Here is a 57,413-nt window from a genome sequence, read left to right as displayed (position 1 = left end):
GCGACGGCTGGCGCAGGCGCAGGAGCGCCAAATCGCCAGCCTGACCCCGCAACCTGTCATGTGGCAACCTGCCGGTCTGGACTCACCGATTGTGCTGACGCAGGGGACTGACGATAAACGTCTGGTGGCGAGAGTGTCGGGTGATACCCATCTGCTGCTGGAGATTGGCGAGCCAGAGCTGGATCTGGTGCTGCGTTTTCGCGGCCACGCGCTGATGCAGGCGCTGGAGGACCGGGCGCTGAAAGGCGTTATCGATCTCACGCCGGGGATCCGCTCCCTGCAAATTCATTATCAGCCGGAAACGCTGCGCCTGGATAGCCTGCTGGAGGTGATCGCCGGGCTGTGGCAGGGCGTTTGTGACCAGGACTCGCTGGACGTGCCGTCGCGCATCGTCTGGCTGCCGCTCTCCTGGGACGATCCGGCGTGTCAGAAAGCCATCGACAAATACATGACCACCGTACGCCGCGATGCGCCGTGGTGCCCGAGCAACCTGGAGTTTATCCGTCGCATAAACGATCTGGCTAACATTGATGAAGTGTATAAAACGGTCTTTGACGCCCGGTATCTGGTGATGGGGCTGGGGGATGTCTACCTCGGCGCGCCGGTGGCCACGCCGCTCGACCCGCGACACCGTCTGGTGACCACCAAATACAACCCGGCGCGTACCTGGACGGCGGAGAACTCGGTGGGCATTGGCGGGGCATACCTCTGCATCTACGGTATGGAAGGGCCGGGCGGGTATCAGTTTGTGGGGCGAACCCTGCAGATGTGGAATCGCTATCGCACGGTAGAGGATTTCGGCGGCAAGCCCTGGCTGCTGCGTTTCTTCGATCAAATTCGCTTTTATCCGGTCTCAGCCGGGGAATTGCAAACCATCCGCCGGGATTTCCCGCTGGGGCGTTATCCGCTGCGTATTGAACACACCACGCTGAAACTGGCGGAGTACCAGCAGTTTCTTGCGGACGAAGCACCTGAGATTGAGGCATTCCGAGCGCATCAGCAGGCGGCGTTTAACGCCGAGCGTGAGCGCTGGATAGCGGGCGGACAGGCGCATTTTGACAGCAGCGACGAAACGACGGATGACGGTGACGACGTGCCGTTACGGTCGGGAGAATCCGGTGTTGAAAGCCCGGTTGCCGGCAACCTGTGGCAGGTGAACGTTGAGGTCGGCAACACCGTGCGCGAAGGTGATGTGCTGGTGGTGCTGGAGTCGATGAAAATGGAAATCCCGTTAGTTGCCACTCAGGACGGTGTGGTCAGTCAGGTCCGTGTCCAGCCGGGGTCGTCGGTGCGGGCGGGCCAGTGCGTGGTCGTTCTGGAGAAAACAGCATGAAGCCTCTTTATGATTTACGTCTCTCTGTGCTGGCAGAGGCCTACCGTGAAGGCCAGATCGCCCCGCGTGAGGTGATAACGGCATTACGCGAGCGCGCGCTGGCGCTGAACCCGTCATTTAACGCTTTTATTTATCTGCTCACCCCTGAAGAGCTGGAGCCGTACCTTGCCGCGCTGGAGGGCGTAGCGCCGGACGCGCTGCCGCTGTTCGGCGTGCCCTTTGCCATCAAAGACAATATCGATCTGGCGGGTATCGACACCACCGCCGCCTGTCCGGCATTTGCGTATCGGGCAGAACAGGATGCAACGATAGTTTCGCAGCTGATTGCGCTGGGGGCGATTCCTCTGGGGAAAACTAACCTCGATCAGTTCGCTACCGGCTTAAACGGTACGCGTTCGCCGTATGGCCCATGTCGTAACAGCGTTCATCCGGATTACCCGTCCGGTGGATCCAGCGCGGGGTCGTCGCTGGCGGTCGCCCTGGGGCTGGCGAGCTTCGCACTGGGAACGGACACGGCCGGTAGCGGGCGCGTACCGGCCTCGCTGAATAATCTGGTCGGCCTCAAGGCAACCAAAGGACTCATCTCCACGGCAGGGGTTGTGCCTGCCTGCCGCACGCTGGACTGCGTCACGTTTTTCACCGCGACGGCAGCAGAGGCCAGCCAGCTGCTGGCACTCACGGCGCGACAGGATCCGCGTGACGAATACAGCCGGTCCAACCCGGCGTGGAACGGCCCGCAGGCTTTTGGTGTCCCTGCTGCGGGCTTTCGCTTTGGCGTGCCGGAGACGCTGGAGTTTCTCGGCTGTGCAGAAAGCGAGGCGCTGTATCACCGCGCGAAGACGGGGCTTATCGCGCTGGGTGGCGTGCCCGTGACTCTCGACTTTGCACCGTTTCTGTCGGCCGCGAAACTGCTCTATGACGGCCCGTGGGTCGCCGAGCGTTATCACCTCGCGGGTGCGCTGATTGAACGCCAGCCGGACGCGGTGTTGCCGGTTATCCGTGATGTCCTGCAAAACGCGCCTGCAGCCACTGCGGTGGCGACGTTTGACGCGCAGTACAAACTCCAGCGGTATAAAGCCGAGTGCGATGCCATGATGGCCGACCTGGATTGCGTATTAATCCCGACGTATCCCCGCCCGGTGAGTCTGGCTGAGCTGGCCGATGAACCGGTTAAAAGCAACTCGGCGCTGGGCATCTATACCAACTTTATGAACCTGCTCGACTATGCCGCCGTAGCGGTTCCGGTCGGTGAAATGAACAATGGGCTGCCATCCGGCGTCACGCTGTTTGGCCGCGCGTTTACCGATCAGTATCTGCTCAGTCTGGCCGATGCGTTACAACGTCACACAAAATTAACATTACCGGGCAACCGCGCCATGATGGACGACGCGCCGACCTGCACCGCAACCCATGACCGCCTGCGGATAGTGGTCTGCGGTGCGCATATGGACGGTCTGGCGCTCAATGTTCAGTTACGAGAGCGCGGAGCACGTCTTGTCGACGCGACCACCAGCGCACCTTATTACCGTCTGTATGCGCTGGCGGACGGTAAACGTCCCGGAATGGTTCGGGTGGCAGACCAGGGGGCCGGGATTGCGGTTGAGGTCTGGGAGCTACCGCACAGCGAAGTGGGGTCGTTTCTCGCCGGGATCCCCGCACCTCTGGGGCTGGGAAAAATCGAGCTGCAGGACGGACGCTGGTTGACCGGGTTTATCTGCGAGGCGTATGGCCTGGAGGGGGCACGGGATATCACGGAATTTGGTGGCTGGAGAGCCTGGCTTGCCCGGAAACGGTGAGCAAGCCAGGTGCTGGCGTTAGCGGTAGAGCGTTTTTTCCGCGACCGGAATAATTAACGTGTCCTGCCAGTCCGCGAGCGTCAGCTGTGCGAGTTTGCCCAGTGCGGTGTAGAACGGGTGCCCGGCGTTTTCAACAAACACGGACAGGAAGCGGGTACTCCACGGCAGCAGGTGCCACGCCAGAAGCTGGTCGTGTTCAGCGTCGCGGCCATTTTCTGCCAGCCACGCGGCCAGTAACAGCAGGGTACCGATGTGATCTTCCGGTTCGTTCTGCTTCATCTCGAAGGCAATGTTGTTTTCACGCATCCACTGGCGCAGCGCGAGGGTGGAGTCGCCGAAGAGCACGGATTCCCGATCCAGCCAGACGGAACCCCACGGCGGTGACGGCAGGGCGTAAGGGCCAATAAACAGACGTTGCCAGGCATCTTTCAACGCTTCATCGGATGGCGTTTTGAACGCATCTGCAACAGGCTGCAGCGTTTCCGGCGCCAGCGGCCAGTCCTGAATCCAGTCGCCTTCGGTGAGCGCCTGCACCAGCGGCGCAGTCTGCTCACTATCCGGAGCAAAATAAAACAGCGCGCCCAGTACCCGGGCGCTGAACGCGAACGAATCACGCTGTGACACTTCTTTCATGACTACCTTCCTTGCTCGCGCGGAGTAGCCCGCGCGACTGTGTTAACCCGCAATCGCCATACCTGCGGTCATGTGCAGACCATAGAAAAGACCACGGCCAATCAGTTCACCCACGACGACCAGTATCACGCCTGCAAAAAGAGCGAGGGCTTTAGGCTCCTGCCGACGCATCAGCGGGCACAACCAGCAGCCGAGTCCGGCGGCAAGCAGTACGATACGCCAGATTTGCAGTGCGCCATAGTCAGGCAGCAGGGCACTCGCCTGTTGAACGGAACTGTGGATTGTCGCCAGGTCATTGCTCTGCAGCACGATGACCGCCACGCAGGCCAGGAGTGCCAGCACGCTGACAGAGGCCGCGAATGTGCTTTTATATGTCGTGTTTGCCACGCGCAGCAACAGGGCTGCAAACAGCGGCCCTCCCAATACCAGCGTCAGGAAAAAGGCCAGCGTGGTGTAACCCGTATACCAGGTCGGTACGGTATCAATTTGATAAACCCGGGTCATCGCCCAGACAAAGACAACGCCCAGGATCTGGCTAACGACCAGCCAGATTTTACCCAGTGCCGGGGGCATTTTACCGATAATGGATACCAGCCACCAGAAACCGCCAACGGCAAAGAAAACGGATCCCGCGGCAATTTCGTTACTGAGCGCCGAAGCACCCACGCGGTTGAGCGAGTTAAAGGCCCGGAGCGGGGAGCCAAGGTGCAGCACGGACGCCAAAAATCCGATGCCCATCACCAGCCACAGAAAGAACATACTGCGGACAAGGCGTGTTTTCACCGCGTCGTCTTTTTCAGTAAGCCAGACGAGCCCCATAACGATCAATGCCCCGGCGACGCACTGTCCGAAGACGGTGAAGATCACCAGCGGCCATTCATGCCATCCACTTCCCATCTCACACCTCTTTCGGGTTTGCCAGGTAGCCGGTGGTATCCCCTGTCGGGCGGCTGTTGGCGTTAGGTTTAATCACGATGCTCGGCTTCGTGAAGTGCGCGGACGGCAGCGGCGCGACGGCCGCCAGCTGACCATGTTTTTTACGCAGTTCGTCGATAGGACCGAAGTCCAGCGCACGCAGCGGGCAGGACTCCACGCAGATCGGCTTTTTGCCGTCTGCCACGCGGGTGTGGCAGCTGTCGCACTTGGTCATATGCCCTTTGGCGGCATTGTACTGCGGGGCACCGTACGGACAGGCCATGTGGCAGTAGCGACAGCCGATGCAGACATCTTCATCCACTGCCACGAACCCGTCGTCACGCTTGTGCATCGCCCCGCTCGGGCAGACCTTGGTGCAGGCCGGGTCTTCGCAGTGGTTGCAGGCAATCGACAGGTAGTAGGCAAACACGTTCTGGTGCCAGACACCGTTGTCTTCCTGCCAGTCACCGCCCGCGTATTCGTAAATACGGCGGAAGCTGACGTCCGGGGTTAAATCTTTGTAATCCTTGCAGGCGAGCTCGCAGGTTTTGCACCCGGTGCAGCGGCTGGAATCAATAAAAAATCCATACTGAGTGGTCATCACTTACTCCTTACGCCTTCTCGATCTGCACCAGATTGGTGTGCTGCGGGTTACCTTTGGCCAGCGGTGACGGGCGGTGCGTGGTCAGGGTGTTGATGCATGAACCGTGGTCGATACGATCGCCGTTCATATTGGCGTCATGCCAGGCTCCCTGGCCCATCGCGCTCACGCCGGGCATGATGCGTGGTGTGACTTTCGCTTCGATGCGTACCTCGCCGCGATCGTTAAACACGCGCACCGTATCGCCATTTTTGATGCCGCGTTGCGCCGCGTCCACGGGGTTAAGCCAGACCTCCTGACGGCAGGCGGCTTTCAGCACGTCGACATTGCCGTAGCTGGAGTGGGTGCGAGCTTTGAAGTGGAAGCCGAAGAGCTGCAGCGGGAATTTATGACGTTCCGGGGCGTCCCAGCCGTCGAAGGTCGAGGCGTAGACCGGCAGCGGGCTGATGGTTTCGTCGTCGGCGAGCTCCCAGGTAGCCGCAATCTCTGCCAGCTTGCTGGAGTAAATTTCAATCTTGCCCGAGGGGGTGTTGAGGGGATGAGCCTGCGGATCATCGCGGAATTTTTTATAGGCTACGAAGTGCCCGGCCGGATCTTTACGCTTATAAATACCCCTCTCTTTCAGTTCGTCATAGGACGGCAACTGCGGATCTTTTTCGAGCATTTTGGCATACAGATACTGCAGCCACTGCGCCTGGGTACGTCCTTCGGTAAATCGCTGATGAATATCCGGGCCGAGGCGTTTCGCCACTTCACTCATGATCCAGTAGATCGGTTTGCGCTCAAACTTCGGTGCGGTCACGGGCTGAAGGAAAATCAGATAGCCCATGTTGCCTGCATAATCGTTAGGAATAATGTCTTCCTGCTCAACGGTCATTAAATCGGGTAGCAGGATGTCAGCATATTTCGCCGACGAGGTCATAAAGTTGTCGATCACCACGATGGTTTCGCATTTACTCTCGTCCTGCAGAATATCGTGGGTTTTGTTGATGTCGGAATGCTGGTTGATGATGGTGTTGCCGGCGTAGTTCCAGATGAATTTGATCGGCACATCCAGCTTCTCTTTTCCCCGCACGCCGTCGCGCAGGGCGGTCATTTCGGGTCCGCGCGCGATGGCGTCGGTCCAGCTAAAGCATGAGATTTGCGTTTTCACCGGGTTATCCGGCAGTGGCATACGCTCAATGGTGATCGTGTAGGTCGATTCACGCGCGCCGCTGTTACCGCCGTTGATACCGACGTTTCCGGTCAAAATCGGCAACATGGCAATGGCGCGGGAAGTCAGCTCGCCGTTGGCCTGGCGTTGGGGGCCCCAGCCCTGACAGATGTAAGCCGGTTTGGTACTGCCAATTTCTCGTGCAAGCTTGATGATGCGATCGGCCGGTATGCCTGTGATGCGCGAGGCCCATTCCGGCGTTTTGGCGATGCCATCGTCACCCTGACCGAGAATATACGCTTTGTAATGTCCGTTAGCAGGCGCACCTTCCGGCAGCGTTTTTTCGTCATAGCCGACGCAGTACGTGTCGAGGAACGGCTGATCGACAAGGTTTTCGTCGATCAGTACCCAGGCGATACCCGCGACCAGCGCGGCGTCCGTCCCCGGGCGAATCGGGATCCACTCGTCTTCGCGCCCGGCGGCGGTGTCGGTATACCGCGGATCGATGACGATCATGCGCGCGTGAGAGCGCTCGCGGGCCTGCTCGAGATAATAGGTTATCCCGCCGCCGCTCATTCGCGTCTCTGCCGGGTTATTGCCGAACATCACCACCAGCTTCGTGTTTTCAATATCTGAGGTGCTGTTGCCATCGTTGCTGCCGTAGGTGTAGGGCATTGCACAGGCTATTTGCGCGGTGCTGTAGGTGCCATAGTGGCTTAAAAAGCCGCCGTAGCAGTTCATCAGACGCGCGACCAGCGAAGCATAAGGGGAGGAGCGGGTGATATTGCCGCCCACAATGCCGGAGGAGTAGTTAATGTAGACCGCTTCGTTGCCGTATTTTTCGACGACATCTTTCAGGCTGCGGGTAAGGGTGTCCAGGGCTTCATCCCATGAGATACGCTCAAATTTGCCTTCACCGCGTTTCCCTACGCGCTTCATGGGGTAGTTCAGACGATCGGGGTGATTGATCCGACGGCGAATAGAACGCCCGCGCAGGCAGGCACGAACCTGATGATTGCCATAAATATCCTCACCGGTGTTATCCGTTTCGACCCAGTAAACTTCTTCATCACGGACGTGAAGACGCAGCGCACAACGGCTCCCGCAGTTGACCGAGCAGGCACCCCAGACCACTTTGTCTTCAGCGGGCTTTACGGCGTTTTGTACCGCGGCAGCGGCACGTTTGAGGCCAAAAGGCAGTAAAATCCCCCCGGCGGCAAGTGCCAGAGAGCCTATTGCAGTGGATTTAACCAACGCTCGACGGCTGATCCCGCCGTGATTTTCGACATCGGACATAACTCACCCCATCATTTTAATTGCGTATTATTTTCGCCCGTGATTACAACCGGGCTAATGATGGGGTGAATGTTACTTATTTGGAGGTATTAAATATTAATCCTCATCAAGTCAAAGGGAATTGGCCGCGAGAAAGTGATTAAAATCACTGAGGTTCGCCCTGACCATTATCCTGCATCCCTGATGCGGCACCGCTACCGGTGCGGGTATAGAGAATTTTAAAGGTATCGTTCGCACAATGACCGACTACCTGTGCATCCGGCTGGTCAGCCTGATCGTTTGGCACAATGTTCAACGTAAAGCCGGACTCGGGCACGCCGTTATTGATGATTTTCTGCTGAATGTCGCTTTTTACGCGCTCGCAGGAATCCGGGGCAGCCAGAGCAGCTGTAGAAGCGCTCATTAACAGCAGGGCGGTAATCCAGGGTAACCGTTTCATCTGTAGCTCCTTTTCTCTGTGTGTCGGTTAAGCTTAGCAGGGTTCGTGTAAGCTTTTGTTATTGGGGATAACTTTCTGAACAATCTTATACAGGCTTCCTGCGCTCATTTTCCCCAATTTCAATTTCCATCAACACGTCCTGCGGGCGGTGATACCCGCCCGGCATCGCGACGCTAAGCGCGTTGCGTTTTGCTCTGCACCTGTCGTTCGCCGGAGTGATGCCGTAAGTCATCACACATCGCCTGTAACTCATTGAACAATCTTGCCACATGGAAACCATCGCACACGGAATGATGGACCTGCACGGCGAGGGGCAACAATACTTTTCCACCCTGGTTGACGTATTTCCCCATCGTGAACATGGGGGCAAAAAAGTTCTGCATATTGGCTACGTTGATATTAAAACTGGTAAAACTTGACCAGGGGATCGCCGACACGAAAAATACATTTTCCCGCGACTCTTCCTTCGGCCAATAAGAAAGGGTATTACCATAGCGAGCAACATCTTCCGAATAAACGTTCTGGAAATGATCAATATTGCCATCGAAGTGACTCCATAAAGAAGAAAAGGTCTCCGTTTCATTATGGAAAATGGTATAGCTTGGATGAATTTCATTCCATATGACAAGTTCATTGTTCTTCATGGCCATACGGAATTCCGAATGGTTGTTGACGATTTTAGAAAGGAGGGAAATCATCGTCGGATAAAATTTCCAGCCCAGTTCTTTTATATCCTTGAGCAATGCGGTGATGTCTATTTGAACAGTTTGATTAAATGTAGATTGAGCAAAGGACTGAAATACCTCGAAATGTTCTTTTCTGGCCCAACGTGATAAGTCAACAGGCGTATATTCAGGGATTGTTTTTTTCATTTTTTAACCTTTGATGAGCAATCAAAAATCAGCGTTTTGCCTACGTTTTTTCATGAATAAAGAAAGCATAGAGATTCCAGGCGGTTTTGGACGCGAACGCATTTGTGAGGGTAGCGCATCCTTATAGAGGAAGAAAGGGGATGGTAAACATTTAATATATCAAAGAAAAAAGTTAGATGGCGCAATCTGCCGGCGTTTTCATGTTGTTAATATGTCACAGAATATCCGTCATGTGCTCAAAGCAGGTGTGTTTCCTGTTCAACAGCGGGCACAGCGCCTTCTCGTTCTGGCGAGGTTTTGCAGAGGGTAAGAGAGATTAATGCATTGATTGTACGTCTCTTTTCGCCTGACATTTTGCTATCGTGTGAACAACGGTATTTGCTAATATGATCGGGAATACTCTCCCTGATTCGGTAAATGATGTGAAGAACTACGCAGCGATAACGCTACTGGCAGCAACACTGGTGGGGTGCGACAACCCTTCCGCGCCGCTGTCGTTTACGCCCGAGATGGCGAGCTTCTCCAATGAATTTGATTTTGACCCTCTGCGCGGCCCGGTAAAAGACTTTACCCAGACACTGTTCAACGACAAAGGTGAAGTCTCCAAACGGGTAACCGGTACGATGTCGACGGAAGGGTGTTTCGATACCCTCGAACTGCACGACCTCGAGGCCAATACCGGCGTGGCGCTGGTACTGGATGCTAATTACTACCTTGATGCGGAAACCCAGCAGCGAAAAGTGAAACTGCAGGGGAAATGCCAGCTGGCCGAATTGCCGTCGGCGGGCGTAACGTGGGATACCGACGATAACGGGTTTGTGGTGGCGGCGCACGGCAAAGAGATGGAAGTGAAGTACCGCTATGATGCGGATGGCTATCCGCTGGGGAAAACCACCGTCTCCGGGGACCAGCATTTATCCGTCCAGTCGACGCCGTCTAAAGATCTTCGCAAAAGAATGGATTACTCCGCCGTGAGCATGCTGAATGACAAGCCGCTGGGCAACGTCAATCAAAGCTGTGATTACGATCGACACAATAATCCGGTGAGTTGCGATCTGACGATCACCGACAACAGTGTGAAGCCCGCCGTTGAGCGCAAGTACACCATTAAGAACAGTATTGAATACTACTGAGAAAAAGCCGCGCAGGTTACTGCGCGGTGGGTTTCAGCAGGCTGGCGCCTGACGGTTTGTGTCCGGCCAGGTGCTGATGCTGGAAGATGCACATGCGAATGGTGTTGCGGTATTCACCGTTGATAAAGAACTCGTGAACCAGTTCGCCTTCCACCATAAAGCCCAGCTTGCGGTAGATATGGATCGCTTTCTCGTTCTCTTTATCCACGATGAGATAAAGCTTGTAGAGATTCAGGACGTTGAATCCGTAATCCATCGCCAGCTTCGCCGCCCGCGTGGCAAGACCTTTCCCCTGATGCTCAGGTGAAATGATAATCTGGAATTCTGCCCGACGATGAACGTGGTTGATCTCCACCAGTTCCACCAGACCGGCTTTTTCACCTTCACACTCCACGACAAAACGGCGTTCGCTCTGATCGTGAATGTGCTTATCGTAGAGATCCGACAGCTCAACAAACGCCTCGTAAGGCTCTTCGAACCAGTAGCGCATCACGCTGGCGTTATTGTCGAGCTGGTGGACGAAGCGCAGGTCTTCACGCTCCAGCGGGCGGAGCTTAACGTCACACTGCACTGACATTATGGCGCTACCGTGCGGCCAGTACGACGATCCAGGCAGCGCAGGGTATTTGGCTCCCAGTAGGCGTTAACGTTGGCACTTTGCTGACACTTATCGCGCGCGTCGAAAGCGACATCTTCTTTGTCCCACTCTTTTTCAACACGTTTGTTCACCTTCTGGCGAAGGCTACGGGTGTCATTCCATTGTTCTTTGTCCATCGCGGCGTTCTGACGGCTTTGCGCGCTGTCACCAGACTCAATAATGAGTTTGCTGGTTTCGGCGGTGGCAGAGGCGGCAAAGGCGAACGATGACAGCGCCAGCAGGGCTGTCAGACAAAGGCGTTTGCTTAATGTAGTCATAGCGTTTCCTTTTAAATGGGCGCAGATAATTAAGTTATCCCGTTCAGATTCTACACCAAAGAGAAATAACGGCATACCCGCGACACGGGTATGGAAAAGTAAACGATATCATCAGGTATGATGTCTAAATAAATCATCACATGACCGTAAATATGCTCAAAACCACTCTGCTTTTTTTTGCCACCGCGCTGTGTGAAATCATCGGCTGCTTCCTTCCGTGGCTCTGGCTAAAGAAGGGGGCAACCGTCTTCCTGCTGATCCCGGCGGGCATTGCGCTGGCCCTGTTTGTCTGGCTGTTGACGCTGCACCCGGCGGCCAGCGGGCGCGTCTACGCCGCTTATGGCGGGGTTTATGTCTGTACCGCGCTGCTGTGGTTACGCGTGGTGGATGGTGTGAAGCTCAGCGCCTATGACTGGGCCGGGGCGCTGGTTGCGCTGTGCGGCATGTTGATTATTGTTGCCGGATGGGGGCGCGCCTGAGCGCCCGATTTTTTTGTGACCGTTCGCTGATTTTATGATCATTATACTTGTATGGTAGTAGTGCAGAAGAGTAAGTTTCCAGCATCACAATGAGCGATGTAAGGAAATGGATTATGAAGATTGTCGGGGCTGAAGTCTTTGTTACCTGCCCGGGGCGTAACTTTGTCACCCTTAAGATTACCACCGACGAGGGCATCGTCGGCCTCGGTGATGCCACCCTTAACGGACGTGAACTTTCGGTGGCCTCTTATCTGAAAGATCACCTTTGCCCGCAGCTGATCGGCCGTGATGCGCACCGCATTGAGGATATCTGGCAGTTCTTCTATAAAGGCGCCTACTGGCGTCGTGGTCCGGTCACCATGTCGGCCATTTCCGCCGTGGATATGGCACTGTGGGATATCAAAGCCAAAGCGGCCAATATGCCGCTCTACCAGCTGCTGGGCGGCGCATCCCGGGAAGGGGTGATGGTCTATTGTCATACCACTGGACACTCCATTGATGACGTGCTGGAAGATTACGCCCGACATAAAGAGATGGGCTTTAAGGCGATCCGCGTCCAGTGCGGCGTGCCGGGTATGAAAACCACCTATGGCATGTCGAAAGGAAAAGGGCTGGCCTACGAGCCCGCCACTAAAGGTGACTGGCCGGAAGAGCAGCTCTGGTCCACTGAAAAATACCTCGATTTCACACCGAAGCTGTTCGATGCGGTGCGCAGTAAGTTTGGCTTTAATGAGCATCTTTTGCACGACATGCACCACCGTTTGACCCCGATTGAGGCGGCGCGATTCGGTAAGAGCATTGAAGCATTCCGTATGTTCTGGATGGAAGATCCTACGCCAGCGGAAAACCAGGCCTGCTTCCGTCTGATCCGTCAGCACACGGTCACGCCGATTGCGGTTGGAGAAGTGTTTAACAGCATCTGGGACTGCAAGCAGCTTATTGAAGAGCAGCTTATCGACTATATCCGCACCACCATTACCCACGCGGGCGGCATCACCGGCATGCGGCGCATCGCGGACTTCGCCTCGCTTTATCAGGTGCGTACCGGCTCACATGGACCGTCGGATCTGTCGCCTGTTTGCCACGCCGCCGCGCTGCATTTTGACCTGTGGGTGCCAAACTTTGGTGTACAGGAATATATGGGTTACTCCGAACAAATGCTGGAGGTCTTCCCGCACAGCTGGCGCTTTGATAATGGCTATATGCATCCGGGCGACAAACCCGGGCTGGGTATTGAATTTGACGAAAAACTGGCGGCGAAATACCCGTACGATCCTGCCTATCTTCCGGTTGCCCGTCTCGAAGATGGCACGTTGTGGAACTGGTAAACGAGGAGCGAACGATGAAAAGCGTAGTGATTCAACAACCCAATGCACTGGTGATTGAAGATCGTCCACTCCCGGAACCCGCGGCAGGTGAAGTGCGCGTCAACGTCAAACTGGCCGGTATTTGCGGTTCAGACAGCCATATTTACCGCGGACATAATCCGTTTGCGCGATACCCGCGCGTGATTGGCCATGAATTTTTTGGTGAGATTGATGCCGTTGGTGAGGGAGTTGACCCGGCCCGCGTGGGCGAGCGCGTCTCGGTTGACCCGGTGATCAGCTGCGGACACTGCTATCCGTGCTCCGTGGGCAAACCCAATGTCTGTACCTCTCTGGTGGTGCTGGGTGTTCATCGCGACGGAGGCTTTAGTGAGTATGCCGTCGTACCGGCAAAAAATGCCTGGGTTGTTCCGGATGCTATTCCAGATAAACACGCGGTAATGATCGAGCCGTTCACGATTGCCGCTAACGTGACGGGCCACGCACAACCCACCGGGCAGGATATCGCCCTGATCTACGGCGCAGGCCCCATGGGGCTTGTCACCCTCCAGGCATTGAAAGGTGTCTATAAGGTGAAGCAGGTTATCGTTGTCGATCGGATCAATGAACGGCTGGCGATGGCGCAACGCAGCGGCGCGGACTGGGTGTTCAACAACGCAGAGCTGTCGTTACAGGCGGCGCTGGAAGAAAAAGGGATCAAACCGACGCTTATTATTGACGCAGCCTGTCATCCGACAATTTTACAGGAAGCCATCACCATTGCCTCTCCGGCGGCACGCATCGTGCTGATGGGGTTTTCCAGCGACCCAAGCCAGATTGTTCAGCAGGGGATCACCGGAAAAGAGCTGGCGATATTCTCATCACGGCTGAATGCCAACAAATTCCCCGTCGTCATCGACTGGCTGGAAAAGGGGCTGATCGACCCGGACAAACTGATTACCCACACTTTTGACTATCACCACGTAACAGACGCCATCGAACGGTTTGAAAAAGATCAGCGGCAGTGCTGCAAAGTCTTACTCACGTTCGGGCAATAATAATTCATGCGGTTAAGAGCCTGCGCAGACAGGCTCTGAGTGGTACGCATCTTACCTTGCAGAGATAGCCATTATGACGCAAACACAACCACAAAGAACGACTTCAGATCTGGTGAAAGCCGCCGTTTCCGGCTGGCTGGGTACCGCACTGGAGTTTATGGATTTCCAGCTCTATTCGCTGGGGGCCGCCCTGGTATTCCATGAGATCTTCTTCCCGGAACAATCGGCCGCAATGGCGCTGATTCTGGCGATGGGGACGTACGGCGCAGGCTATATCGCGCGCATTGTCGGCGCCTTTATCTTCGGGCGAATGGGCGACAGCATTGGCCGTAAAAAGGTGCTGTTTATCACCATTACTATGATGGGGATCTGCACGACCCTGATCGGGGTCTTGCCGACCTACGCGCAGATTGGGATTTTCGCGCCCGTCCTGTTAGTGACGCTGCGTATTATCCAGGGGCTGGGGGCAGGGGCTGAAATCTCCGGTGCCGGCACCATGCTGGCGGAGTACGCCCCTAAAGGGAAACGCGGCATTATCTCTTCGCTGGTGGCGATGGGCACCAACTGCGGGACGCTAAGTGCAACGGCTATCTGGGCAATTATGTTCTTCGCCCTCGACCGCGAACAGTTGGTTGCCTGGGGCTGGCGTGTACCGTTTCTTGCCAGCGTGGTGGTAATGATCTTCGCCATCTGGCTGCGAATGAACCTCAAGGAGAGCCCGGTATTTGAAAAAGTGAACGAGGCTGAGACAACCGCACCGGTGACAAAACATGATTTATCATTTGCAGCGATGGTGAAGAGTAAGTCCTTCTGGCTGGCAACCGGGCTGCGTTTTGGTCAGGCGGGGAATTCGGGACTGATCCAGACGTTTCTTGCCGGGTATCTGGTTCAGACGTTGCTGTTCGATAAAGCGATCCCCACCGATGCGCTGATGATAAGCTCAATTCTCGGGTTTATCTCTATCCCGCTGTTGGGCTGGCTCTCCGATAAAGTAGGGCGTCGTCTGCCGTACATTCTGCTCAATATCTCCGCCATTATTCTGGCGTACCCGATGCTGTCGATTATCGTTGATAAGAGCTATGCGCCGGGTGTGATCACGCTTTCTATCATCGTTATCCATAATTTCGCCGTACTGGGACTGTTCGCCCTGGAAAACATCACGATGGCGGAGATGTTTGGCTCGCGTAACCGCTTTACCCGGATGGCTATCTCAAAAGAGGCGGGCGGGCTGGTGGCGGTAGGCTTTGGGCCAGTGCTCGCCGGGATCTTCTGCAATATGACCGGTTCCTGGTGGCCAATTGTCGCCATGATGATCGCTTACTCCGTGATTGGGCTGATCGCCGCCATCTGCATGCCAGAGGTCTGCGATCGTGATTTGAGCGTGGCGGAAGATGCGGCGGAGGGGCCGGCACGTGATTCCGTTGGCTATGGGGCGGTTTCATCGCGGCGGTAATGGTTTATATCTTGAGTGACCTGTCACACAACTTTATGTTCATGTCACACCACATGCGTAAAAGTTAATATAAATCAAAATCTGAAACTGCAGGATCAGTATGGTTAATGGCAGTTCTTTTTTACCCCGACTGCCATTCTAGTTGGTGTAGTCAGCAGGCGCTGCTGCTCATATAGAGCGGCAGCGAATCCCAGCGTACATAACTTAACGAGTCTTAATCATGGAAAACCGGTTATTACAGGCGAAAGCGACGCTTCCTCAGTACGATCGCGATCGCCTCAAGGCACGCATTGTTCATTTAGGGTTTGGCGCATTTCACCGTGCGCACCAGGCGGTGTACGCCGACATTCTCGCCGCGGAACACAACAGCGACTGGGGTTACTGTGAGGTAAACCTGATTGGCGGTGAACAGCAGATTGCCGATTTGAACGCACAGGATCATCTCTACACCGTGGCGGAAATGTCTGCCGATGCGTGGACATCGCGGGTGGTGGGCGTGGTCAGGAACGCACTGCATGCACAGGTTGACGGGCTGGAACGCGTGCTGGCCGCACTGTGTGAGCCGCAGGTGGCGATTGTCTCGCTCACCATTACTGAAAAGGGATATTGCCACTCGCCGGCGACCGGGAAACTGATGCTCGATCACCCGTTAATCGCCGCCGACCTGAAAAACCCGCATCAGCCGAAATCTGCGCCGGGTGTGGTGGTGGAAGCACTCGCGCGACGCAAAGCTGCCGGGCTGCCCGCGTTTAGCGTCATGTCCTGTGACAATATGCCGGAGAACGGGCACGTCATGCGTAATGTGACCTGCGCTTATGCCCGCGCGGTTGACGGCGAGCTGGCAGACTGGATTGAATCCAGCGTCACTTTCCCGTCCACCATGGTGGATCGTATTGTTCCCGCGGTTACACCGGAGACGCTGGATAAAATTGAACAGCTGACTGGCGTTCGTGACCCGGCAGGCGTGGCGTGCGAACCGTTCCGTCAGTGGGTGATTGAGGACAACTTTGTTGCAGGCCGTCCGCAATGGGAAAAGGCCGGGGCGGAGCTGGTTTCTGACGTCATTCCGTTTGAAGAGATGAAGCTGCGCATGCTTAACGGCAGTCACTCTTTCCTCGCGTATCTTGGCTATCTGGCGGGGTACCCGCATATCAACGACTGCATGGAAGACGCGCACTACCGTACTGCCGCCCATGCGCTGATGCTGAACGAGCAGGCGCCGACCTTAAAAGTGAAAGGCGTTGATTTAGGCCACTATGCTGACCTGTTGATTGCCCGCTACAGCAACCCGGCGTTACGTCACCGTACCTGGCAAATCGCGATGGACGGCAGCCAGAAGCTCCCGCAGCGTATGCTCGATTCCGTGCGCTGGCATCTGGTGCATCAAAAAAGCTTCCCGCTGCTGGCATTAGGCATTGCAGGCTGGATGCGGTATGTCGGTGGTGTCGATGAGCAGGGCAACGCTATCGACGTGAGCGACCCGCAGCTGGCGGTCATTCAGGCGGCGGTGAAGGGAAGTGCTGAGGGCGAAGACCGGGTGAAGGCGCTGCTGGGCATTGAGGCCATTTTTGGCAAAGAACTCCCGCATGAAACCGTCTTTGTGGATGCGGTAATGCGTGCTTACCAGACGTTAGTGCAAAAAGGTGCAAAAGCCACGGTCGCAGAGTACGCGGCGAACGGCTAAGTCATCACATGCCGCCGCGTGCGGCGGCATGATGTCGCATGAATCAGTGCATACCCAGGCGAATCAGTTCAATCGGTTCGAACTTACCTTCGCAACCTTCCACTTCTACCGTTTTGCTGCGACGCACCTGCGCGGCATCCAGCCCTTCGCTGTGGATCGCTTTAATCACGCCGGTGTGTCCTGTGCCATTGATCATTACACGGCTGCCGGTGGTAATTGCGTTACGGTTACGGTCGTATGTCATCATGGTATTTTCTCCTCTCTCACTTATCCGTTACGGCGCTATTTCAGGTTTCACCGTTCACGGGGCACTATAAATACGCCTGTCTGCATCTCATTTTTTTGTTTTTGATCAAACTCACACTTTTTTCTCAATATTGGTGGGTGCTGACGGTTCACGACAGCAATTTACAAAGCCCACATTTATTTTCCTTTATTGATAGTTTCTGCTGGCAAGCGTTTAGGGTTTGTTTATATTCCGGCTGTCATTCTTGACGCAGGGAATACCCCTTTCACAGGAATAAGGAGTCAGGCTTATGTATAAGAAGATTTTAATGCCTGTTGATGTATTTGAAATGGAATTGAGCGACAAAGCGGTTCGCCACGCGGCCAACCTTGCAAAGGCGGAAGGCGCGTCGATTACGCTGGTGAACATTCTCCCCAACAGCAGCCGCTCGTTGCTGCGCGGATTCAACGCCGATATCAAAAAGTTTGAAGCGTTTATGACCGCAGAATCCGGGAAGAAAATGAACGAGCTAAAAAGGCTGTTTGATCTCCCCGGGGAGAATATCCACAGCCTGGTCTGCTTTGGCAACGTGCGTGACGAAATTATCAAACTGAGCAAAGAAGGGGAATATGACGTGATCGTCATCGGGTCGAAAAACCCGAGCATCAGCACCCATCTGCTCGGTTCAAATGCGGAATCTATCCTGCGCTATGCGAGTATTCCGGTGCTGGTGGTTCGCTAATCTCTTCGCCGCAACCGAAACGGGGGCGGCGTATTTTACTCTTCGCTAAACCAGTCGCTGTTTTCCTGACGAATTAACTGTACGGATTCGCTGATTTCCTGCAGGTGCAGCGTCATCGCTTTTTCTACACCGTCCTGATCGCGTTTTTCCAGCGCACTGAAAATATCATGATGCTGTCGGAGCAACATTTCCGGTGGGGAGACATGGTCGAGGCTCATATAGCGCACGCGGTCGATGGTGGCTTTGATGTTTTCAATCGTGTCCCAGGCCAACTGACAGTCCGCAATTTGCGCCAGCTTCTGGTGAAACTCGTCATCAAGCTGGAAGAAGTCGTTGAACTGTTTGCGGTCAATCGCAATACGCTGCTGATGCAGGTTTTGCTCCAGCAGGTAGCACTGGTTGTCATCAATCAAGGATGCGGCCCGGCGCGCCACCGCGCACTCAATGGCCTGACGGACAAAACAGCCGTTACGCACCTGGGAGAGCGAGATTTTGTTCACATAGCTGCCGCGCTGCGGGCGGATCTGAATCAGACCGTTTTCTGCAAGCTTGATAAACGCCTCACGCACGGGCTGGCGGGACACGTCAAATCGCACGGACACCTCTTTTTCAGAGAGCGGCGTTCCGGGTGGGATCAGGCAATGGACAATATCACGTCGCAAAATGCGATAGATTTGCTGGTTTACGGGCTGGGTAGGATTGAGTTGCGATTCAGCGGCCATGAGTTGTCATTTCTCAGAGAGTTAGCCTGAACATACTACCATTCTTTTATGGCCTGAAACAGACCCGGCCCGCAGGCCGGGAAGGGCAATTTTAGCCACGATGGACGCTAAGTCCGCCAAAACTCTGGCTGACTGGCATCATTTCTACGGTGTTAATGTTGACGTGTTTTGGCAGCGTTGCCACCCACCAGACCGCTTCGGTGACATCTTCCGGCGTCAGGGCGTTCGCATTCTCGTAGGTTTTGTCTGCTTTCGCGTCATCACCTTTAAACCGAACGTTGGAAAATTCGGTTCCGCCTACCAGGCCCGGCTCAATATCGGTCACGCGAATGGCGGTGCCGTGCAGATCGGTACGCAGGTTAAGGCTGAACTGACGCACGAAGGCTTTGGTCGCGCCATAAACATTACCGCCCGCATAAGGCCAGCTTCCTGCGGTCGAACCGATATTAATAATGTGGCCGCGATTGCGCTCAACCATGCCTGGCAGCACGGCGCGGGTCATGTACACCAGCCCTTTGTTGTTCGTGTCGATCATGTTTTCCCAGTCTTCGACGCTGGCTTTGTGGGCAGGCTCCATACCGAGCGCCAGACCGGCATTGTTGACCAGCAGGTCAATGGCACGCCATTCGGCCGGCAGGTTAGCAATCATCTCTTCGATGGCGGCACGGTTACGGACATCAAGCTGCGCGGTCAGGATGCTGTCACCCAGCTCATCTTTCAGCTCCTGCAGACGCTCCTGACGACGACCCGTCGCAATCACCTTATGCCCGTTGGCGACGAAGCGACGCGTGATGCTTTCACCAAAACCTGCCGTTGCCCCGGTAACTAAAATAATCATCTCACTGTTCCTCAACGCTTTTTGTGTTGTACTAACATAGCACGGCCGCGAAGGATGCGTTAAGGCAACATTTGTATGACGGCATTGCAGGCAGTGGCGGCCTGGCCTACTCTGGGAAGATAACCGTACTCAGGAGTGAAAGATGTCGGCCACTAATCCCTTTTTTGAAAGCAGCCTGTTGCCTTATCAGGCACCCCGATTCGACGAAATCAACGACGGCCACTACCGCCCGGCATTCGATGAAGCGATACGCCAGAAGCGAGCCGAAATTGACGCGATTGTCGCGCAAACGGCCGCCCCGGATTTCAACAATACCGTGCTGGCGCTCGAAAAAAGCGGTGCCATGCTCTCGCGTGTCAGCAGCGTTTTCTTCGCCATGACCTCTGCGCACACCAATGATGACTTACAGGCGCTTGAGGAGCAGATCTCTACCGAGCTTGCTGCCCTGGCGAACGATATCTGGCTTAACGACACGCTGTTCTCTCGCGTGGAGAGCGTCTGGCAGGATTGTGCTGCGCTGGACGCCGAATCCCGTCGGCTGGCAGAAGAGACGTACCAGCACTTTGTGCTGGCCGGTGCGCGGCTGAATGATGCAGAAAAAGCGGAGCTGAAAGCGCTGAATACCGAGGCGGCGACCCTCACCAGCCAGTTTAATCAGCGTCTGCTGGCCGCCACCAAAGCCGGTGGGCTGGTCGTGGATTATGCACATCAGCTTGATGGACTCAGTCCTGACGAGATTGCGACGGCTGCCCATGCCGCCGCGGAGAAAGGGCTGAACGATCGCTGGTTGATTCCGCTGCTGAATACCACTCAACAACCCGCACTTTCCGCGCTGCGTGACCGTCAGACGCGGGAAAATTTGTTTAACGCGGGCTGGACGCGTACCCAGAAAGGGGATGAAAACGATACCCGGGCACTGATCCTGCGTCTCACCGCGTTGCGTGCGCGTCAGGCAAAATTGTTGGGGTTTGAGGACTACGCAAGCTGGAGTATCGCCGATCAAATGGCGAAAACACCTGCCGCCGCGTTGGCTTTTATGCGCGGAATTGTACCCGCCGCACGCACCCGAGCGACGCTTGAGCAGGCCGATATCCAAAAAGTGATTGATGACGAGCAGGGCGGGTTCACCGTGCAGGCGTGGGACTGGGCCTTTTATGCCGAGCGCGTGCGCCAGGCGAAATATGCCCTCGACGAGTCGCAATTCAAGCCGTACTTTGCGCTCAACACGGTGTTGCAGGATGGCGTATTCTGGGCTGCAAGCCAGCTGTTTGGCCTCCGCTTTGTCGAGCGTTTCGATATTCCGGTTTACCATCCTGATGTCCGCGTGTGGGAGATTTTCGACCACACCGGCGAAGGGATGGCGCTGTTCTACGGGGATTTCTTTGCCCGCGAATCGAAAGCCGGTGGGGCGTGGATGGGGAATTTCGTCGAGCAATCGTATGAGTTTGCCTCGCGCCCGGTTATCTACAATGTCTGCAACTATCAAAAACCGGCTAACGGTCAGACGGCGCTGATCTCCTGGGACGATGTGGTCACTCTGTTCCACGAGTTTGGTCATACGCTGCACGGTCTGTTTGCCAGCCAGCGCTACGCCTCCCTCTCCGGCACCAATACGCCGCGTGATTTTGTCGAGTTCCCATCGCAAATCAACGAGCACTGGGCGAGCCATCCGCAGGTGTTTGCCCACTATGCCCGCCACTATCAGACAGGAGAGCCGATGCCCGAGGCGCTGCGCGATAAAATGCTTAACGCGACGCAGTTTAATAAAGGTTATGACATGACCGAGCTGCTTAGCGCTGCGCTGCTGGATATGAACTGGCACGGCATCAGCGAACCCGTGGACGATGTTGACACCTTTGAAGCGGCAGCACTGCACAAAGAGGGACTGGATCTGCCCGCCGTTCCACCGCGCTATCGCAGCAGCTACTTCGCCCATATCTTTGGCGGCGGCTACGCGGCAGGGTATTACGCTTATCTTTGGACGCAAATGCTGGCAGACGATGGCTACCAGTGGTTTGTTGAGCAGGGCGGGTTGACTCGCGAAAACGGACAGAAATTCCGCGAGGCCATTTTGTCGCGCGGGAACAGCACTGATTTAGCTGAACTTTACCGGAACTGGCGCGGGCACGAGCCGAGGATTGAACCGATGCTGGAGAATCGTGGATTGAGTGCTTAAGGGCTTTTTTAGTATGGGAACAGAACCGGGCGCGATGCCCGGTTTTTTTTGACCGATTTTTCTTCCCCAAAATCATTAACGCCACATAAAGTGCCTGGATAAAATCTGGAAGGATGACCATCGTTATCAGAAAGCCGGAATAATGTTGGGTGACTTCTTCAGCCAGGGGGTGGCCCAGCTCAACCTTTTCGATGAGAACGCGCCGTATGCTGGCAGCGAAAAGTTGATTGAGGTGTTCGATCACCTGAATGCGAAAGACGGGAAAGGCACGCTTTACTTTGCAGGGCAGGGCATATAGCAGTATTGGCAGATGAAACGTGAAATGCTGTCGCCGAGATAGACGACCAGATATTCAGATCTGCTAAGGGTCCGGTGATTTTCCCAATGTCCAGGGCCGTTATGTGCCAGAAGCTGACGTTGCCAATATAGTCATCTATGTCAATTTAAAGGGAGCTGGTCAGTATCTTATTCAGTCGTCAGTAAGTTACCTGCCGAAGAGAACGTTGTTGAAATCGAATATTGTGTTAATTTGTGAGCAACAGCTTAGTGAAATGCGGGCATGTAACGTGAAGCCACGGCAAAGAGTTAACAGACTCAGCTGATTATTAAGGAGAGGAATTGAAGCTTTTTGATTATCTGAAGATGGAATTTCCTGATCTCACGCCTGAAGCCACCAAAGTCCATCTTGCGCAAACAAATGATTATAAAGAGGATCCGCTGGTTAAATTCCGGGGAGGGACTTTCGACGACTGGCAGTGCTGGCAGAAGCGGCGGGAGTTTAGCCGCAGATATGTCGTTTCCCTGATCAGGGTCCCGGGGACTGACACTTGGCTATTTGCGGGAGTATTTCAGCAGATAGGTAACGCGGGAAAGAAAGCCTATCCTGATCGTGAGGAACTGTATTATCAGTACCACCTTCAGAAAATCCCAGAGACTGAAGAGTACGCTGGAAGGATGTATATCAGCTTTAAAAATAAAGTCCGCAACTTCATTCGCCTCGGTGAAAGTATTCAGAGCGAACTGGTTATCAGCGCCATCACCCCAGCACGTCAGACCTTCGGCGAGTTTCCAGGCTACCGCAACGTCGTGCTGGACCGGAACAGCATCGGCTCGATCCTCAGACTTAATCTGCAATCCTGGCGTACCGCACTGTCCGTGGTTAAAGGCATCTATGTATTAACCGATCGGGACGGCGGAAAACTCTACGTTGGAAAAGCCGATGGAATTGAAGGGATATGGGGCCGATGGGAATATTATTTTGGTTCCAGGCATGGCGGCAATGTAGGTCTTAAGGAAGCTTTCGGCACAGGCGATGAAAACCGACTACAGAATATCACTTTCGCGATCCTTGAAGTCATGGATCTTAATGCCGAAAAAGGTGAAATTGATCGCCGCGAAACTCACTGGAAACAAATACTGCTCTCGCGGGAGTTTGGCCATAACCGAAACTAATAAAGCCTGTAAAAACACGCTGAACTGTTCCCATTGATTAGGACTCAGCATCAATTGTGGGAGCATGCTTTATTGCCGCTCCTGGCCGTTGCCGTGGGCTGCTATGTGCTAGGATCGGAAGTTGCAAATTTTCCTCATTCTATTGATTCAAAATGAATCAGAACTTAGATTGAAGACTAGCAATCTATGAGCAAGGATATGTACTGTGAATGGTTTTAAGAAAATAATTTTTTCCGATTGCATTGGGGTAGGACTGCAATCACCGATGACCTTTCTAGTTATTAATACTCATATATTCTCAAAAATTATCTTCAAAATAAAACACGCCGTCTTTAAATTTAATACTAAACACATCGATTATATTGTTAAGTCTATTATTTGTAAATATTATTATTGTACCATAGTCTCATTGTATGTTTCATTAATTCTACTATGCACACATAAATTACATGGGAATAATCCAATGAAAATTCAAAATATTACATCTGATAAATTAACATTATTATAATCATTTTTATTGATAGTTATATAAACAGTGGCAGGGTGCGATATGAAAGAAAAAGCTTACTCACCAACATCTTATTTTTTCGATGAAAAAAAATGGTCAGAGGAATTCTCTTCAAAAGAAAAAGAGACATCTAGCCTTTTTCATGATGGTTTAATCATCGGAGAACTTCTGAAGGAAATTGATAAAAAATGCGCAAGATTAATTAATGTTATAAATGGAATTTCAGAACAGGAGATCTTGGCTTATCAACAATGGTTAACCCTTGATTTATTTTTTCAGAAAAAAAATGGAAGATTTAAAGGGAATATTGATTCTCTATTGGAATCCATTCAAGAATCAAGTCAGTTATGCCTAAAACTGTCAAGAAAAAAATTCGTCAAATATCAGCCAAATGATATATACCATGAATTATATCAATTAGCATCGAAAAGAATTTACTTACAAAAGCAATGGGAAAAGATAGAGAAATCAAATTGGACATTTAAACCTGACGATAGAGGCGTGATTTTATCTCCAAGTGAATGTGAAATTGATTTCGGTGAAAAAACTGCTATTCAACGATTTGAAGATCACATGGTGCAATTATTACATGAGGCATATAGTTCTGGCGGAATCTCCGACCCAAAAATAAAATTAGTGCCAAATGACGCGATCATTGAAAATAATACAGTCAAGGTTATTTATAATGAGCCTAATGAGGATACTCACATTCAACATAACCTGCTATTAAATCAACATCCATTCTATTATAGAGATTATAAAAATGTTCCATTAAATGATTTCCAATCTTTGACTTTATTTGACGTGCGATATTTTTGGCTGGTTTTCTCTAGATTATCAACTTGTATAGTTAATCGATTTTTAACAGATGGAAACGTTTACCAACCAGTAGTTTTTACTAAAAAAAGCTTAGTGGATATTATAACGCGCTGTATAAAAATAAATATATTAAAAGCTGAACAATTAGTTGAATTACACACAAACACAAAGGGTGAATTATCTGATTTTTATCTCAAGCCACTTTATATTTTAAATGGAAATTACCATATTAATTTAGGCGTATTTATAGCAGGGCAGTTAACTAGAGTTATTGATAATGTGGTCAAAAAACAACTAAATACAAAAAAAATTGAAAAAGGAAAGTTCTTTGAAAAAAATGTCAAAAGCATTTTATCTGAGCAGATCTCTAAAAATAAAGTATTACAAGATGGATTTTGCCGTGTGTTGGCTCTGGGTTTTAAACAATCTAAAGGCAAAAGAAATGAAGAAATAGATCTTGTAATGCGCATCGGGGAAACTTATCTCTTGATAGAGGCGAAATCTTTTATCTATAGAGCTGGAACTACTGGGTATCATAATAATTTAAAAGAGTTGAAAGATTCTAACGCCAATCAAAAAATAGATTTTTTTCTTTCTGAATATGATCGATTCAAGTCAATTTATGATAAGGAGGCCATGTTTCCCCTAAAGCCAGAAAATGTTATTTTTTGCTATTTGTCTAGTGTTCCACATGCAGCCGGAATAAAAATAAACAACATGCCAGTAGTTGACTTATCTATACTGGAACGCTACTTTGATCAGGGTAATTTTGAAATGAGGAATAAAAACAATGAGTCTAAAGTCTTTAAGTTTTACACTAACTTTGAGGAGGCGGAAATAAATTTAAAAAGATATTTAAATAACCCTCCACAACTTGATCGCCTTCGAAAGGCATTTCGGTATGTGAGATCAAGTTTTATAATGAATTTAAATGGCATGAATATTTCTTTTCAAGAAGCTACGTTCAACCTTAGTGAAGAACAAGAACTTCAAACGCTCTCAGATTTGTGGTTACTTGCTGACTCTTGGCATAATACTTCTATCACATAGCAGCAACCTTTACGTCCGCTCCTCGCTCATAAGGGACAACCATACTCAAATCTCCCACATTGCAGGAGATTTGAGTATGAACACGTCACCGTGGAACAAAGACCGTATCATCGGCCAAAAAAGACCACTTCAGATATCTCATATCTGGGGGATCCGAATCCGGCTTGAACTGGAAGGTAAAACGCGCGATTTAGCTCTGTTCAATATGGCCCTGGACAGTAAGCTTCGAGGCTGTGATCTGGTCAAACTCAAAGTATCTGATGTGGCATATGGTAGCTTGGTTTCAAGCATAGCAACGGTGTTGCAACAGAAAACCGGTAGTCCTGTGCAATTTGAGATAACCAAAGGAATAAGAGAAGCTGTTGCTGCATTGATAAAGCTTGGCAATTTGCACAGTAAAGACTTCTTGTTCCGGTCTCGGGTCGGAACTAATCAGCACATATCAACCCGACAATACAACCGAATCTTTCATGGGTGGGTAGAAAAGCGTGGTCTCGAAGATTCGCTTTACAGCACACATTCCATGAGAAGAACAAAACCTTACCTGATCTGCAAGAAAACCAAGAATCTTCGGGTGATCCAACTTCTGTTGGGCCATAAGAAACTGGAAAGCACAGTCCGCTATCCGGGCATTGAAGTAGATGATGCGTTAGCAATCTCTGAATCGATTGAAGTCTAAGGTTGTCAGGGCTGCAACAGCAGGCCTGTGCCAGAAGCGGACATTTCTCGCTGTTAGGTGCAGGAAAAATCGTGTTTTAGGCTTAGGAAAAGGCATAGGGGTATGCCGAATCTGAAAGCCTAAATCCTGATAGTTTTTCTCCAGTTGCCGCCACTAAACTAATTACAATTCCTGAGCCGTTGGTCTGAAAATAATTTCACTCACACCAACATCTTCTGGTTCATTAATTGCGAAGGCTACCATGCGTGCAAAGGTTTCTGCTGGCACGCCAACATTTTCAACGTAATCCTGGTTTGCAGCCTTAACATCTTTATCCGTTATATGCTCCAGCAGTTCTGTTTTAACAGCACCGGGAGAGACTAACGTGACGCGAATGTTATGTGCCGCCATTTCCTGGCGCAAACCATCGGTTAATGCACGAACAGCAAATTTTGTCGCCGAATAGACAGCAGAACTCTGGAAGACAAGGTGTGCAGCAACAGATGCGGTGTTAATGATATGACCTGTTTTTTGTGATTTCATATAAGGCAGCACCGCAGCAATCCCGTGTAGAACCCCGCGCAGATTGACATCAATCATCTGATTCCATTCATCGACATTTCCCTGTTCAAGGCGGGAAAGTGGCATCAGGCCGGCATTATTGATAAGAACATCTACACGACCGAATTTGTTGACCGCAGTCTCAATGAGGTTGTTTACGTCATCAAGTTTCGTCACATCGGTTGCGACGGCGATGGCTTCTTTATTCTGCTTTTGGAGCTCACTCGCAATGGCCTCTATGCGGTCTATTCTCCGCGCTGCCATCACAACCTTTGCTCCTTTTTCAGCAAGATAACGTGCAGCCGCTTCACCCATACCGCTTGATGCACCCGTGATTACAATTACTTTGCCTATGATGTTATCTGTCATTTTTACTCTTCCTGAATAGGTGATGGGCTGTTGTCACCACTATCAGACTGAGATCAGGTTCAATCTCTTCAGACTTCAGTGACACATTCCTGAACAGGGATAATCTTAGCAGCAGAGCATTAATTCGATAATGCGTATAAATTTATATTGATTATGAGTACAGCTCATTAATTGGAGATACGTTACGGGTAGTTCGTGTGAGCAGTAGGATCTGCAGCCGTTATTCCCGCGTCGATATTGCCTGGCTGAGAGCCGGTTGCGCACCCCTTGGTTGAGCCTTCGCACGGGTTAAACTCCCTTCGCGGGTGACGGTAATGAAATAAAGGAGGTCATTCAGATTACGTTTCATCAGTGAAATACTCGCAAAACATAACTATAGCTTATAAGCCCATTAAGCAATCATTAGCTAGTCGGCATACATCTATCGTGTAGAATTTCCAGTAAGAGAGGAGTCCGGAGATAAGCATACGGTTCTGAACCCATTTGATAAATTGACTTCTTTTTAAAAGCTTATCTAAAATAATCATTGATGCTGCACCTGAAAGGTGCAGCACATTTGCGGGAGAGAATCTGGATGAAAAAAATATTATTCCTGTTATTTATTATCATCACGACCTTTTTATTCCCGGTTCGTGCCAGTAATTCTTTACAGCCAGACAAGGAAGAAGTCGTGACCGTTAAAATGACTATCAATCAGCAAACTTTTTACGTTGAACTTAAGAATAATCCAGCCGCACAGGCATTTATTGAACAGCTTCCCCTGACTTTAACGATGGAGGAACTTAACGGGAACGAGAAATTTGCTGATCTGCCCCGTCCCTTACCGACCCACCAGGTCAAACCTGGAACCATTAATCAGGGCGATCTCATGTTATATGGCCATCGTACCCTGGTACTTTTTTATGAGACCTTTCAGACAAACTACGGATACACACCCGTTGGCAGAATAATAGCGCCAGAAAATCTTGGTAAAATTGCAGATGAACAAGAAGTAATAGCAAGGTTTACCACAGATAAAAAAGGTTGATCTGTATTATCAAACACTGAATCTGGATTACCTATAGACGCAAATGCTGGCAGACGATGGCTATCAGTGGCTTGTCGAGCAGGGTGGTTTGACCCGCGAAAACGGACAGACATTCCGCGAGGTGATTCTGTCGCGCGGGAGCAGTAGTGATTGAGCTGAACTTTACCGGAACTGGCGCGGCCACGATCCGAGGATTGAACCGATGCTGGAGAATCGCGGGTTGAGTGCGTAGCGCTGATTCAGATCAGTCACAAAACCGGGCGTGAGGCCCGGTTTTTGTTTGATTATGTCTTACCCACAATTTTAATTATTTATGCCGTGTAAAAGGTATAAATATTGCTGATGCCGTATGAAACATTTTAATAATGGCCGAATGTGATGCAATTCGTAATGACCATTAATGTGGGATGAGATATAACATGTTTTGAAAAATTAACATTCTCATAACGTCATTAAGGTTAAGCAAATGAAGCAGGTTGGTATTGTTGGTTGGCGAGGAATGGTGGGCTCTGTTTTGTTACAAAGAATGGTCGAAGAGAACGACTTCGACAATATTTCCGCGCATTTTTACAGTACTTCCAGTGCAGGTGCCGCTGGTCCCGTCATTGGTGGCGTCAACCACACACTCAAAGATGCTAATTCTATTAGCGCCCTGGCCGAAATGGATATCATCATAACCTGTCAGGGCGGGGATTATACCAAGGCAATTTATCCTGCGTTGATTAACCATGGCTGGCAAGGCTACTGGATTGATGCGGCCTCAGCGCTACGGATGGATGAAAAAGCCTGCATTATTCTCGACCCGGTTAACCGCACAAATATCGATCGTGCCATCAAAGAGGGAATTAAACTTTTTGTTGGGGGCAACTGTTCCATTACGCTGAGTCTTATGGGACTGTCAGGGTTAATTAAAGCTGACCTGATAGAATGGATGAGTGTGATGACCTATCAGTCTGCATCCGGAGCGGGGGCTAAATATGTCCGGGAGTTAATTACTCAAAGCGCTTATATCAGTAAACATTTATCTGCTGATGAGCTGGAATCCTCAGGTTCAGTGCTTCCTTTAGTCAATAAAGTGAGTGAATTAATTAACAGTGCTAACATGCCCATCCAGAATTTCGGCGCGCCTTTAATGGGCAGTATTATTCCATGGATTGACAGCGATTTAGGGGATGGTAATAGCAGAGAAGAATGGAAGGGTGAGGCAGAAACGAACAAAATTCTTGGTCTCTCTCCGGGTACGATTGCAGTAAATGGCTTGTGTATTCGGGTCGGTGTGATCCGTTGCCATAGTGCTGCAATAACCCTGAAGCTCAAGCGTGAAGTCAGCGAAGAAGAATTTGCAGAGCTTGTGACGCATTCCCATCCATGGGTTAACTATGTGCCCAATAATAAGGATGACAGTGTCAGTAAATTGACTCCCGCTAACATTAGCGGTTCGCTGCAGGTGGGTATTGGCCGTTACAAGAAAATGTCGCTTAACAATGACCCTATTTACTCGGTTCTGACGGTCGGCGATCAGCTGTTGTGGGGCGCTGCGGAACCCTTGCGACGGATGTTGAATATTCTGTCTGGCAAAGTCTAATCACGCTCACACGGCCGTGGCGCGCTGCGCGTAAGGCGTGGGTTTAACGAGAAGCTGGAGACTTAACTCCAGCCTCAAGGAATGGTTTCAATCTGAGGCCGTTTCGCCTGGGGCTTCCTTTAATGATTCGATACTTATCTCTGAGTCATTAGTTTCGAGTAGCTGGGTTAATAAAATCAGGTTATTGAATTCGTTCAGTAACATTTCAGCGTCGGATTTGAGCGGCGTATCTGCTGCTTCAAGCGCTGCGTTGATCGCTTTTCTGACATTCTCGAGCATTTCGTTCATACCGCCATTTTTACCAATGGTCAGTAACAACGCGCCTATCAACAAAGACTGCGCTTCTACTTTGGCCGCCAGCTCTTTAGCTTCAGCGTCCATTTTGGAAATTTTTGCGATAACACTGAGTATCAAGTTTTTCATAATGCCCCCTTATTTTCTTTGCGAGATTAACTCCTTAATAAATTTTGAGCGAGGTTTATTTTATGGCGACAGCAATTGTCTTTGTTGATGAAGCAGGGCACGGTGCCAGCAGTGATCAACACCGTGCGCTTCCTGTTAACGGAAGAAGTCTGCCAGGGCCTCACTCAGGGCCTGAGGTTGTTCATCGGGAATGAAATGACCGCAATGAGCAAGCGTAATGCCACTCACCGTCTCTGCAAACTGGCGAAGCGGGGCAGCCATATCGGCAATCGAACCCTGATCGGCACTGACGGCCAGCAGCGGCACCCGAAGTTTTTGCGTTTCAGCCAGCGTCCGGTTCTGAACAGCGGAGACCGCCGCTTCTCTGTAAGGGGCCAGCCCGGCACGCAGCGCCCCGTTTTGCTGCATCAGGCGGACATACCGGGCGATATCCGCATCGCTAAAGGCCATCGGACTGGCAGTTTTTCGCCGCAGGAACCATTCGAGGTAAATCTCTTCACGCCCGCTAATTAAGGCTTCCGGCAGGTCGGGGAGAAGATGAAACGCGAAGTGCCAGGTTTTCCAGGCTTTTTCTGGCGTCGCGGGCAGGGCGTCCGGCAAAGTAATACCCGGGATACCGGCATCAAGCAGAGCCAGCTTGATTACCTGCTGTTCATAACGCAGGGCATACGGCCAGGCAACCCATGCACCTACATCGTGGGCGGCCAGGTAATGTCTTGTGATCCCAAGTGCCTGCACCAGCCCAAAAACCGAACTGGCCAGCGTGAGGGTATCGTAGCCAGACTGTGGCTTATCGGAGTCGCCCTGGCCCGGGAGGTCGAGTGCGATGATATCGTAACGATCGGCTAAAAGAGCCATCACCTTATGCCAGGCAAACCCGCTTTGCGGGAAGCCTGCAAGCAGCACGATTGTTTCACCTTGCGTCTGTCCGCCTCTGACATAGTGCAGACGAACCCCATCGACCGTTGAGTAATAGTGCGCAAAACCGGGCAAGTCCGCGACAGGCTGCGACCACGGAAGGGGGATTGAATTCTCAAACATAACTACCTCCAGATATTTAGGAAATGATCATTTCCTTTATGGGTAAATTTTTTAGGCGAGTAGCGCCATCACCGTCTCTACCAGCCGTTCGCGTGCCGGTAATTCTCCGGCTTTGCCCGCCACACGCATGCCCAGGACCAGGCACAGCAGTACGCCGCTCAACGCCTGTGCGTCGTGACGTGAATTAACTGAACCGTCCTGCATACCCTGTTCGATCAGCTGGAGGATCGCGTGCTGATTTCGCGCAAGCGCGCTCTGCACCAGCCCGGCAATTTCGCCGTCAAACTGGCTGAGTTCAAGGGTGCTGCCGACCACCAGGCAGCCGCGGCGCCCTTCGACAGCGCTGGCCGATTCAAGATAAAAGTTCAGCAGCTCGGCTATTTTGGCCCGGCCATCAGGTTGTCGCGCCAGACGCTCGCGCAACGATTGATTACGCAGGGAGGTATAACGTGCGAATACCTGCAGGAAAAGGCCACGTTTATCGTGAAAGGCTTTATAAATACTGCCCGCAGTGAGCTGCATCGCGTCGCTCAGGTCACTAATCGACGCGCTGTGGTAACCCTTTTCTCTGAATACCGGCATCGCCAGATCCAGGGCCGCATCGAGATCAAACTGCCGCGGACGTCCGCGCTCGCGTGCGTTCTGTAGCTTCTCAGACATTGTGCTCATCATTTAGGAAACAATCGATTCCTAAATACTCCCATAAATGGGCGTATCTGGAAAGCGTGAAGTTCTATAAAAGAGTTTGCCGCGGCAGAAGAGTTGAGAGGTCATTTTAGCTTCAACACGCTCCGGTATACTGCATCGTGATTTTAACAGGGCGTCGAACGTACAGGCCGTCGCTAACAGAGCCAGCCAATATGCAAAAGGCAGGAAGTATGTCTCTTCGTTCACTGCGGGCGTTGTGCCTGACAAGTTTTTTCATTGCTGATGTTCGCGATGGCCTCGGGCCCTTTCTCGGCATCTTCCTGACGGAACGTCACTGGACCCCGGATGATATCGGCATCCTGATGACCGCCGGGGGGCTGGCGGGATTACTGGCAACGCTGCCGGCGGGATTTATTACGGATACCTCCCGTAATAAGCGTTCGGTTCTGGCACTGCTTTGTATCGCCATTACGCTGAGTACGCTGCTGCTCTGGTTTAGTCAGCAGAGCGGCGTCGTCGCCGTCTCGCAAATTATCACCGGTATCTGCGCGGCGTTTGTGGGGCCACTGATTGCGGGTATTACGCTGGGTCTGACGGGCCCGAGCGGGTTTAGCGCGCAGATGGGGAAGAACGAGGCGTTCAACCACGCCGGCAATTTCCTGACGGCGATGATTGCGGGCGGCATTGCCTGGTTCTGGGGCGTCGGGGGCATTTTCCTGCTGATGACCAGTACTACGCTTCTGACGTTGTGCGCGCTGCTTGCCATTCGTCATACAGATATCGACAACGATGCGGCGCGGGGGCTGACCTCTTCAGACCGTCAACCGGTCCCCGGCGTCGCGGTGCTGATTAAAAACCGGGCGCTGTTGATAACCGGGCTGACGCTGTTGCTGTTCCATCTGGCCAATGCCGCACTGCTGCCGATGCTGAGCATGAGGGTTGCTGCGGCACCGGCAACCATCAATCCCGGATTATTTGCGGCGGCCACCGTCATCATTTCTCAGGCGGTGATGATCCCCGTCGCCATTGGGGTGGCAGGCCGAATTGAGCGCTACGGTTACTGGCGTTTCATCATGCTGGCCCTGCTGATCATGCCCGTTCGGGCGGCACTGGCAGCCTCCACAGACGCCCCGTTGATGATGATCCCGGTACAAATTCTTGATGGTCTGGCCGCGGGGATCCTGGGCGTTGTCGTGCCGTCGTTTATCGTGGTGCTGTTGCGCGGGAGTGGGCACGTGAATGCCGGGCAGAGCGTGGTCATGCTGATGCAGGGTGTCGGAGCAGCAATGAGCCCGGCGTTAACCGGCACCATTGCCGGTCATTACTCTTTTGCGACGGCCTTTAGTGTGCTCAGCGCCATTGCGTTGCTGGCTGTTCTGCTCTGGTGGCGCTTTGCTCACCGGAGCTGGACACCAGACCGGGCGTAGCTGGCCGGGCAGGGCAGAGCCGCACCCGGCACACGGGTTTACACGATAGCGTTAGGGCACTCTTCACCCTTTTCCAGCTGCTGCAAGTTCCCCAGCGTGGTTTCTGAAATGCTGATCAGCGCTTCGGCAGTCAGAAACGCCTGGTGTCCGGTGAACAGGACGTTATGGCAGGCAGACAGACGGCGGAATACGTCGTCCTGGATCACGTCATTAGATTTGTCTTCAAAGAACAGATCGCGCTCATTCTCATACACGTCCATCCCCAGCGCGCCAATCTTCTGAGTTTTCAGCGCTTCAATAGCGGCCTGGGAATCAATCAACCCGCCGCGGCTGGTGTTGATGATCATCACGCCATCTTTCATCTGGTCAAACGCCGCCTGGTTGAGCAGGTGGTAGTTTTCCGGCGTCAGCGGGCAGTGCAGGGAGATAACGTCAGACTGTGAAAACAGCGTCGGCAGGTCGACATATTCCACGCCCAGATCCAGCGCGGCAGCGCTTGGGTACGGATCAAACGCCAGCAGACGCATACCAAACCCTTTCAGAATGCGCAGGGCGGCGACGCCAATCTTACCGGTACCGATAACGCCCGCGGTTTTACCGTACATGGTAAAGCCGGTCAGTCCTTCCAGAGAGAAGTTGGCATCACGGGTACGCTGATAAGCACGGTGAATACGACGGTTCAGCGACATCATCATACCGATGGCATGTTCCGCGACCGCTTCCGGAGAATATGCCGGGACGCGGACCACCTTCAGCCCCAGCTCTTTTGCGGCATCAAGATCCACGTTGTTGAAGCCAGCGCAGCGCAGGGCGATATATTTCACGCCCTGTTTTTTCAACTCTTCCAGCACCGGACGGCTGCCATCATCATTCACAAAAATGCAAACGCCTTCACAGCCGTGCGCCGTTTTGGCAGTTTTTTCGGACAGCAGAAAGTCGAAAAATTCAAGCTCGAACCCGTAAGCCTCGTTAACATGTTGCAGATACTTTTTGTCGTACTGCTTTGTGCTATATACCGCGAGTTTCATAAGACTTTCTCCAGTGATTTTGCATTCACGTTAGCATGATTAAAATTATCTTACAATTTCTGAAATATTATTGAATTCAATTAGTTCTATCAATTATTTTAGAGCATCTTTACCCGTTAACTCTATGATATTCAATCTACACCCCTGCTTAAGTATAGATTTGATGCACCCTGGGGCGGAGGTGTCAGAAGGTGGGCGGGTTAGAAGTATTTACCTCATGTCGCTGGTTGGGTTGTGCAGGAGAGGAAAACCTTCATTGTGCTCAAAATGGCGATTTCGATGATGAAATGGCATAGTTTGAGATGTTCGCAACTTACGATGTAATTGAGATCTCAGGTGAGTGGCGCCAGGGGTGATTTACCATGTAAGAGTTGCTTTGCCGAAATGGTTGAGCCTTTTGAATGTACTGTCATCAAATGTAATACTGTTACTACCATTTGAAAAAATGATATGGAGGTCAAATGTACAACCATAACCGGGATAAAAGTCATTTCGAAAGTAAAGCACTAGAGATCGAGAATATTGCGCAGCGCATTGCCACCAAGCATTTGCTATATGGTACCTCTGCCATGTTTTTTGAAGTTCAACAACTTGTTAGCCGTATAAGAAGGGAGATTGAATCACATTGTCTAACCTGGTCTGGTGGCATTCAGATTCTTGATGAAGAGATACATCACCTTCAAGAGCAGGATGATCTTCTCACTTTCAATAAAGCTAAGATATTCATAGTGGTTGAAAAAGATCGGACAACTACTACAACGCTAGCGCTAAAGCAGATTGGCTTTGTTGCCGGTGGCGCACAAGTGTATGGAGGAGCCAGTTTATGCGTAGGCTCGCTTGGACTTGCTTGTGCTGCTTATGGCGCACCTATGATTGCTCATGGACTGAATAATATGTATGAAAATGGATATTATCTTCTATATCGCGAAGATCAGTCAGGAACTCTGCGAGATGCTTATCGTTATGCCGCAGCGAAACTCGGGTATGGGAATAATGAAGCTGATTTAGTCTATGGGGCGGTTGATATTTCCTTATCAGCATATGGTGCAGGCAGGAAAGTTCTGGGGCCCAGAGAAAAATCATGGAGCTTGTTTCATAATATCCAGTCCGATTATATCAGAGGATGGCAAGAAGCTTCCAAAACCGCAATGGCTCTGGATTTAACAAGTGGAAGCGTTACAGGATGGCAGATGTACCAGATTGCTAAAGAGAATTGATTATGTCACCACAACTTGAGTTATCCCTAAACCCACCTATGTGGCCCGCTTTTTGCTATTTTATTGTATCTATTGCAATTTTTGTCATCCTGTATCTGGGGAAGATAAAAATCAACCGACTCCGCAAATACCCTCTCTTCATTGCTTATACATTGCTCGTGATTGCAGTCGCTGCCGTACAGATAAACATTTTTGCGAATGGGCATGAGTTTGTGAATGGATTTTTGCACATAGATTTTGATCCTTATCGGTATGACTCGGTGTACTGGGGTTCCCTGGTTTTTGCGATGGTTTACCTGCTGGCAATGCCGCGCAACAAATTCTAACTTTTGACGTTACAACGCTGAAAGTCATCTTGAAATACAGTCTAACCCATTGAATTTAAGGTGACTTATTGACGTTAAGTATAATAAAATTTTTAGCGCATACGGTCAGAGCATCTATCCTTAAATTTGGCATTCTCTTCAACTGACTGGCTAAACATGCGACAATGATCGGCACTGTCGGCTTAATTCTTTCGCTAAATCAGGATATTAACTGCCCATGAGGGGTACATACAAAGCCGCAATTGCGCTCTTACTGCTGTTCATTCTGGTGCCGCTGACGCTGCTGATGACCCTTGCCCAGTGGGTACCAACCCTTGCTGGGGTCTGGCTTCCCGTCGGGACACGCATCGCCTTTGAACAAAGTCCCAGACTCACGCGTCATGCCCTGATCATCCCCGATCTTCGCTATCTTGTGGATGACTGCGAAATTGCCCGAGTCGATAACGCGACCCTGTCGCACCCCAGCCGCTGGAAACTGGATGTCGGCGCGCTCGAACTGAACTCCGTTTGCCTCAATAAAATTCCCCAGTCCGCACCGTCCACGGTCGCGCCCAAAACGCTGGCGCAGTGGCAGGCGGTGTTACCGAATACCTGGCTTATTGTCCATCGTCTGACGCTCTCGCCCTGGCAGCAGTGGCAGGGAGAACTTCAGGCGTCGCTGACGCCCGCGCGTCAGGAGATTGCCTACAAAGGTGAGCAGGTCAGTATTAAAGGGATGCTCCGCGGTCAGACCCTCTCTGTCACCCAGTTCGATGTACAACTTCCCGACCAGCCACAGCCGATAAAACTGGTGGGACAATTCACCCTGCCGCTGGTGCCGGACGGCGTGCCGGTTAAAGGCCATGCGGTTGCGACCTTTAACGTGCCACAGTTAACCTCGCTGGTCGATGCCGATCTCGACTGGGAAGCCAATCAGGGGCAACTGGTGGTCATGGCGCGGGATAACCCCGATCCGCTGCTCGATCTGCCGTGGCAAATAACCGCGGAACAGCTGAATATCAGTGACGGACGCTGGAACTGGAACCTTTCCGGCATGCCGCTGAGCGGGCGGGTTGGCCTTCGTGTCGATAACTGGCAGGCGGGGCTTGAGAAAGCGACCCTGACCGGGCGTCTGAATGTGCTCACTCAAGGGGATGCGGGGAAGGGCAACGCGGTGCTGAATATCGGACCGGGCAGGCTCAGTATGGAACAAAGCGACATGTCGCTTCATCTGAGCGGCGAGGCGAAACATAACGACCTGGTGCTCTATGCCAGACTGCCGGCAAAACTGACCGGAAGCCTGTATGAACCGCAGCTCTCCTTTGAGCCGGGCGCGCTGCTGCGCTCACGTGGTCGCATTATCGATTCACTGGATATTGATGAAATTCGCTGGCCGCTGGCGGGCGTCAGGCTGACCCAAAAGGGTGTCGATGGACGCCTGCAGGCCATTTTGCGGGCGCACGAGAACGAGATGGGTGATTTTGAACTGCATCTGGATGGCCAGGCCAGTGACTTTTTACCCGACAACGGCCTGTGGCAGTGGCGCTACTGGGGCAAAGGGGGCTTCACCCCAATGAATGCGCGCTGGGATGTTGCCGGAAAAGGCGAATGGCGCGACAAACTTATTGAGCTGACCGCGCTTTCAACCGGTTTCGACCAGCTCAAGTACGGTGCCATGGAGGTCAGTAAACCCCGTCTGGTGCTGGATAACCCGGTGCGCTGGTATCGCGATCCGGACAAGCCGACGTTCAGCGGAGCGCTGTCGCTGAATGCCGGGCAAACCCGTTTCAGCGGCGGCAGCGTATTGCCGCCGTCGGTGCTGACCTTCAGCGTAGACGGAACAGACCCGACACTGTTCCAGTTCAAGGGCGATCTGCATGCCGATGCTATCGGACCGGTACAGGTGAACGGACGCTGGGACGGGGAACGCCTTCGCGGGCAGGCCTGGTGGCCGAAACAATCGCTCACCGTGTTCCAGCCGTTGATCCCGCCAGACTGGAAAATGACGCTGCGTGACGGCGAACTGTATGCGCAGGTGGCCTTCTCGGCCGCCGCGGGTCAGGGCTTTGAGGCGGGCGGTCACGGCGTGCTGAAAGCCGGTAGCGCCTGGATGCCAGACAACCAGATCAACGGCGTCGACTTTGTCCTGCCGTTCCGGTTTAGTGAGGGCACCTGGTCGCTGGGAACGCGCGGCCCGGTAACCTTGCGGATTGGCGAGGTGGTAAACCTGGTGACCGCGCGGAATATCACGGCGGACCTGCAGGGTGACTACCCCTGGAGTGAGGCGAACCCGCTTCTGCTCACCAATGTGAAGGTGGAAACCCTCGGCGGAAAAATCACCATGCAGCAGTTGAGGATGCCGCAACACGATCCGGCGCTGTTGCGGGTAGACAATATCTCCTCCAGCGAGCTGATCAGTGCCGTTAATCCGAAGCAGTTTGCGATGTCTGGCCCGGTGAGCGGGGCGCTGCCGTTCTGGCTGGACAATGAAAAATGGATCATCAAAGATGGCTGGCTGACCAACCCCGGTCCGATGACGCTGCGTATCGATAAAGACACGGCGGACGCTATCGTAAAAGATAATATGGTGGCGGGCGCCGCAATTAACTGGCTGCGCTATATGGAAATTTCTCGCTCGTGGACAAGAATCAATTTAGATAATCTGGGTGAATTAACCATGCAGGCGACCCTTAAGGGAACCAGCCGGGTAGAGGGTAAAAGCAGCTACGTTAATCTGAACTATACCCATGAAGAGAATGTCTTTACCCTCTGGCGCAGCCTGCGTTTTGGAGACAACCTGCAAACCTGGTTTGAGCAACACGCGGCAATACCTGGTATCCGCAGTTCGACTGGCAAGGAAAGTGAGGAACAACAATGAAAAAGATGGCTGGTGTGCTCACCGTTGCCGTTGCCGCGCTACTGACCGGCTGTACGCCGCGCATTGAAGTCGCCGCGCCGAAGGAGCCGATTACCATCAATATGAATGTCAAAATCGAACATGAGATCCACATTAAGGTCGATAAAGACGTTGAAACCCTGCTGAAATCACGCAGCGATCTGTTCTGAGGATGCCATGAAACGATTAGCTCTGATGTTACTGGCGCTCGGCATGAACGTGCAGGCGGCAACGCTGACCTTAAATGACGCCCGGACGCAGGGGCGCGTGGGGGAAACCCTGAGCGGTTATCTTGCACCAATCAAACAGGATGCGGAAACCCTGGCGCTGGTCAATCGCATTAACGCCGCGCGCACGGAAAGCTATCAGAAGCTGGCTGACAGCAACAATCTGCCGGTGGATGAAGTGGCGAAAATGGCAGGGCAAAAGCTGGTTGCCCGCGCCCAACCGGGCGAGTACGTGAAAGGCATCAACGGGAAATGGCTGAAGAAGTAGTTAGCGAAAGCGCTTACGATATTCGCCAGGCGAGACGCCAAAACGCTGCTTAAAGGCGGTTGAAAAATGGCTGTGGTCGGAAAAGCCCCAGCTGTAGCCAATGCCCGCCAGCTTTTCATCATCGCTGGCGGAGCGCAACACTTGTGCGCACAGGTCGAGACGGCGGTTTTTAATGTACTGGGCGACCACCAGCCCCTTATCAGCAAACATGCGGTAGAGGCTTCGCACCGACATCCCGCTCTGTGCAGCAATCCATTCCGGTCGCAGTGATTCAGACTGAATATGATCGTCAATCAATGACAGCACATTGCGGAACAGGCGTTCTTTACGTGGCTGAGCCACGTCGCGCTGCTGGAACGCGGGGCGAAGCAGACAGATCATCGCTTCCAGCGCCGCTTCACTCTCCCGGTCACTCAGATCGGCATTCCCCATACTTTCCATCAGCAGGTGGTGGCTTAACTGAACGGTGGGCAGCGTGCGCGAAAGGGTGAGCGCGCAGCTTACCTCCTGAAAACGACACTGTTGCTCAATAATCTGGCGCGGAACCAGCAGCGAAATCTGGCGGGATTTTTCATGCCAGGCAATGGAGCATGGGCGGGAAGCATCAAGCAGCGTGATATCGCCGGTCTTCAGCACCGCGCGGCGGTCGTCCTGTTCAATCTCCGCGCTGCCCTCCAGCTGAAATACGGTATAGAACCAGGCATCGTTACTGTCGTTAATCTCATGGCGGGAGCGGAACAGGTTAACGCCACCTGCGGTTACGGTGCTTAACTTCAGGCTACGGGCATAGCTGGTTTCCAGCTCGCCGACGAATTCCCCCTCCAGCGGACGCGCATTAAAACGCCCGCAGACCTGGTTAATTTGTGCCAGCCACTGTTGATACTGTTCCTCTTCGCTTGCACACGCCATCGCTTATCTCGCTGCACCGTCAATGTTTTTGCATTGTTGCATTTGTGTTGCATTTTGTCAGAGCTATGAGGCTGACTATAGGAAAGAACACTCACCGGTAACAGCGTTATAAGACGGAATTATCACGATTTGCGGAGCCTGTCACAGGTGGCAAAGCGAATGTCACAGAGACAAAAGCGAGAATCCAAAACCCCTCTTAGACTGCATTAACACCCTGCGAATAAAAACGAAGGAGTACCCTATGTCTGAATCTCAGGTAGCCGTTCAGCCTGCCGTACAGCAGTTTTTAGACCGACATCATGGCCTGTGGATTGAAGGGCGTCAGGCCGCGTCGGACAGTGAAAAGCGGCTCAATGTCTATAATCCGGCTACGGGCGACGTCATCGCCTCCACCGCCGATGCCAGCGTTGATGATGTCGACCGCGCCGTGATGTCCGGCTGGCGTGCATTTGTTGCCCGTAGCTGGGCCGGAAAATTACCGGCGGAGCGTGAGCGTATCCTGCTGCATTTCGCCGATCTGGTTGAGCAGCACAGCGAAGAGCTGGCCCAGCTTGAGACGCTGGAGCAGGGGAAATCCATTCATATCTCTCGCGCCTTTGAAGTGGGCTGCACCCTGAACTGGATGCGCTATACCGCAGGGCTTACCACGAAAATTGCCGGTAAAACCCTCGACCTCTCCATCCCCTTACCGCAGGGGGCCCGCTATCAGGCGTGGACGCGCAAAGAGCCGGTTGGCGTGGTGGCCGGGATTGTGCCGTGGAACTTCCCGCTGATGATCGGGATGTGGAAAGTCATGCCTGCGCTGGCGGCGGGGTGTTCCATTGTCATTAAGCCTTCAGAAACCACGCCGCTCACCATGCTGCGCGTGGCGGAACTGGCAAGTGAAGCGGGCATCCCCGACGGGGTGTTTAATGTGGTCACGGGAAGCGGTGCGGTGTGCGGTGCCGCGCTGACCTCACATCCGCATATTGCCAAAGTGAGCTTTACTGGCTCAACGGCGACAGGCAAGCAAATTGCCCGCGCGGCGGCGGATACGCTCACGGGGGTGACGCTGGAGCTGGGGGGTAAAAACCCGGCTATCGTGCTGAAAGATGCTGACCCGGCCTGGGTAATTGAAGGCCTGATGACCGGCAGCTTCCTGAACCAGGGGCAGGTTTGTGCGGCGAGCTCCCGTATCTATATTGAAGCGCCGCTGTTTGACACGCTGGTCAGCGGGTTTGAGCAGGCGGTGAAATCCCTGAGCGTCGGGCCGGGCATGTCGCCGGAGGCGTTCATCAACCCGCTGGTCTCGCGCGCGCACTGCGATAAAGTGCAGACCTTCCTCGACGAGGCAAAATCGCGCAATGCGGAGTTGATCACCGGTAACCGGGGGCCGGATGGCAAAGGTTATTACGTGTCGCCGACGCTGGTGGTGAACCCGGATGCCGCGCTGCGACTCACCCGCGAAGAAGTGTTCGGCCCGGTGGTCAACCTGGTGCGCGTCGCGGATGGCGAAGAAGCGCTGGCGCTGGCCAACGACACCGAATACGGGCTGACGGCCAGCGTCTGGACGCAAAATATCAGCAAGGCGCTGGAATACACCGACCGGCTGCAGGCGGGAACCGTCTGGGTGAACAGCCATACGCTGATCGACGCCAACCTGCCGTTTGGTGGCATGAAGCAGTCCGGCACCGGGCGCGATTTCGGCCCGGACTGGCTGGATGGCTGGTGTGAAACCAAATCGGTATGTGTACGGTATTAAAACAAAGCGTGTCGGGCTGGCGCAACGGCCACCCGACACGGCTATCGTGACCAGCGGTCCCGTCCGGCCGCTTTCGCCCGGTACAGCGCCTCATCGGCGCGGGCGATAATCTCCGTCCCCGCCAGTCCCTCTGCCATTCCTGCAATGCCCATGCTTACGGTGACGTGATCGCTGACTTTTGAGGCATCGTGCGCTATCGCTTCCGCGCGCAGGCCGTCCTGAATACGCATGGCAACTTTTTCGGCTGTGTTTTCCGGGCAATCAAAGAGGATCACCACAAACTCTTCACCGCCGTAGCGAGACACGACATCGTCAGGTGTTCGCACTGACTGCCGGAGCACCTGCGCCACGCGGGTCAAACATTCGTCACCGGCCTGATGACCATAGGTGTCGTTGTAAAGTTTGAAATAATCTATATCCAGCATAATCAGCGAGAAGGCTTTTTTCTGCTCAACGGCATTCTCCAGCACCACTTCCATCTTGCGACGGTTGGCGGTCTGGGTTAACGGATCCTGATGCGCCAGTGCTTCCAGCCGCGAAATCAACAGCTGGTTTTGCTGGTTACGTCGCCAGGCTTCATCAAACCAGCTTATCAGGATGAAACGCCCGCAGAGCAAAATCAGCGTAAAGACGGTCCAGACGGCGGCAAAATGAAGGTTGACACCATCATTGAGTACCCAGCTTGCGACCGGTAGCGTGACCCAGAGCGGGATCACGAAGGAGAGTAACCCACGGGGGTAAAAGTAGAGCGCCGTCAACCCGGCGAGTAACAAAATCGCACACAGGGGCCAGACGTGGGGCAGCAACAGATCGGTGATAAACCAGAAACAGGATATCGACCAGATGACGCTACAGAAAAAGAGCACCACGCTGATACCGGCAATACGTCGCCAGGCCATGATGATTAACGCGGCTGACAGAATAATAATGCCGAACATCGAGGCATCAATAAACTTCAGCAGAGGCAGCGACCGGAGGTAGAGGGGGTCGTCGGGCTTAAGCGAGACGTGGCGCAGCAGGATCATCACGGCGAAGCTGATGTTGACGAATGCCAGCCACGGCAGGTTCATCGCCAGCCCGTGCATGACCATCGCCTGACGCGTCGGCCAGGCAGCCCGCTCTGGCGTCGTTTTTTTTCTTTTTTCCATAAATGCTCTTTACCCTTTCCTGGGAGCAAGTGAAGCAGGAACGGGCGGAAGGACCGCCCGTCTGTTTTGCACCGTTACGGTGTCACAATATTAAACCAGAAATCGAACTTATCCATATAGCCAAGCATAGCGTCCAGTTTGGCACTGTCGCCGCTGATCTTGATATCGCCACTGTCCTGCGCCTGTTTCAGCGTGACTTCTTTCAGGATAATTTTATTCAGGGTATCACGGTTCAGGGTAAGCGTAGCGTCAGCGTCTTTCGCTTCGGCATTTGCCGTGTGGTTCAGCACGCCGTTTTCCAGTTCAAGTTTGTATTTGCCGCCATCGCTGCCCAGATCGATGTTAAACACCGATTTGGCATCGCCGGCTTTTTGGCCATTGATATGAACGGCAAGGTAGTCGAAGAACATCTCTGGCGTCATCGCCCGCACGGTATCCGGGCTGGCGGTGTTCGGGGTCGGGCCTTTCACCACGCCGTTACGCAGCTCTTGCGCGCCGGTCAGGTAGAAGTTGCGCCACGGGCCGGATTCCGCCTGATAACCCAGCTGTTCCAGCGCATCTGCTTCGAGATTACGCGCGGCCTGGTTGTTCGGGTCGGCAAACACCACTTTACTCACGACCTGCGCCACCCAGCGATAGTTGCCCTGATCGAAGTCAGTTTTCGCTTTGTTCAGAATGGCCTCCGCGCCGCCCATATACTCAACGAATTTCTTCGCAGCCTCTTCAGGTGGCAGTTCATCCAGCGTGGCGGGATTACCGTCGAACCAGCCCAGATAGAGCACATAGGTGGCTTTAACGTCATGGCTGACAGAACCGTAGTAACCGCGGTTAGCCCAGATATGGGCGAGGGAATCCGGGAGTTTGAAATTAGCGGCGATTTCATCACGCGTCAGGCCTTCATTCGCCATGCGTAACGTCTGGTCGTTGATGTAACGGTAGAGGTCGCGCTGGCTCTTCAGCAGTGTGACGACATTATCATTGCCCCAGGTTGGCCAGTGATGCTGTGCCATGATGATGTCGGCTTTATCGCCCCAGCGCACAATCGCCTGGTTAATATATTTTGACCAGGGCAGCGGTTCACGAATTTTTGCGCCGCGCAGCGAGTAGGTGTTATGCAGCGTATGGGTCACATCCTCTGCGGATTCAATGATTTTTTTCTCTTCGATAAACCAGAGCATCTCTGAAGGTGCTTCAGAGCCGGGGGCCAGCATAAAATCGTAGGTCAGCCCGTCAATGACCTCTTTTTGTCCGTCTTTTTCAATGATGTTAGTCGGTGCGATAAGGGTGACGGTACCGGCGGACGTGGTCGTCCCCAGACCCGCACCCACTTGTCCCTTTGCATCAGGCTTCAGCAGGTTGCCATACATATAACTGGCGCGACGACTCATAACGTTGCCCGCCATGATATTTTCCGCAACCGCCGCCTCCATAAATCCGGAAGGGGCATAAACTTTTACCTTGCCAGCCTTCACGTCTGCTTCATCAACCACACCCCGCACACCGCCATAGTGGTCAACATGACTGTGGGTATAAATCACCGCCACGACCGGTTTTTGGCCGCGATTTTTGTAATAAAGATCCATGCCGACTTTGGCGGTTTCTGCCGAGACCAGCGGGTCAACGACGGTAATCCCTTCTTTGCCTTCGATGATGGTCATATTTGACAGATCGAGATTGCGGATCTGATATACCCCTTCGGTAACTTCAAACAGACCGCTGATATTAATCAGCTGGGATTGACGCCATAAACTGGGGTTTACCGAATCCGGCGATTTATCACCTTCTTTAATAAATGAATACTGTTGGGGATCCCAGATGACATTGCCTTGTTCGCCTTTGATAACGTCCTGAGGAAGTGGAGCGATAAATCCTTTATGGGCATTGGTAAAATCAGTGTTATCGGAGAAAGGAAGCTGGTTAAAAAGGGCATTGTTGGCTTGTTGTGTTGCGGCAGACGCGTCCTTTGGTGCTTCCGCCGCATAAGAGGGACTGTTGGACATGATCATTCCAGCCAGCACGAAACTTCTGACAATCAGATTCAATTTCATTTAAAACCTCTCAGAGAAAGTACTACGTCGTTTGTGAAAACTTCGCGTCCTGGCTGAAAATGTTTCAAAAGATGCAATCGGAATGTGTGGAGTAAAATAACTATAATCAGGATGAGATATTCAGCAAATAAACGAATAAAAAACCGGGCATTACGCCCGGTCTGTTTTTATTTCTGCGCGTCTTTTTTCCTGCCGAGTGTCGGCGTTTCGTCGAAGAAGTTCCACGGTTTGAGCAGGGTATGCACCCATTCCGTTGGCATGATTGGCCACTCTTCGGCGCGCGCGACGTGGGTTGTGCCGGTGGTCATCCAGACCACGTCATCCTGATCGTTTAGCGACTCGTTATCTTTGCTGTATTTGCCAAGCCCCGTATCGTGGGTTGAGCGATTTGGGAATTTGCCCTCCGGGTACATCTCATCCGGATGGTAACGCGTGACCCACAGCTGTTTATCCATAAAGCTCAGGCGGTGATAGATCCACTCGTCCGGGGCAAACTTCGCGCCGGTCGCCACCGGGTGCGTCCCCCCGGCGTAAGGGATTATCTGATACGAAATTGGGTTCCCCATGCGGTTCTCTTTGCTGGTGTTGCTCAGCAGACGAATGGTGCCCGGGTCAAATTTCTGCGCCGCCTGCTGCTCGGTATCAATAGCGTACTGATTGATCTGCATGGTGCTGGTTCGCGGGCCGCCAGCGGTGTTCGGTTTCACTTGTGGATCCATTGCCACCAGCGTGTTGTTGATGCCATCCACATCCATATCGAGACGGAAGTTATAGATGTGCTGGTGGGTGGTCCCGACGATGTTGTGATCAATTAATGTGCCGTATCGGGTATCGTCTTTGGCAGTAGGGTCATGCATCGTTTTCGCCTGTACGCCTTTCACCGCCTCAATCCCCGTTGCACCGGCATCAATCCCGATGGTGCCATTTTCGTGGAATACCCAGTCGAAAATGTAGTCGTAGTTGCCAACGGTGCTCACCCAGCGAACCACCAGCTCGCGCCGCTCGGTACTGACGTTAGGCTGACCCATCTCCTGGTGTTTATATTCCGGTCCTGCGTAGCGTTCAAAAATGGCGATGGCACGGGGGATCTCCATCGGCGCACCGGTATAATCGGCAATGGTTTCATTGAGCATCACGGCGTTGGACGGCACGTCTTTGCCGCGCACCAGCGGAGAGGTCAGGGTGCCCATACCATAGTCGCCGGAATCCAGATAGGCTTTGAAGTACCAGCCCACGTCAGGGTCACCGTAAGGGACGATCATCCCGCCCAGGGAGCCCTGATACATAATCTGGCGTTTTTTGCCGTTGTCATTGTAGGTGACGGTAGAAATCATTGGGCCCACGCGGGAATCCAGACTGAGATGGAAATCCCAGTTCTGCCAGTGAATCATATCGCCGGTAATGGTGTAGTTTTTGCCTTCTGGTTCAATGATGTTAAGCGGTTTTTTCGGCGTGTTGATGCGGTCACGTCCATCATACGGACGCGGCGTCATCGGCACCGGCACAACGGCACCTTCTTCAATCTTCTGGATCTTCTTCTGCTCAAGGTCGACCACTGCCACCAGGTTCTCAATCGGGTGCGCCCAGTAGTTGCCGTCGCCCACGTCCAGATAGCTCACCACTTTCAGCAACCGGTCTTCCTGTTTCAGGCCATCTTTGCCGTCAAAATAGCCGACGGTCAGTGGCGTGGTGATCACTTTCTTCGTATCGGTAATGCCGCGCTTTTTCAGAACCTCGGCAAACTCTGCACTCTCGTTGATGATCTGCTGAACGGTCGCAAAATCATCCAGCAGCACCATGCCGTGGGCATCTTTAACGGCGTCCCAGCGCAGGATCTTTTTATCCTTCAGGTCCACCAGACTTTCAATAACGTGTTTCCCGTCCAGCATGGTGATGTTCGCCTGGCGGGGAGAGTCCACCGCCGTGCCGTTGAGCACAAAGTCCCACACTTTGGCTTTCTCGGGTTCGGCCAGGGCTATCTGGGTGAAGCGGGTGTTCGGTTTAAAATCCGCAGAGCCTTTCACAATCTCCACGGCTTGCTTAATTTCGTCAGCCGTTAGCGCGTTTAACGGGTGAGGGCGTTTTTCAACCTGGAAGGTCTGGTCGAGACCCGACTGGAAAACGTCGTTGATGAAGGTCTCGGAGATGAACGCTTTTTTGCCTTTCATGACCACCGGCACCTGCAGCGTGAGGGTTTTGCCGTTCACAATAGCGGTTTTCGCGCCGGGCTTGACCTTCACATATGCCCCGTCCTTTGCAATGGTGAACATCTGTGCGTAATCATCCCACTGCACATCGGCGCCAAACGCCTGCAGCGTTTTGTCCATCGGGACCATATGCGCCTCACTGCCGTGTGCGAAAACAGGTGATTGCCAGGCGCAACACAGCGCAACGGCCATAGCCAGTGCCGTTCTACGGGCAGAAAAAGAAGAATTGCTTCCCATCGTAGACCTCATCTTGTTGTGTTTATTGTGTTGTGACAGCCTTATCCTGACAGGCGCCCGAGAAAAGCGTTTGCCTGCATCTGCCAGGTTATTTGTTAGTCTTGCCAGGTTAAAAAAAGACCGGGGCAATATCACACCCCGGTCAACGTGCGAGAGAGGAACGTGTCAGAAGTCGCCGTGCTGGCGCGCCACCAGCGTCAGGATGGAGTAGAGCGCGACCGCCTGCTGGTGCTGGTTAAAGATCTCAACGGCCCATTCGACCACGCCGGTCGGCTTCTCATCGGCGGTCCGTTGTTTCTTCAGCGTTTTACGTTTACAGGTGAGGCGCACCTGAATGGTATCGCCCGGCTTAACCGGTTCGATAAAGCGCAGGTTTTCCATGCCGTAGTTGGCAATCACCGGCCCAACGCCGGCATCAACAAACAGACCCGCCGCAGCAGAGATCAGGAAGTAACCGTGCACCACCCGTTCGCCAAAGATGGATTCAGCCGCGCCGATTTTGTCCATATGGGCGTAGAAGTGATCGCCGCTCAGGCAGGCAAAGTTAACGATATCGGCTTCCGTCAGGGTGCGGCGCGGGGTCAGCAGGCTGTCGCCCGGCTGCAGTTCTTCAAAGTATTTCCGGAACGGATGAACGCGATCTTCCTGAACCGCAGCACCCCGTACCCACTGTTTGCCGATGGCGGCAAGCATGGTCGGGCTGCCCTGAATGGCGGTGCGCTGCAGATAGTGCTTCACCGCACGCAGTCCTCCCAGCTCTTCACCGCCACCTGCGCGGCCAGGACCGCCGTGCACCAGCTGCGGCAGCGGAGAGCCGTGTCCGGTGGACTCCCTGGCGGATTCGGCGTTAAGGATCTGAATTCGTCCGTGCGCCCGCGCCGCGCCGGTAATAAACTGGCGGGCGATTGCCGGGTCGGCGGTGACCAGCGTACCGGCCAGACTCCCGCCACCCGCCCGTGCCAGCTGCATCGCGTGGTCTGAATTGCGGGAGGGCATCAGCGTGGCGACCGGCCCGAAGGCTTCGGTGTAATGCACGGCGGGGGTTTCATCTGGCTGTGGGCAGAAAAGCAGCGTCGGCGGGAAGAATGCCCCCGCAGCCTGCAGATCGGCTTTTCCGCCGAGTCTGACCTGGCAACCCGCCGCAATCAACAGATCGACTTTCTCCTGCACGTCCGCGCGTTGCTCGCCGTTCACCAGCGCGCCCATCTTCACCCCGTCCTCTGCCGGGTCGCCGACGACCACGTTTTGCAGCCGTGCGATCAGCGCCTGGCTGACGGCATCCATCTGATCCTGAGGCACAATTATGCGGCGGATGGCGGTACATTTTTGCCCTGCCTTGGCGGTCATTTCGCGTACCACTTCGCGAATAAACAGCGCGAATTCTGGCTGTTCCGGCGTCACATCCTCACCCAGAACGCAGCAGTTGAGGGAGTCGGCTTCCATGGTAAAGGGAATGGAATTCGCCACGATATTCGGGTGAATGCGCAGGCTCTGGCCGGTGCTGGCGGAGCCGGTAAAGGTCACCACATCCTGGCTGTCGAGATGATTCAGCAGATCGCCCGCGCCGCCGCAGACAAGGCTGATAGCACCGTCCGGCACCAGACCGCTCTCCACAATCGCTTTCACCATCGCCTGCGCGACCTGCGCGGTAGCGGTGGCGGGTTTGATAATGGCAGGCATCCCCGCAAGCCAGGTGGGCGCCAGTTTTTCCAGCATTCCCCAGCACGGGAAATTAAAGGCGTTGATATGGACCGCCACGCCCGATTTTGACGTCAGTACGTGACGCGCAGCAAAGCCGCCTTCCTTCGACAACGGGATCAACTCATCTTCCGGCCAGAGTGTGTCATCAGGCAGCTCGCGACTCCCCAGGCTGGCATAGGTGAACAGCGTCCCGATCCCACCCTCAATATCCACCCAGCTGTCCGCTCGGGTCGCCCCGGTCTGGGCAGACAGGGCATAGAACGTCTCTTTCTCACTAAGCAGATGTTTCGCCACCGCCTTCAGCATGGCGGCACGGTCGATAAAGGTCATGGCGCGCAGGGCTTCGCCGCCACGCGCGATCGCATAGCGACGTGCATCCGCCATGTCCAGCCCTTCGCTGGTCACGGACCACAGCGCTTCGCCACTGATGGCGTGATGGATAGTACGTTCGCGGCCCCGGCCAGACTGCCAGGTGCCGGACAAGAAGCTGGCTAACTGCTGCATCGCTTATCTCCAAGTGTTACGTAATTTCACTATCAATAGTTTAATCATGAATCATAAAAAGCAAGCTGAGTTTTAATGAATTGTTAACATTGTGATCCAGCGTAATGAAGTGGAAGGCCGGAAGCCCCGTTGTGCAGGCCTTATGCAAAAAGCCTTGCGAGCACCATCACAAAATAGGGAAACATTTCTTGGGGTTATATTTAACCTTTGTGTAACTTTTAAGAAATGAAGTGATTCAGCATTTCACTTTTGGTGGTAAATAATCGAATCATAAAGGTGATGACGTGACGCAAGAACAACGCTTTGAGCAGCGCATAGCGCAGGAGACGGCGATTGAGCCTCAGGACTGGATGCCTGATGCCTATCGTAAGACGTTGATCCGCCAGATTGGTCAGCACGCGCACTCCGAAATTGTCGGCATGCTGCCGGAAGGAAACTGGATCACCCGCGCGCCGACGCTGCGCCGCAAAGCGATCCTGCTGGCGAAAGTGCAGGACGAAGCCGGGCACGGTTTGTACCTCTACAGCGCGGCCGAGACGCTGGGCTGCGCGCGGGAAGACATCTACCAGAAGATGCTCGACGGCAAGATGAAATACTCCTCCATCTTCAACTACCCGACCCTGAGCTGGGCGGATATCGGGGTGATCGGCTGGCTGGTGGACGGTGCGGCGATCGTCAACCAGGTGGCGCTCTGCCGTACCTCATATGGCCCCTATGCCCGCGCGATGGTGAAAATCTGTAAAGAAGAGAGTTTCCACCAGCGTCAGGGCTTTGAAGCCTGTATGGCGCTTGCGCAGGGGGGTGACGCCCAGCGTCAGATGCTGCAGGACGCCATTAACCGCTTCTGGTGGCCCGCTCTGATGATGTTCGGCCCAAACGATGACAACTCGCCGAACAGCGCCCGCAGCCTCGCCTGGAAAATCAAACGCTTCGGCAATGACGAACTTCGCCAGCGCTTTGTCGACAACACGGTTCCGCAGGTAGAAATGCTGGGCATGACGGTTCCGGATCCTGACCTGCGTTTTGACGAAGAGAGCGGTCACTACCGCTTTGGCGAGATCGACTGGCACGAGTTTGATGAGGTCATTAACGGGCGCGGTATCTGTAACCACGAACGTCTGGCTGCCAAACGTAAAGCCTGGGAAGACGGGGCGTGGGTGCGTGAAGCCGCACTGGCGCACGCGGAAAAACAACACGCCCGCAAAGTGGCTTAAGAGGAAACACGATGAGCAATGTCTACTGGCCGCTGTACGAAGTGTTCGTACGCAGCAAACAAGGGTTGTCCCACCGTCATGTGGGAAGTCTTCATGCCGCCGACGATCGCATGGCGCTGGAAAATGCGCGTGATGCCTATACCCGTCGCAGTGAAGGCTGCTCTATCTGGGTGGTGAAGGCGAGCGAGATTGTCGCCTCTCAGCCGGAAGAGAGCGGCGAGTTCTTCGACCCGGCGGAAAGTAAGGTTTACCGCCATCCTACGTTTTACACCATCCCTGATGGCATCGAGCACATGTGAGGTCAGGGATGAAAACATTATCCGCATATGCCCTGCGTCTGGGCGACAACGGTCTGGTGCTCTCCCAGCGTCTGGGCGCCTGGTGTGGTCACGCGCCGGAGCTGGAAATCGATCTCGCGCTCGCCAACATCGGCCTCGACTTGCTGGGGCAGGCGCGCAATTTCCTGACCTATGCCGCAGAGCTGGAAGGTCAGGGCGATGAAGACACCCTGGCGTTTGGGCGTGATGAACGCCAGTTTCACAACGTGTTGCTGGTGGAACAGCCTAACGGCAGTTTCGCCGACACGCTCGCGCGCCAGTACTTTATGGATGCCTGGAACGTAGCCCTGTATGAACGCCTGACCCACAGCAGCGACAGCCAGCTTGCCGCCATCGCCGCGAAAGCCATTAAAGAGGCGCGCTACCACCTGCGCTTCAGTCGTGGCTGGCTGGTGCGTCTGGGTGACGGAACGGAAACATCTTCACAGCGTATGCAGCAGGCGGTCGACACCCTGTGGCGGTTTACGGCCGAGCTGTTTGAAGCCGATGACGTCGAGCTGGCGTTGATTGCCTCCGGCGTCGCGGTTGATCCGCGCGAGCTTCGTCAGCCGTGGGAGCAGGAAGTGTTTTCCGGTTTGCAGGAGGCCATCCTGAGCGTGCCGTCGGAAGTGGCGTATCGCACGGGGGGCAAGCGCGGGCTGCATACCGAACATCTCGGCCCAATGCTGGCAGAAATGCAGTATCTCCAGCGCGCCCATCCGGGTCAGCAGTGGTAAGTACGGAGGTGAAGATGCAGCGTTTTGCCGGGATTGCACCCGCGGAGATCCCTCAAATCTGGTCGCTGTTAAGCCAGATACCGGACCCGGAAGTGCCGGTGTTAACCATCACCGATTTAGGTATGGTGCGTAACGTATCGGCGCAGGGCGAAGGCTGGGTTATTGGCTTTACGCCAACCTATTCAGGCTGCCCGGCGACGGAACATTTGCTTGGCGCGATTCGCGAGGCGATGACGGCACACGGCTTTACGCCAGTGCATATTGTGCTGCAGCTCGAACCGGCCTGGACCACTGACTGGATGACGGCGGATGCGCGTGAACGCCTGCGCGCATATGGCATCAGCCCACCGGTGGGCCACAGCTGCCACGCGCATGCCCCGGCCGAGGTGAGTTGCCCACGCTGTGCCAGCACACATACCTCGCTTATCAGTGAATTTGGTTCGACGGCCTGCAAAGCGCTTTATCGCTGCAACGACTGCCGTGAGCCTTTCGACTATTTCAAATGTATTTGAGGTTGCCATGACAACGTTTCATTCATTAACAGTGGCAAAAGTGGAACCCGAAACCCGCGACGCGGTGACCATCACTTTCGCGGTACCCCAGGCGTTGCAGGACGCCTATCGCTTTCGTCCCGGACAACACCTGACCCTGAAAGCGAAGCTGGGTGAGGATGAGCTGCGTCGCTGCTACTCCATCTGCCGCAGTACCGCGCCGGGTGAGATCAGCGTAGCGGTGAAAGCCATCGAGGGCGGACGTTTTTCCCGCTATGCCCGGGATGAGATCAAACAGGGCATGGCGCTGGAGGTCATGGTGCCGCAGGGCCAGTTTGGTTACCAGCCGCGCGCCGACCGGGAAGGGCACTATCTGGCCATTGCCGCGGGTTCAGGCATTACCCCAATGCTGGCCATCTTGTCCGCCACGCTCGCCACCGAGCCGAACAGTCATTTCACCCTAATCTACGGCAACCGCAGCAGCCAGAGCATGATGTTTCGCGAGGCGCTTGCCGATCTGAAAGACAAATACCCGCAGCGTCTGCAGCTGGTCGCCATCTTCAGCCAGGAGGTGCTCGACAGCGATCTGCTGCATGGACGTATCGACGGTGAGAAGCTGCAGGCGCTGGCGAAAACCCTGATCAACTTCCGCCAGTACGACGAAGCCTTTATTTGTGGCCCGTCGGCCATGATGGACGACGCGGAAGCGGCGCTGAAAGCGCTGGGGATGCCAGAGAAATCGATTCACCTTGAGCGTTTTAATACGCCAGGCTCGACCGGCAAACGCACGGTCAGCGTGCAGGCTGAAGGGCAGAAAGTCACCGTGCGTCAGGACGGTCGCGACCGGGAAATTACCCTCACGGCAAACGATGAAAGCATTCTTGATGCCGCCCTGCGTCAGGGCGCCGACCTGCCTTATGCCTGCAAGGGCGGCGTATGCGCGACCTGCAAATGCAAAGTGCTGCGTGGCAAAGTTGATATGGCGACGAACTACAGCCTTGAGCCGGACGAACTGGCGGCCGGGTATGTGCTGAGCTGTCAGTCGCTGCCGTTAACCGCTGACGTGATCGTCGATTTTGACTCCAGGGGGATGGCATGAGCGAACTGATGGTCACCCGTCATGGTCGTGTCCTGCAGCTGACGCTTAACCGTCCGGCGGCACGCAACGCGCTGAATAACGCCCTGTTAGAGCAGATTGCTGACGCGCTCGACGCCGCTGCGGCCGATCGCGATCTCTCCGTTTGCGTGATTTACGGCAACGCACGCTGCTTTGCTGCCGGCGCAGATCTCAACGAAATGGCGGAGAAAGACCTGCCTGCCACCCTGAACGATATCCGTCCCCAGCTGTGGGCCCGGATCAACGCCTTCAACAAACCCCTGATTGCCGCCGTCAACGGCTTCGCGCTGGGCGCGGGCTGCGAGCTTGCGCTGCTGTGCGACGTGGTGATTGCCGGGGATAACGCCCGTTTTGGTCTGCCGGAAATTACGCTCGGGATCATGCCCGGGGCGGGCGGTACGCAGCGCCTGATTCGTAGCGTGGGCAAATCGCTGGCCAGCAAAATGGTGCTGACCGGGGAGAGCATTACCGCGCAGCAGGCGCAGCGCGCCGGGCTGGTCAGCGATGTGTTCCCGGCTTCATTGACGCTGGAATATGCCCTGAAACAGGCGGCGCTGATGGCACGACACTCACCGCTGGCGCTCCAGGCGGCGAAGCAGGCGCTGCGCCAGTCTCAGGAGGTTTCCCTGCAGGCCGGACTGGTCCAGGAGCGACAGCTGTTTACGCTGCTTTCAGCGACCGAAGACCGGCGAGAAGGCATCGACGCATTCTTACAGAAACGTACCCCCGACTTTAAAGGACGCTAATCGTGGAATTTATTCTCAGTCATGTAGAACAAGGCGTGATGACCCTGACGCTGAACCGTCCGGAGCGTCTGAACAGCTTTAACGACGTGATGCATCAGCAACTCGCTGAGTGCCTGAAGCAGGCCGAGCGCGATGACACCATCCGCTGTCTGCTTATTACCGGGGCGGGGCGCGGCTTCTGCGCGGGTCAGGATCTTAATGACCGCAACGTCGACCCTAACGGTCCGGCGCCGGATCTGGGAATGTCCGTGGAGACGTTCTACAACCCGCTGGTTCGCCGTCTTGCGACGTTGCCGAAACCGGTGATTTGCGCGGTCAACGGCGTGGCCGCCGGGGCCGGGGCCACGCTGGCACTGGGGTGTGACATGGTCATTGCCGCCCGTTCTGCCACCTTTGTGATGGCTTTCAGCAAGCTCGGATTAGTGCCGGACTGCGGGGGAACATGGTTCCTGCCGCGCGTCGCCGGGCGCGCCCGCGCAATGGGACTGGCGTTGCTCGGAGACAAACTCAGCGCCGAACAGGCACACGCCTGGGGGATGATCTGGCAGGTGGTGGATGACGAACACCTCTCCGCCACGGCCCAGCAGATGGCGCTGCACTTTGCTTCTCAGCCCACCTTTGGTCTGGGGCTGATTAAGCAGGCGATTAACGCGGCAGAGACCAACACCCTCGACGCCCAGCTTGACCTGGAGCGCGATTTTCAACGTCTGGCCGGTCGCAGCGACGACTACCGGGAAGGGGTCAGCGCCTTCCTTGCCAAACGCGCACCGACATTCACGGGGAAATAAGATGGCGATCACGGTTCGTACTGTCGCCGTCATTGGAAGCGGCACGATGGGTGCGGGAATTGCGGAAGTCGCGGCGAGTCATGGGCATCAGGTTCTGATGTATGACATTGCTTCAGACGCGATTTCACGCGCGATTGACGGGATCCGCCAGCGTCTCGCCTCCCGGGTGACTCGCGGAAAACTTTCCGCCGATGCTGGCAGCCAGATACTTGCCAGGCTGCTGCCGGTAACGGATATCGAAGCGCTTGCCGCGGCAGATCTGGTGATTGAAGCCGCGTCTGAGCGTATCGACGTCAAAAAAGCGCTGTTTGCGCAACTGGCTCAGATTTGCCCGCCGCAGACCTTGCTGACCAGCAATACCTCCTCCATTTCTGTTACGGCGATTGCGGCGGATGTTCACCATCCGGAGCGCGTCGCGGGGCTGCATTTCTTTAATCCTGCACCAGTCATGAAGCTGGTCGAGGTGGTGAGCGGGCTGGCGACATCGCCCGAAGTGGCCGATGCGCTGTGCGAGCTGGCGCTGAACTGGGGGAAACAGCCCGTTCGCTGTCAGTCAACGCCAGGGTTCATCGTCAACCGCGTTGCGCGTCCGTTCTATTCTGAAGCCTGGCGCGCCCTGGAAGAGCAGGTCGCCGCGCCAGAAGTGATTGATGCCGCCCTGCGCGACGGCGGCGGTTTCCCGATGGGACCGCTGGAGCTGACCGACATGATTGGTCAGGACGTCAACTTTGCGGTGACCTGTTCCGTGTTCAATGCTTTCTGGCAGGAACGTCGTTTCCTGCCGTCGCTGGTGCAGCAGGAACTGGTGCTGGCGGGGCGACTGGGCAAAAAAAGCGGGAAGGGCGTTTACGACTGGCACGGTGAGAAACCGGCTGTGCCGTGGCTTGACGCAGTAAACGACAGCTTTACACCCATGCGCGTGCAGCGAAGAGGTGACGGTGTCATGGAAATAGATGAGCTCCTGTTGATTGAAACCCAGGGGGAGACCGCTCAGGCGCTGGCCCGGCGTTTTCACTGTCCGGTCGTGGTGATTGACCGCATCGAACGCGACGTGGCGGTGATCGCAGCCGCATCGGATAACCCGCATACCGCCACGCAAAAAGCCGTCTGGTACCTGCAACAGCAGGGACACCGGGTACTGCACATTGCCGATTACCCCGGCCTGCTGGTCTGGCGGACGGTGGCGATGATCGCCAACGAAGCGCTGGATGCGCTGCAAAAAGGGGTGGCCAGCGAGAAGGATATCGACACCGCCATGCGCCTCGGCGTGAATTACCCGAACGGGCCCATTGCCTGGGGTGAGCGTCTGGGCTGGCAACGGCTGTTAACGCTGCTTGAAAATTTGCAACGCCATTACGGTGAAGAACGCTATCGCCCTTGTTCACTGCTGCGCCAGCGTGCGCTTCTGGAGAGTAGCTATGAGTCATAACGCCTGGCATAACGCCCGCACCATGTATGAACAGGACGCCTGCGCCCAGGCGCTGGGGATCGACATCATCGACATGGACGATGGCTACGCGGTAGTGACGATGACCATCACCCCACAGATGCTCAACGGCCACAAAACCTGCCACGGAGGACAGCTGTTTTCACTGGCCGATACCGCCTTTGCCTACGCCTGCAACAGCCAGGGGCTGGCGGCAGTGGCGTCAGGCTGTTCAATCGATTTTCTGCGCCCGGGGTTTGCCGGCGACACGCTGACCGCCACCGCGCGGGTTAAGCATCAGGGCAAACTGACCGGCGTGTATGACATTGAAATTCAGAACCAACAACAGAAAACCGTTGCCCTGTTTCGCGGAAAATCTCACCGCATCGGCGGCAGTGTGACAGGAGAAGCCTGATGCGTGACGCTTTTATTTGTGATGGCGTTCGAACCCCGGTAGGGCGCTATGGCGGGGCACTGGCCAGCGTTCGCGCCGACGATCTCGGCGCGGTGCCGCTGCGTGCGCTGCTGGCCCGTTATCCGCAGCTCGACCTCGAGCGGATTGATGATGTGATCTTCGGCTGCGCCAACCAGGCGGGGGAAGATAACCGCAACGTGGCGCGTATGTCGCTGCTGCTGGCCGGACTGCCTCAGACGGTCTCCGGCACCACGCTGAACCGCCTGTGCGGTTCGGGTCTGGACGCGATTGGCTTTGCCGCACGGGCAATCAGGGCGGGCGATGGCGACATGCTGCTTGCAGGCGGCGTCGAGTCAATGTCCCGGGCGCCGTTTGTGATGGGGAAAGCCA

General features: G+C 54.0%; 53 protein-coding genes and 3 pseudogenes (2 of these 56 cut by a window edge). 34 read left to right on the top strand and 22 right to left on the bottom strand.

Annotated features, from left to right (window positions below):
* Together uca and atzF are read left to right on the top strand one after the other, a co-directional pair.
* A protein-coding gene (gene uca / locus AB6731_RS05830; RefSeq protein ID WP_371006045.1) for an urea carboxylase crosses the window boundary here: on the top strand, positions 1-1,333 show its final stretch. Its footprint begins 2,270 nt before the window's first position; the window shows 1,333 of its 3,603 coding nt (coding positions 2,271-3,603); its start codon lies beyond the left edge, outside the window; the stop codon is at positions 1,331-1,333.
* A complete protein-coding gene (gene atzF, locus AB6731_RS05825; protein WP_371006044.1) occupies positions 1,330-3,129 on the top strand; it encodes an allophanate hydrolase in 1,800 nt (599 codons plus the stop codon). Before uca ends, atzF begins: the two co-directional genes overlap by 4 nt.
* A gap of 18 nt (positions 3,130-3,147) precedes the next feature.
* Here atzF and dmsD read toward each other — a convergent pair whose 3' ends face one another.
* The 6 genes from dmsD to catA form a co-directional block, all read right to left on the bottom strand.
* Positions 3,148-3,762 carry a Tat proofreading chaperone DmsD gene (gene dmsD / locus AB6731_RS05820; RefSeq protein WP_371006043.1) on the bottom strand — a complete coding sequence of 205 codons (615 nt, stop codon included), beginning with the start codon at positions 3,760-3,762 and terminating at the stop codon, positions 3,148-3,150.
* A 42-nt stretch (positions 3,763-3,804) separates the two neighbouring features.
* A complete protein-coding gene (locus AB6731_RS05815; RefSeq protein ID WP_371006042.1) occupies positions 3,805-4,659 on the bottom strand; it encodes a dimethyl sulfoxide reductase anchor subunit family protein in 855 nt (284 codons plus the stop codon).
* A gap of 1 nt (position 4,660) precedes the next feature.
* Positions 4,661-5,278: a DMSO/selenate family reductase complex B subunit gene (locus AB6731_RS05810; protein WP_371006041.1), complete on the bottom strand. Its 618-nt coding sequence runs from the start codon at positions 5,276-5,278 to the stop codon at positions 4,661-4,663.
* A gap of 10 nt (positions 5,279-5,288) precedes the next feature.
* On the bottom strand, positions 5,289-7,727 hold the full coding sequence (ynfE, locus tag AB6731_RS05805; RefSeq protein ID WP_371006038.1) for a selenate/tellurate reductase subunit YnfE: 2,439 nt from the start codon (positions 7,725-7,727) through the stop codon (positions 5,289-5,291).
* Positions 7,728-7,872: 145 nt separating this feature from the next.
* On the bottom strand, positions 7,873-8,166 hold the full coding sequence (locus tag AB6731_RS05800; protein ID WP_014169881.1) for a DUF1161 domain-containing protein: 294 nt from the start codon (positions 8,164-8,166) through the stop codon (positions 7,873-7,875).
* Positions 8,167-8,339: 173 nt separating this feature from the next.
* Positions 8,340-9,038 carry a type A chloramphenicol O-acetyltransferase gene (gene catA / locus AB6731_RS05795; RefSeq protein ID WP_196087779.1) on the bottom strand — a complete coding sequence of 233 codons (699 nt, stop codon included), beginning with the start codon at positions 9,036-9,038 and terminating at the stop codon, positions 8,340-8,342.
* 386 nt (positions 9,039-9,424) lie between these two features.
* Here catA and AB6731_RS05790 point away from each other — a divergent pair, with 386 nt between their 5' ends.
* The gene (locus AB6731_RS05790) at positions 9,425-10,171 is read left to right on the top strand and encodes a YnfC family lipoprotein (RefSeq protein WP_032670404.1); all 747 of its coding nucleotides are present in this window, start codon (positions 9,425-9,427) and stop codon (positions 10,169-10,171) included.
* 16 nt (positions 10,172-10,187) lie between these two features.
* On the opposite strand, the gene speG is transcribed toward AB6731_RS05790, so the two are convergent.
* Together speG and AB6731_RS05780 are read right to left on the bottom strand one after the other, a co-directional pair.
* A complete protein-coding gene (speG, locus tag AB6731_RS05785; protein WP_020884265.1) occupies positions 10,188-10,748 on the bottom strand; it encodes a spermidine N1-acetyltransferase in 561 nt (186 codons plus the stop codon).
* Positions 10,748-11,086: a DUF1283 family protein gene (locus tag AB6731_RS05780; RefSeq protein WP_020884264.1), complete on the bottom strand. Its 339-nt coding sequence runs from the start codon at positions 11,084-11,086 to the stop codon at positions 10,748-10,750. The genes speG and AB6731_RS05780 overlap by 1 nt, the downstream gene beginning before the upstream one ends.
* A gap of 152 nt (positions 11,087-11,238) precedes the next feature.
* On the opposite strand from AB6731_RS05780, the gene AB6731_RS05775 reads away from it, so the two are divergent.
* From AB6731_RS05775 to AB6731_RS05755, 5 genes are all read left to right on the top strand, one after another.
* Positions 11,239-11,565 carry a YnfA family protein gene (locus AB6731_RS05775; RefSeq protein WP_025204305.1) on the top strand — a complete coding sequence of 109 codons (327 nt, stop codon included), beginning with the start codon at positions 11,239-11,241 and terminating at the stop codon, positions 11,563-11,565.
* A 113-nt stretch (positions 11,566-11,678) separates the two neighbouring features.
* A complete protein-coding gene (gene rspA, locus AB6731_RS05770) occupies positions 11,679-12,893 on the top strand; it encodes a starvation-sensing protein RspA (RefSeq protein ID WP_020884262.1) in 1,215 nt (404 codons plus the stop codon).
* A gap of 14 nt (positions 12,894-12,907) precedes the next feature.
* Positions 12,908-13,927 (top strand): Zn-dependent oxidoreductase, encoded by a 1,020-nt coding sequence (locus AB6731_RS05765; RefSeq protein WP_020884261.1) that lies wholly within the window; start codon positions 12,908-12,910, stop codon positions 13,925-13,927.
* A 73-nt stretch (positions 13,928-14,000) separates the two neighbouring features.
* On the top strand, positions 14,001-15,380 hold the full coding sequence (locus AB6731_RS05760) for an MFS transporter (protein WP_371006036.1): 1,380 nt from the start codon (positions 14,001-14,003) through the stop codon (positions 15,378-15,380).
* 220 nt (positions 15,381-15,600) lie between these two features.
* Positions 15,601-17,064: a mannitol dehydrogenase family protein gene (locus AB6731_RS05755; protein ID WP_371006035.1), complete on the top strand. Its 1,464-nt coding sequence runs from the start codon at positions 15,601-15,603 to the stop codon at positions 17,062-17,064.
* Between the two features lie 43 nt (positions 17,065-17,107).
* On the opposite strand, the gene ydfZ is transcribed toward AB6731_RS05755, so the two are convergent.
* The gene (gene ydfZ, locus AB6731_RS05750; RefSeq protein ID WP_013096785.1) at positions 17,108-17,311 is read right to left on the bottom strand and encodes a putative selenium delivery protein YdfZ; all 204 of its coding nucleotides are present in this window, start codon (positions 17,309-17,311) and stop codon (positions 17,108-17,110) included.
* Between the two features lie 289 nt (positions 17,312-17,600).
* Between ydfZ and AB6731_RS05745 the strand changes: the two genes are divergently transcribed.
* Complete coding sequence (locus AB6731_RS05745; RefSeq protein WP_014169892.1) at positions 17,601-18,032, top strand: universal stress protein; 432 nt, start codon at positions 17,601-17,603, stop codon at positions 18,030-18,032.
* A 35-nt stretch (positions 18,033-18,067) separates the two neighbouring features.
* Here the strand turns inward: AB6731_RS05745 and AB6731_RS05740 are convergent, their stop codons facing one another.
* Both AB6731_RS05740 and ydfG read right to left on the bottom strand, forming a co-directional pair.
* The gene (locus tag AB6731_RS05740; protein WP_371006033.1) at positions 18,068-18,754 is read right to left on the bottom strand and encodes a GntR family transcriptional regulator; all 687 of its coding nucleotides are present in this window, start codon (positions 18,752-18,754) and stop codon (positions 18,068-18,070) included.
* A gap of 91 nt (positions 18,755-18,845) precedes the next feature.
* Positions 18,846-19,592, bottom strand: coding sequence for a bifunctional NADP-dependent 3-hydroxy acid dehydrogenase/3-hydroxypropionate dehydrogenase YdfG (gene ydfG, locus AB6731_RS05735; protein WP_020884259.1), 747 nt, complete (start codon positions 19,590-19,592; stop codon positions 18,846-18,848).
* A gap of 142 nt (positions 19,593-19,734) precedes the next feature.
* On the opposite strand from ydfG, the gene dcp reads away from it, so the two are divergent.
* From dcp to AB6731_RS05710, 5 genes and pseudogenes are all read left to right on the top strand, one after another.
* On the top strand, positions 19,735-21,768 hold the full coding sequence (gene dcp, locus AB6731_RS05730) for a peptidyl-dipeptidase Dcp (protein ID WP_371006032.1): 2,034 nt from the start codon (positions 19,735-19,737) through the stop codon (positions 21,766-21,768).
* Between the two features lie 85 nt (positions 21,769-21,853).
* A pseudogene (locus AB6731_RS05725) lies at positions 21,854-22,108 on the top strand (DUF4113 domain-containing protein); the annotation flags it as partial.
* A gap of 278 nt (positions 22,109-22,386) precedes the next feature.
* A complete protein-coding gene (locus AB6731_RS05720) occupies positions 22,387-23,220 on the top strand; it encodes a GIY-YIG nuclease family protein (protein WP_371006031.1) in 834 nt (277 codons plus the stop codon).
* A 550-nt stretch (positions 23,221-23,770) separates the two neighbouring features.
* Positions 23,771-25,597, top strand: coding sequence for a hypothetical protein (locus AB6731_RS05715; RefSeq protein ID WP_371006029.1), 1,827 nt, complete (start codon positions 23,771-23,773; stop codon positions 25,595-25,597).
* A 76-nt stretch (positions 25,598-25,673) separates the two neighbouring features.
* On the top strand, positions 25,674-26,276 hold the full coding sequence (locus tag AB6731_RS05710; RefSeq protein WP_044857612.1) for a tyrosine-type recombinase/integrase: 603 nt from the start codon (positions 25,674-25,676) through the stop codon (positions 26,274-26,276).
* 162 nt (positions 26,277-26,438) lie between these two features.
* On the opposite strand, the gene AB6731_RS05705 is transcribed toward AB6731_RS05710, so the two are convergent.
* Positions 26,439-27,185, bottom strand: a complete 747-nt coding sequence (locus AB6731_RS05705) for an SDR family oxidoreductase (protein WP_032681105.1) — start codon at positions 27,183-27,185, stop codon at positions 26,439-26,441.
* A gap of 223 nt (positions 27,186-27,408) precedes the next feature.
* Positions 27,409-27,534: pseudogene (locus AB6731_RS05700) on the bottom strand (LysR family transcriptional regulator); the annotation flags it as partial.
* 225 nt (positions 27,535-27,759) lie between these two features.
* On the opposite strand from AB6731_RS05700, the gene AB6731_RS05695 reads away from it, so the two are divergent.
* From AB6731_RS05695 to asd, 3 genes and pseudogenes are all read left to right on the top strand, one after another.
* Positions 27,760-28,212, top strand: coding sequence for a cyclophilin-like fold protein (locus AB6731_RS05695; protein WP_371006027.1), 453 nt, complete (start codon positions 27,760-27,762; stop codon positions 28,210-28,212).
* A 37-nt stretch (positions 28,213-28,249) separates the two neighbouring features.
* Positions 28,250-28,444: pseudogene (locus tag AB6731_RS05690) on the top strand (M3 family metallopeptidase); the annotation flags it as partial.
* Positions 28,445-28,678: 234 nt separating this feature from the next.
* Positions 28,679-29,797 (top strand): aspartate-semialdehyde dehydrogenase, encoded by a 1,119-nt coding sequence (gene asd / locus AB6731_RS05685; protein ID WP_086532577.1) that lies wholly within the window; start codon positions 28,679-28,681, stop codon positions 29,795-29,797.
* Between the two features lie 87 nt (positions 29,798-29,884).
* Here asd and iraP read toward each other — a convergent pair whose 3' ends face one another.
* The 3 genes from iraP to AB6731_RS05670 form a co-directional block, all read right to left on the bottom strand.
* Positions 29,885-30,220, bottom strand: a complete 336-nt coding sequence (gene iraP, locus AB6731_RS05680; RefSeq protein WP_014169912.1) for an anti-adapter protein IraP — start codon at positions 30,218-30,220, stop codon at positions 29,885-29,887.
* Positions 30,221-30,355: 135 nt separating this feature from the next.
* Complete coding sequence (locus tag AB6731_RS05675; RefSeq protein ID WP_182268666.1) at positions 30,356-31,261, bottom strand: alpha/beta fold hydrolase; 906 nt, start codon at positions 31,259-31,261, stop codon at positions 30,356-30,358.
* 51 nt (positions 31,262-31,312) lie between these two features.
* The gene (locus AB6731_RS05670; protein WP_074146999.1) at positions 31,313-31,921 is read right to left on the bottom strand and encodes a TetR/AcrR family transcriptional regulator; all 609 of its coding nucleotides are present in this window, start codon (positions 31,919-31,921) and stop codon (positions 31,313-31,315) included.
* 218 nt (positions 31,922-32,139) lie between these two features.
* Here AB6731_RS05670 and AB6731_RS05665 point away from each other — a divergent pair, with 218 nt between their 5' ends.
* Entirely contained in the window at positions 32,140-33,336 is a 1,197-nt protein-coding gene (locus AB6731_RS05665) for an MFS transporter (RefSeq protein ID WP_371006024.1), read from the top strand.
* A gap of 38 nt (positions 33,337-33,374) precedes the next feature.
* On the opposite strand, the gene AB6731_RS05660 is transcribed toward AB6731_RS05665, so the two are convergent.
* A complete protein-coding gene (locus tag AB6731_RS05660) occupies positions 33,375-34,364 on the bottom strand; it encodes a 2-hydroxyacid dehydrogenase (RefSeq protein WP_014169916.1) in 990 nt (329 codons plus the stop codon).
* Positions 34,365-34,825: 461 nt separating this feature from the next.
* Between AB6731_RS05660 and AB6731_RS05655 the strand changes: the two genes are divergently transcribed.
* The 5 genes from AB6731_RS05655 (at position 34,826) to AB6731_RS05635 (ending at position 39,277) form a co-directional block, all read left to right on the top strand.
* The gene (locus tag AB6731_RS05655; RefSeq protein WP_113656167.1) at positions 34,826-35,581 is read left to right on the top strand and encodes a DUF4225 domain-containing protein; all 756 of its coding nucleotides are present in this window, start codon (positions 34,826-34,828) and stop codon (positions 35,579-35,581) included.
* A gap of 2 nt (positions 35,582-35,583) precedes the next feature.
* Complete coding sequence (locus tag AB6731_RS05650; RefSeq protein WP_113656168.1) at positions 35,584-35,907, top strand: hypothetical protein; 324 nt, start codon at positions 35,584-35,586, stop codon at positions 35,905-35,907.
* A gap of 217 nt (positions 35,908-36,124) precedes the next feature.
* On the top strand, positions 36,125-38,764 hold the full coding sequence (locus AB6731_RS05645; RefSeq protein ID WP_371006022.1) for a YdbH family protein: 2,640 nt from the start codon (positions 36,125-36,127) through the stop codon (positions 38,762-38,764).
* Complete coding sequence (locus AB6731_RS05640) at positions 38,761-38,952, top strand: YnbE family lipoprotein (RefSeq protein ID WP_014169918.1); 192 nt, start codon at positions 38,761-38,763, stop codon at positions 38,950-38,952. Before AB6731_RS05645 ends, AB6731_RS05640 begins: the two co-directional genes overlap by 4 nt.
* Positions 38,953-38,959: 7 nt before the next feature.
* Entirely contained in the window at positions 38,960-39,277 is a 318-nt protein-coding gene (locus tag AB6731_RS05635) for a YdbL family protein (RefSeq protein WP_014169919.1), read from the top strand.
* On the opposite strand, the gene feaR is transcribed toward AB6731_RS05635, so the two are convergent.
* Complete coding sequence (feaR, locus tag AB6731_RS05630) at positions 39,278-40,186, bottom strand: transcriptional regulator FeaR (RefSeq protein WP_014169920.1); 909 nt, start codon at positions 40,184-40,186, stop codon at positions 39,278-39,280.
* Between the two features lie 241 nt (positions 40,187-40,427).
* On the opposite strand from feaR, the gene AB6731_RS05625 reads away from it, so the two are divergent.
* On the top strand, positions 40,428-41,927 hold the full coding sequence (locus tag AB6731_RS05625) for an aldehyde dehydrogenase family protein (RefSeq protein ID WP_014169921.1): 1,500 nt from the start codon (positions 40,428-40,430) through the stop codon (positions 41,925-41,927).
* Between the two features lie 41 nt (positions 41,928-41,968).
* Here AB6731_RS05625 and AB6731_RS05620 read toward each other — a convergent pair whose 3' ends face one another.
* From AB6731_RS05620 to paaZ, 4 genes are all read right to left on the bottom strand, one after another.
* Entirely contained in the window at positions 41,969-43,075 is a 1,107-nt protein-coding gene (locus AB6731_RS05620; RefSeq protein WP_068794588.1) for a GGDEF domain-containing protein, read from the bottom strand.
* A gap of 74 nt (positions 43,076-43,149) precedes the next feature.
* Positions 43,150-45,123, bottom strand: coding sequence for an alkyl/aryl-sulfatase (locus AB6731_RS05615; protein WP_068794589.1), 1,974 nt, complete (start codon positions 45,121-45,123; stop codon positions 43,150-43,152).
* A gap of 167 nt (positions 45,124-45,290) precedes the next feature.
* Positions 45,291-47,567: a primary-amine oxidase gene (gene tynA, locus AB6731_RS05610; RefSeq protein WP_059306799.1), complete on the bottom strand. Its 2,277-nt coding sequence runs from the start codon at positions 47,565-47,567 to the stop codon at positions 45,291-45,293.
* Between the two features lie 165 nt (positions 47,568-47,732).
* Entirely contained in the window at positions 47,733-49,772 is a 2,040-nt protein-coding gene (paaZ, locus tag AB6731_RS05605) for a phenylacetic acid degradation bifunctional protein PaaZ (protein WP_371006019.1), read from the bottom strand.
* A gap of 284 nt (positions 49,773-50,056) precedes the next feature.
* Here paaZ and paaA point away from each other — a divergent pair, with 284 nt between their 5' ends.
* The 10 genes in view from paaA to pcaF are tightly spaced (at most 14 nt apart) and all read left to right on the top strand, a layout consistent with a single transcriptional unit that may run on beyond the window.
* Complete coding sequence (paaA, locus tag AB6731_RS05600) at positions 50,057-50,986, top strand: 1,2-phenylacetyl-CoA epoxidase subunit PaaA (RefSeq protein ID WP_371006017.1); 930 nt, start codon at positions 50,057-50,059, stop codon at positions 50,984-50,986.
* A gap of 11 nt (positions 50,987-50,997) precedes the next feature.
* Positions 50,998-51,285, top strand: coding sequence for a 1,2-phenylacetyl-CoA epoxidase subunit PaaB (gene paaB / locus AB6731_RS05595; RefSeq protein WP_003857353.1), 288 nt, complete (start codon positions 50,998-51,000; stop codon positions 51,283-51,285).
* Positions 51,286-51,293: 8 nt separating this feature from the next.
* Positions 51,294-52,040: a 1,2-phenylacetyl-CoA epoxidase subunit PaaC gene (paaC, locus tag AB6731_RS05590; RefSeq protein ID WP_371006015.1), complete on the top strand. Its 747-nt coding sequence runs from the start codon at positions 51,294-51,296 to the stop codon at positions 52,038-52,040.
* A 14-nt stretch (positions 52,041-52,054) separates the two neighbouring features.
* On the top strand, positions 52,055-52,552 hold the full coding sequence (gene paaD / locus AB6731_RS05585) for a 1,2-phenylacetyl-CoA epoxidase subunit PaaD (RefSeq protein ID WP_277492176.1): 498 nt from the start codon (positions 52,055-52,057) through the stop codon (positions 52,550-52,552).
* A 7-nt stretch (positions 52,553-52,559) separates the two neighbouring features.
* The gene (paaE, locus tag AB6731_RS05580; RefSeq protein ID WP_025204282.1) at positions 52,560-53,630 is read left to right on the top strand and encodes a 1,2-phenylacetyl-CoA epoxidase subunit PaaE; all 1,071 of its coding nucleotides are present in this window, start codon (positions 52,560-52,562) and stop codon (positions 53,628-53,630) included.
* Entirely contained in the window at positions 53,627-54,394 is a 768-nt protein-coding gene (gene paaF, locus AB6731_RS05575) for a 2,3-dehydroadipyl-CoA hydratase PaaF (RefSeq protein ID WP_014169929.1), read from the top strand. The genes paaE and paaF overlap by 4 nt, the downstream gene beginning before the upstream one ends.
* The gene (gene paaG / locus AB6731_RS05570; RefSeq protein WP_131701768.1) at positions 54,394-55,182 is read left to right on the top strand and encodes a 2-(1,2-epoxy-1,2-dihydrophenyl)acetyl-CoA isomerase PaaG; all 789 of its coding nucleotides are present in this window, start codon (positions 54,394-54,396) and stop codon (positions 55,180-55,182) included. Before paaF ends, paaG begins: the two co-directional genes overlap by 1 nt.
* 1 nt (position 55,183) lies before the next feature.
* On the top strand, positions 55,184-56,611 hold the full coding sequence (gene paaH / locus AB6731_RS05565; protein ID WP_371006013.1) for a 3-hydroxyacyl-CoA dehydrogenase PaaH: 1,428 nt from the start codon (positions 55,184-55,186) through the stop codon (positions 56,609-56,611).
* On the top strand, positions 56,601-57,023 hold the full coding sequence (gene paaI / locus AB6731_RS05560; RefSeq protein WP_020884240.1) for a hydroxyphenylacetyl-CoA thioesterase PaaI: 423 nt from the start codon (positions 56,601-56,603) through the stop codon (positions 57,021-57,023). Before paaH ends, paaI begins: the two co-directional genes overlap by 11 nt.
* Positions 57,023-57,413: the 5' portion of a 3-oxoadipyl-CoA thiolase gene (gene pcaF / locus AB6731_RS05555; protein WP_134179117.1), read on the top strand. Its footprint extends 815 nt past the window's final position; only the first 391 of its 1,206 coding nucleotides appear in the window; the start codon lies at positions 57,023-57,025; the stop codon falls past the right edge of the window. Before paaI ends, pcaF begins: the two co-directional genes overlap by 1 nt.

Origin of the sequence: Enterobacter sp. RCC_40, from assembly GCF_041360735.1 — a bacterium.
In the GTDB taxonomy this organism is placed as follows: domain Bacteria; phylum Pseudomonadota; class Gammaproteobacteria; order Enterobacterales; family Enterobacteriaceae; genus Enterobacter; species Enterobacter ludwigii.
The sequence above is the reverse complement of the archived record's forward strand: the minus strand, read 5'-3'. Positions and strand labels throughout refer to the sequence as shown.

Bases quoted from the DNA above. Each gene is read 5' to 3' on its own strand.
- AB6731_RS05710 (WP_044857612.1), top strand. From the start codon at position 25,674: ATGAACACGTCACCGTGGAACAAAGACCGTATCATCGGCCAAAAAAGA.
- feaR (WP_014169920.1), bottom strand. From the start codon at position 40,186: ATGGCGTGTGCAAGCGAAGAGGAACAGTATCAACAGTGGCTGGCACAA.
- paaF (WP_014169929.1), top strand. From the start codon at position 53,627: ATGAGCGAACTGATGGTCACCCGTCATGGTCGTGTCCTGCAGCTGACG.
- tynA (WP_059306799.1), bottom strand. From the start codon at position 47,567: ATGGGAAGCAATTCTTCTTTTTCTGCCCGTAGAACGGCACTGGCTATG.
- AB6731_RS05665 (WP_371006024.1), top strand. From the start codon at position 32,140: ATGTCTCTTCGTTCACTGCGGGCGTTGTGCCTGACAAGTTTTTTCATT.
- AB6731_RS05740 (WP_371006033.1), bottom strand. From the start codon at position 18,754: ATGGCCGCTGAATCGCAACTCAATCCTACCCAGCCCGTAAACCAGCAA.
- AB6731_RS05780 (WP_020884264.1), bottom strand. From the start codon at position 11,086: ATGACTACATTAAGCAAACGCCTTTGTCTGACAGCCCTGCTGGCGCTG.
- AB6731_RS05775 (WP_025204305.1), top strand. From the start codon at position 11,239: ATGCTCAAAACCACTCTGCTTTTTTTTGCCACCGCGCTGTGTGAAATC.
- AB6731_RS05650 (WP_113656168.1), top strand. From the start codon at position 35,584: ATGTCACCACAACTTGAGTTATCCCTAAACCCACCTATGTGGCCCGCT.
- speG (WP_020884265.1), bottom strand. From the start codon at position 10,748: ATGTCAGTGCAGTGTGACGTTAAGCTCCGCCCGCTGGAGCGTGAAGAC.
- ydfZ (WP_013096785.1), bottom strand. From the start codon at position 17,311: ATGATGACATACGACCGTAACCGTAACGCAATTACCACCGGCAGCCGT.
- paaE (WP_025204282.1), top strand. From the start codon at position 52,560: ATGACAACGTTTCATTCATTAACAGTGGCAAAAGTGGAACCCGAAACC.
- asd (WP_086532577.1), top strand. From the start codon at position 28,679: ATGAAGCAGGTTGGTATTGTTGGTTGGCGAGGAATGGTGGGCTCTGTT.
- AB6731_RS05715 (WP_371006029.1), top strand. From the start codon at position 23,771: ATGAAAGAAAAAGCTTACTCACCAACATCTTATTTTTTCGATGAAAAA.
- paaD (WP_277492176.1), top strand. From the start codon at position 52,055: ATGCAGCGTTTTGCCGGGATTGCACCCGCGGAGATCCCTCAAATCTGG.
- AB6731_RS05695 (WP_371006027.1), top strand. From the start codon at position 27,760: ATGAAAAAAATATTATTCCTGTTATTTATTATCATCACGACCTTTTTA.
- AB6731_RS05625 (WP_014169921.1), top strand. From the start codon at position 40,428: ATGTCTGAATCTCAGGTAGCCGTTCAGCCTGCCGTACAGCAGTTTTTA.
- AB6731_RS05620 (WP_068794588.1), bottom strand. From the start codon at position 43,075: ATGGAAAAAAGAAAAAAAACGACGCCAGAGCGGGCTGCCTGGCCGACG.
- atzF (WP_371006044.1), top strand. From the start codon at position 1,330: ATGAAGCCTCTTTATGATTTACGTCTCTCTGTGCTGGCAGAGGCCTAC.
- iraP (WP_014169912.1), bottom strand. From the start codon at position 30,220: ATGAAAAACTTGATACTCAGTGTTATCGCAAAAATTTCCAAAATGGAC.
- AB6731_RS05755 (WP_371006035.1), top strand. From the start codon at position 15,601: ATGGAAAACCGGTTATTACAGGCGAAAGCGACGCTTCCTCAGTACGAT.
- dmsD (WP_371006043.1), bottom strand. From the start codon at position 3,762: ATGAAAGAAGTGTCACAGCGTGATTCGTTCGCGTTCAGCGCCCGGGTA.
- AB6731_RS05765 (WP_020884261.1), top strand. From the start codon at position 12,908: ATGAAAAGCGTAGTGATTCAACAACCCAATGCACTGGTGATTGAAGAT.
- AB6731_RS05705 (WP_032681105.1), bottom strand. From the start codon at position 27,185: ATGACAGATAACATCATAGGCAAAGTAATTGTAATCACGGGTGCATCA.
- catA (WP_196087779.1), bottom strand. From the start codon at position 9,038: ATGAAAAAAACAATCCCTGAATATACGCCTGTTGACTTATCACGTTGG.
- AB6731_RS05670 (WP_074146999.1), bottom strand. From the start codon at position 31,921: ATGTCTGAGAAGCTACAGAACGCACGCGAGCGCGGACGTCCGCGGCAG.
- AB6731_RS05660 (WP_014169916.1), bottom strand. From the start codon at position 34,364: ATGAAACTCGCGGTATATAGCACAAAGCAGTACGACAAAAAGTATCTG.
- rspA (WP_020884262.1), top strand. From the start codon at position 11,679: ATGAAGATTGTCGGGGCTGAAGTCTTTGTTACCTGCCCGGGGCGTAAC.
- paaZ (WP_371006019.1), bottom strand. From the start codon at position 49,772: ATGCAGCAGTTAGCCAGCTTCTTGTCCGGCACCTGGCAGTCTGGCCGG.
- ynfE (WP_371006038.1), bottom strand. From the start codon at position 7,727: ATGTCCGATGTCGAAAATCACGGCGGGATCAGCCGTCGAGCGTTGGTT.
- AB6731_RS05810 (WP_371006041.1), bottom strand. From the start codon at position 5,278: ATGACCACTCAGTATGGATTTTTTATTGATTCCAGCCGCTGCACCGGG.
- paaB (WP_003857353.1), top strand. From the start codon at position 50,998: ATGAGCAATGTCTACTGGCCGCTGTACGAAGTGTTCGTACGCAGCAAA.
- AB6731_RS05635 (WP_014169919.1), top strand. From the start codon at position 38,960: ATGAAACGATTAGCTCTGATGTTACTGGCGCTCGGCATGAACGTGCAG.
- dcp (WP_371006032.1), top strand. From the start codon at position 19,735: ATGTCGGCCACTAATCCCTTTTTTGAAAGCAGCCTGTTGCCTTATCAG.
- AB6731_RS05815 (WP_371006042.1), bottom strand. From the start codon at position 4,659: ATGGGAAGTGGATGGCATGAATGGCCGCTGGTGATCTTCACCGTCTTC.
- paaC (WP_371006015.1), top strand. From the start codon at position 51,294: ATGAAAACATTATCCGCATATGCCCTGCGTCTGGGCGACAACGGTCTG.
- paaH (WP_371006013.1), top strand. From the start codon at position 55,184: ATGGCGATCACGGTTCGTACTGTCGCCGTCATTGGAAGCGGCACGATG.
- AB6731_RS05800 (WP_014169881.1), bottom strand. From the start codon at position 8,166: ATGAAACGGTTACCCTGGATTACCGCCCTGCTGTTAATGAGCGCTTCT.
- AB6731_RS05640 (WP_014169918.1), top strand. From the start codon at position 38,761: ATGAAAAAGATGGCTGGTGTGCTCACCGTTGCCGTTGCCGCGCTACTG.
- AB6731_RS05745 (WP_014169892.1), top strand. From the start codon at position 17,601: ATGTATAAGAAGATTTTAATGCCTGTTGATGTATTTGAAATGGAATTG.
- ydfG (WP_020884259.1), bottom strand. From the start codon at position 19,592: ATGATTATTTTAGTTACCGGGGCAACGGCAGGTTTTGGTGAAAGCATC.
- AB6731_RS05645 (WP_371006022.1), top strand. From the start codon at position 36,125: ATGAGGGGTACATACAAAGCCGCAATTGCGCTCTTACTGCTGTTCATT.
- AB6731_RS05760 (WP_371006036.1), top strand. From the start codon at position 14,001: ATGACGCAAACACAACCACAAAGAACGACTTCAGATCTGGTGAAAGCC.
- AB6731_RS05615 (WP_068794589.1), bottom strand. From the start codon at position 45,123: ATGAAATTGAATCTGATTGTCAGAAGTTTCGTGCTGGCTGGAATGATC.
- paaI (WP_020884240.1), top strand. From the start codon at position 56,601: ATGAGTCATAACGCCTGGCATAACGCCCGCACCATGTATGAACAGGAC.
- AB6731_RS05675 (WP_182268666.1), bottom strand. From the start codon at position 31,261: ATGTTTGAGAATTCAATCCCCCTTCCGTGGTCGCAGCCTGTCGCGGAC.
- AB6731_RS05655 (WP_113656167.1), top strand. From the start codon at position 34,826: ATGTACAACCATAACCGGGATAAAAGTCATTTCGAAAGTAAAGCACTA.
- AB6731_RS05790 (WP_032670404.1), top strand. From the start codon at position 9,425: ATGATCGGGAATACTCTCCCTGATTCGGTAAATGATGTGAAGAACTAC.